Annotated in this window: 41 protein-coding genes and 1 tRNA gene; 10 read left to right on the top strand and 32 right to left on the bottom strand. The window is 61.3% G+C overall.

Annotated features, from left to right (window positions below; genetic code table 11):
* Positions 1 to 146: 146 nt before the first annotated feature.
* The 4 genes from DWV20_RS08515 to purH all read right to left on the bottom strand — a co-directional run bounded on the left by DWV20_RS08515 (position 147) and on the right by purH (position 4,474).
* Positions 147 to 1,190: a sensor histidine kinase gene (locus DWV20_RS08515; protein WP_117640390.1), complete on the bottom strand. Its 1,044-nt coding sequence runs from the start codon at positions 1,188 to 1,190 to the stop codon at positions 147 to 149.
* Between the two features lie 9 nt (positions 1,191 to 1,199).
* Positions 1,200 to 1,871 (bottom strand): response regulator transcription factor, encoded by a 672-nt coding sequence (locus DWV20_RS08510; protein ID WP_117640391.1) that lies wholly within the window; start codon positions 1,869 to 1,871, stop codon positions 1,200 to 1,202.
* Between the two features lie 182 nt (positions 1,872 to 2,053).
* Complete coding sequence (locus DWV20_RS08505; protein ID WP_117759752.1) at positions 2,054 to 2,785, bottom strand: hypothetical protein; 732 nt, start codon at positions 2,783 to 2,785, stop codon at positions 2,054 to 2,056.
* 81 nt (positions 2,786 to 2,866) lie between these two features.
* Positions 2,867 to 4,474 carry a bifunctional phosphoribosylaminoimidazolecarboxamide formyltransferase/IMP cyclohydrolase gene (gene purH / locus DWV20_RS08500; protein WP_118237180.1) on the bottom strand — a complete coding sequence of 536 codons (1,608 nt, stop codon included), beginning with the start codon at positions 4,472 to 4,474 and terminating at the stop codon, positions 2,867 to 2,869.
* Positions 4,475 to 4,751: 277 nt separating this feature from the next.
* On the opposite strand from purH, the gene DWV20_RS08495 reads away from it, so the two are divergent.
* The gene (locus tag DWV20_RS08495; RefSeq protein ID WP_117843648.1) at positions 4,752 to 5,393 is read left to right on the top strand and encodes an N-acetyltransferase; all 642 of its coding nucleotides are present in this window, start codon (positions 4,752 to 4,754) and stop codon (positions 5,391 to 5,393) included.
* A 189-nt stretch (positions 5,394 to 5,582) separates the two neighbouring features.
* Here the strand turns inward: DWV20_RS08495 and DWV20_RS09920 are convergent, their stop codons facing one another.
* Positions 5,583 to 7,529: a DUF2207 domain-containing protein gene (locus DWV20_RS09920; protein ID WP_158566360.1), complete on the bottom strand. Its 1,947-nt coding sequence runs from the start codon at positions 7,527 to 7,529 to the stop codon at positions 5,583 to 5,585.
* Between the two features lie 395 nt (positions 7,530 to 7,924).
* Here DWV20_RS09920 and gluQRS point away from each other — a divergent pair, with 395 nt between their 5' ends.
* On the top strand, positions 7,925 to 9,043 hold the full coding sequence (gluQRS, locus tag DWV20_RS08485; protein ID WP_255413322.1) for a tRNA glutamyl-Q(34) synthetase GluQRS: 1,119 nt from the start codon (positions 7,925 to 7,927) through the stop codon (positions 9,041 to 9,043).
* Positions 9,044 to 9,058: 15 nt separating this feature from the next.
* Here the strand turns inward: gluQRS and DWV20_RS08480 are convergent, their stop codons facing one another.
* The 7 genes from DWV20_RS08480 to DWV20_RS08455 all read right to left on the bottom strand — a co-directional run bounded on the left by DWV20_RS08480 (position 9,059) and on the right by DWV20_RS08455 (position 15,400).
* Complete coding sequence (locus DWV20_RS08480) at positions 9,059 to 9,565, bottom strand: hypothetical protein (RefSeq protein ID WP_233539808.1); 507 nt, start codon at positions 9,563 to 9,565, stop codon at positions 9,059 to 9,061.
* Positions 9,566 to 9,597: 32 nt separating this feature from the next.
* Positions 9,598 to 10,788 carry an IS256 family transposase gene (locus tag DWV20_RS08475; protein ID WP_117648577.1) on the bottom strand — a complete coding sequence of 397 codons (1,191 nt, stop codon included), beginning with the start codon at positions 10,786 to 10,788 and terminating at the stop codon, positions 9,598 to 9,600.
* A 103-nt stretch (positions 10,789 to 10,891) separates the two neighbouring features.
* Positions 10,892 to 11,044 (bottom strand): hypothetical protein, encoded by a 153-nt coding sequence (locus tag DWV20_RS09915; RefSeq protein WP_158566358.1) that lies wholly within the window; start codon positions 11,042 to 11,044, stop codon positions 10,892 to 10,894.
* A 304-nt stretch (positions 11,045 to 11,348) separates the two neighbouring features.
* Positions 11,349 to 12,176, bottom strand: a complete 828-nt coding sequence (locus DWV20_RS08470) for a hypothetical protein (protein ID WP_118256803.1) — start codon at positions 12,174 to 12,176, stop codon at positions 11,349 to 11,351.
* Positions 12,177 to 12,249: 73 nt separating this feature from the next.
* Entirely contained in the window at positions 12,250 to 12,852 is a 603-nt protein-coding gene (locus tag DWV20_RS08465) for a ClpP family protease (RefSeq protein WP_118256802.1), read from the bottom strand.
* 108 nt (positions 12,853 to 12,960) lie between these two features.
* Positions 12,961 to 14,445, bottom strand: coding sequence for a VirD4-like conjugal transfer protein, CD1115 family (locus tag DWV20_RS08460; protein ID WP_158566356.1), 1,485 nt, complete (start codon positions 14,443 to 14,445; stop codon positions 12,961 to 12,963).
* Positions 14,446 to 14,482: 37 nt separating this feature from the next.
* Positions 14,483 to 15,400 (bottom strand): hypothetical protein, encoded by a 918-nt coding sequence (locus tag DWV20_RS08455; protein ID WP_118256800.1) that lies wholly within the window; start codon positions 15,398 to 15,400, stop codon positions 14,483 to 14,485.
* Positions 15,401 to 15,688: 288 nt separating this feature from the next.
* On the opposite strand from DWV20_RS08455, the gene DWV20_RS08450 reads away from it, so the two are divergent.
* Positions 15,689 to 17,128: a hypothetical protein gene (locus tag DWV20_RS08450; protein ID WP_117767004.1), complete on the top strand. Its 1,440-nt coding sequence runs from the start codon at positions 15,689 to 15,691 to the stop codon at positions 17,126 to 17,128.
* 69 nt (positions 17,129 to 17,197) lie between these two features.
* Here DWV20_RS08450 and DWV20_RS08445 read toward each other — a convergent pair whose 3' ends face one another.
* Complete coding sequence (locus DWV20_RS08445) at positions 17,198 to 18,085, bottom strand: nucleotidyl transferase AbiEii/AbiGii toxin family protein (RefSeq protein WP_089573599.1); 888 nt, start codon at positions 18,083 to 18,085, stop codon at positions 17,198 to 17,200.
* Between the two features lie 18 nt (positions 18,086 to 18,103).
* Entirely contained in the window at positions 18,104 to 18,778 is a 675-nt protein-coding gene (locus DWV20_RS08440; protein ID WP_199408775.1) for a type IV toxin-antitoxin system AbiEi family antitoxin domain-containing protein, read from the bottom strand.
* A gap of 499 nt (positions 18,779 to 19,277) precedes the next feature.
* On the opposite strand from DWV20_RS08440, the gene DWV20_RS08435 reads away from it, so the two are divergent.
* From DWV20_RS08435 to DWV20_RS08425, 3 genes are read left to right on the top strand one after another with little or no spacing between them, the layout of a single operon-like run.
* Complete coding sequence (locus DWV20_RS08435; protein ID WP_089573575.1) at positions 19,278 to 19,820, top strand: DUF4342 domain-containing protein; 543 nt, start codon at positions 19,278 to 19,280, stop codon at positions 19,818 to 19,820.
* Between the two features lie 18 nt (positions 19,821 to 19,838).
* Positions 19,839 to 20,624 carry a response regulator transcription factor gene (locus tag DWV20_RS08430; protein WP_117629962.1) on the top strand — a complete coding sequence of 262 codons (786 nt, stop codon included), beginning with the start codon at positions 19,839 to 19,841 and terminating at the stop codon, positions 20,622 to 20,624.
* Positions 20,608 to 21,903, top strand: coding sequence for a cell wall metabolism sensor histidine kinase WalK (locus tag DWV20_RS08425; RefSeq protein ID WP_117769940.1), 1,296 nt, complete (start codon positions 20,608 to 20,610; stop codon positions 21,901 to 21,903). Before DWV20_RS08430 ends, DWV20_RS08425 begins: the two co-directional genes overlap by 17 nt.
* Positions 21,904 to 21,978: 75 nt before the next feature.
* Here the strand turns inward: DWV20_RS08425 and DWV20_RS08420 are convergent, their stop codons facing one another.
* Both DWV20_RS08420 and DWV20_RS08415 read right to left on the bottom strand, forming a co-directional pair.
* Positions 21,979 to 22,353, bottom strand: coding sequence for a VOC family protein (locus tag DWV20_RS08420; RefSeq protein ID WP_089573578.1), 375 nt, complete (start codon positions 22,351 to 22,353; stop codon positions 21,979 to 21,981).
* 11 nt (positions 22,354 to 22,364) lie between these two features.
* Positions 22,365 to 22,652, bottom strand: a complete 288-nt coding sequence (locus DWV20_RS08415) for a PTS sugar transporter subunit IIB (protein ID WP_055252380.1) — start codon at positions 22,650 to 22,652, stop codon at positions 22,365 to 22,367.
* A 163-nt stretch (positions 22,653 to 22,815) separates the two neighbouring features.
* On the opposite strand from DWV20_RS08415, the gene DWV20_RS08410 reads away from it, so the two are divergent.
* Complete coding sequence (locus DWV20_RS08410) at positions 22,816 to 23,439, top strand: hypothetical protein (protein ID WP_118256799.1); 624 nt, start codon at positions 22,816 to 22,818, stop codon at positions 23,437 to 23,439.
* Between the two features lie 31 nt (positions 23,440 to 23,470).
* A tRNA-Leu gene (locus tag DWV20_RS08405) sits at positions 23,471 to 23,555 on the top strand.
* Positions 23,556 to 23,898: 343 nt separating this feature from the next.
* Here DWV20_RS08405 and DWV20_RS08400 read toward each other — a convergent pair.
* The 3 genes from DWV20_RS08400 to eno form a co-directional block, all read right to left on the bottom strand.
* Complete coding sequence (locus tag DWV20_RS08400; RefSeq protein WP_118256798.1) at positions 23,899 to 24,900, bottom strand: hypothetical protein; 1,002 nt, start codon at positions 24,898 to 24,900, stop codon at positions 23,899 to 23,901.
* 20 nt (positions 24,901 to 24,920) lie between these two features.
* A complete protein-coding gene (locus DWV20_RS10085; RefSeq protein WP_233539807.1) occupies positions 24,921 to 25,682 on the bottom strand; it encodes a septum formation initiator family protein in 762 nt (253 codons plus the stop codon).
* 195 nt (positions 25,683 to 25,877) lie between these two features.
* Positions 25,878 to 27,167 carry a phosphopyruvate hydratase gene (eno, locus tag DWV20_RS08390; protein WP_099432260.1) on the bottom strand — a complete coding sequence of 430 codons (1,290 nt, stop codon included), beginning with the start codon at positions 27,165 to 27,167 and terminating at the stop codon, positions 25,878 to 25,880.
* Between the two features lie 325 nt (positions 27,168 to 27,492).
* Between eno and DWV20_RS08385 the strand changes: the two genes are divergently transcribed.
* Positions 27,493 to 28,908 (top strand): ATP-binding protein, encoded by a 1,416-nt coding sequence (locus tag DWV20_RS08385; RefSeq protein ID WP_233539806.1) that lies wholly within the window; start codon positions 27,493 to 27,495, stop codon positions 28,906 to 28,908.
* Positions 28,909 to 28,947: 39 nt separating this feature from the next.
* Here DWV20_RS08385 and mazG read toward each other — a convergent pair whose 3' ends face one another.
* From mazG to larC, 3 genes are read right to left on the bottom strand one after another with little or no spacing between them, the layout of a single operon-like run.
* Positions 28,948 to 29,808 carry a nucleoside triphosphate pyrophosphohydrolase gene (gene mazG, locus DWV20_RS08380; protein ID WP_118256796.1) on the bottom strand — a complete coding sequence of 287 codons (861 nt, stop codon included), beginning with the start codon at positions 29,806 to 29,808 and terminating at the stop codon, positions 28,948 to 28,950.
* A 2-nt stretch (positions 29,809 to 29,810) separates the two neighbouring features.
* The gene (yfcE, locus tag DWV20_RS08375) at positions 29,811 to 30,359 is read right to left on the bottom strand and encodes a phosphodiesterase (protein ID WP_118256795.1); all 549 of its coding nucleotides are present in this window, start codon (positions 30,357 to 30,359) and stop codon (positions 29,811 to 29,813) included.
* A 55-nt stretch (positions 30,360 to 30,414) separates the two neighbouring features.
* Positions 30,415 to 30,900, bottom strand: coding sequence for a nickel insertion protein (gene larC, locus DWV20_RS08370; RefSeq protein ID WP_118256794.1), 486 nt, complete (start codon positions 30,898 to 30,900; stop codon positions 30,415 to 30,417).
* A 294-nt stretch (positions 30,901 to 31,194) separates the two neighbouring features.
* On the opposite strand from larC, the gene DWV20_RS08365 reads away from it, so the two are divergent.
* Entirely contained in the window at positions 31,195 to 32,106 is a 912-nt protein-coding gene (locus tag DWV20_RS08365) for a PHP domain-containing protein (protein WP_118256793.1), read from the top strand.
* A gap of 27 nt (positions 32,107 to 32,133) precedes the next feature.
* Here DWV20_RS08365 and hisE read toward each other — a convergent pair whose 3' ends face one another.
* The 10 genes from hisE to hisG form a co-directional block, all read right to left on the bottom strand.
* Positions 32,134 to 32,451, bottom strand: coding sequence for a phosphoribosyl-ATP diphosphatase (gene hisE, locus DWV20_RS08360; protein WP_117629974.1), 318 nt, complete (start codon positions 32,449 to 32,451; stop codon positions 32,134 to 32,136).
* A 15-nt stretch (positions 32,452 to 32,466) separates the two neighbouring features.
* Positions 32,467 to 32,694 (bottom strand): hypothetical protein, encoded by a 228-nt coding sequence (locus DWV20_RS08355; protein ID WP_117799851.1) that lies wholly within the window; start codon positions 32,692 to 32,694, stop codon positions 32,467 to 32,469.
* Complete coding sequence (hisI, locus tag DWV20_RS08350; RefSeq protein ID WP_118256792.1) at positions 32,691 to 33,032, bottom strand: phosphoribosyl-AMP cyclohydrolase; 342 nt, start codon at positions 33,030 to 33,032, stop codon at positions 32,691 to 32,693. The genes DWV20_RS08355 and hisI overlap by 4 nt, the downstream gene beginning before the upstream one ends.
* Before the next feature lie 147 nt (positions 33,033 to 33,179).
* Entirely contained in the window at positions 33,180 to 33,962 is a 783-nt protein-coding gene (hisF, locus tag DWV20_RS08345; RefSeq protein ID WP_117716250.1) for an imidazole glycerol phosphate synthase subunit HisF, read from the bottom strand.
* A gap of 3 nt (positions 33,963 to 33,965) precedes the next feature.
* Positions 33,966 to 34,709, bottom strand: coding sequence for a HisA/HisF-related TIM barrel protein (locus DWV20_RS08340; RefSeq protein WP_117817579.1), 744 nt, complete (start codon positions 34,707 to 34,709; stop codon positions 33,966 to 33,968).
* Entirely contained in the window at positions 34,706 to 35,407 is a 702-nt protein-coding gene (gene hisH, locus DWV20_RS08335) for an imidazole glycerol phosphate synthase subunit HisH (protein WP_118256791.1), read from the bottom strand. Before hisH ends, DWV20_RS08340 begins: the two co-directional genes overlap by 4 nt.
* A 79-nt stretch (positions 35,408 to 35,486) precedes the next feature.
* Positions 35,487 to 36,074, bottom strand: coding sequence for an imidazoleglycerol-phosphate dehydratase HisB (hisB, locus tag DWV20_RS08330; protein ID WP_117779030.1), 588 nt, complete (start codon positions 36,072 to 36,074; stop codon positions 35,487 to 35,489).
* The gene (gene hisC, locus DWV20_RS08325; RefSeq protein ID WP_233539805.1) at positions 36,075 to 37,190 is read right to left on the bottom strand and encodes a histidinol-phosphate transaminase; all 1,116 of its coding nucleotides are present in this window, start codon (positions 37,188 to 37,190) and stop codon (positions 36,075 to 36,077) included.
* Position 37,191: 1 nt separating this feature from the next.
* Positions 37,192 to 38,628: a histidinol dehydrogenase gene (hisD, locus tag DWV20_RS08320; protein WP_118256789.1), complete on the bottom strand. Its 1,437-nt coding sequence runs from the start codon at positions 38,626 to 38,628 to the stop codon at positions 37,192 to 37,194.
* Between the two features lie 105 nt (positions 38,629 to 38,733).
* Entirely contained in the window at positions 38,734 to 40,449 is a 1,716-nt protein-coding gene (gene hisG, locus DWV20_RS08315) for an ATP phosphoribosyltransferase (protein WP_118256788.1), read from the bottom strand.
* Positions 40,450 to 40,836 lie beyond the last annotated feature (387 nt).

The raw sequence follows: 40,836 nt of genomic DNA, 5'->3' as shown, positions 1-40,836 counted from the left end.
CCGACGCCCCTAAAGTAGACACACATTTTGTCCTATAAGCCTACTTCAGCGAGTTGGCTGATAAAAGATAGCGTGCCGCCCCGTTTGGGGTGGCACGTTTTGTTTGGGCTGCACGTTTTTGTTTGGGTGGGCGTCTGCCGCGTGCGTTACTCGAAATATTGAAACTTATTCGTTGAAAACGCGAATGTTACGACGAAGCCTTCGCCGGGCTCGGATGCCGCGGTGACGTCGATGCCCATCTTGGAGCACAGGCGCGCCACCAGGTAGAGGCCGATGCCCGTTGCGCGCTTGGTGGTGCGGCCGTTGTCGCCGGTAAAACCCTTCTCGAACACGCGCGGCAGGTCGGCCGCGCTCACGCCGCAGCCGTTGTCCGCGACGGTAAGCTCGATGCGTTCGCTCGCCAGGCCCTCGTCCAGCAACGCGCCCGAAAACACGATCTTTGCGCCGTCCTCGCGCGCATATTTGATGCTGTTCTGAATAAGCTGGCCTAGAATAAACTCGAGCCATTTCTCGTCGGTAAAGACCTCAAAGTCGAGGTTCTCGCACACCGGAGCCACGTGCGCCGCGATAAGCTCGCGCGCGTTGGCTTTAATCGCGCCCGTCACCAAGGTCTTGAGATCCCAACGGCGAATCAGGTAGTCGCGCTCCACGACTTCCGAGCGCGCATAGTACAGCGCCTGGTCGATATAGCGCTCCACGCGAGCCAGCTCGCGACCCAGGTCATCCACACGCGACAGGTCGTCTTCGCTGCCGTCCAGGTTTTCCAAAATCAGGTGGGCCGCCGCCAGGGGCAGCTTGGCCTCGTGGACCCAGCTCTCGATATAGTCGCGATAGTCATCGGTCTGACGTCGGCCTTCGGCAACCTCGTCGCAGGCAGCTTTGCCCACCCGGCGCAAGACCTCGTATTCGAGCTCGCCCTCGGCATAGGTCGGGCATTGCACCATCTCCTGCACCCATGCGGGACTCTCGAGCTCCTCTGCCGCGCGCTCCAACTGACGCAGAAAACGGCGACGGCGAGCGTACTCGATCACGATGCCGAGCATACCGAAGATAAAGGACACGCCAACCGCCACGACCACGATAGAAACGGGTGCGCCGGCGACCGTCAGCACAAAGCAGCTCAGCAGCACGCCGCACGTCCACACGGCGACGGGAAGCAGTGCATCTTTAAAGAACTTGCCAAACGACATAGCCGGCCCCTAGACCGAATAGCCTTGGCCGCGATGCGTGGTCAAATACCCCTTGATGCCGATTTTTTCGAGCGTGGTGCGCAGGCGGTTGATGTTGACGGTGAGCGTGTTGTCGTCCACGAAGGCATCGGAGTCCCACAGGTCCTGCATGATGGCCGAGCGCGAGACGATCTTGCCCGCGCGGCTCAGGAGCAGAGAGAGGATGCGCAGCTCGTTTTTGGTGAGCTCGGTGCTGTCGCCGGTTGCCGTGTTGGTGACCGCGGAGCGGGCGAGGTCGAGTTCCAGCCCCTTGTGGACCATGGTGCTACGCTCGCCTGCCGCCGTGGTGCGGCGCATCAGCGCGTTGATGCGCGCCACGAGGACGCGGGCGCTATAGGGCTTGGAAACGAAGTCGTCCGCGCCGAGCGTCATGGCCATGACCTCGTCGATCTCGGTCGTGCGCGACGTGAGGACGATGATGGGAACCTCGGATTCGCGGCGGACTTCGTGGCAGATATGCTGGCCGTCTTTGACGGGAAGCGTCAGGTCGAGCAGTACCAAGTCGGGTGCAGCGGCCAGGATGTCACGCGAGACATGCTCGAACGACTCGCAGGCCTCGACCTCAAAACCGGCACGGGCAAGGATATCGGCAAGCTCACGACGAATGGGCTCGTCGTCCTCAACGATATAGATCAGCGCCATGGATTCCGTTCCCCCCCCTCTTGGTTGTCTTACTGCCATTATTGCCGCGAAGTCGCCGGTGCGCGCCTCGCGCGGCATTAAGATGACAGAACTGTTCGCGAACGAAAGCGTTCGAATCGCCCCTCGCTCGCAGCGGGCGCGGGGATCAAATGATTAAATAATCCCCGTCCCAGAATAATCATTTAGCGGCGGGCGCGAAGCTTTTCGTAGCCGTCGGCAAAGAAGGCGACCGTCGCGGCATCAGACTCGGCGGCGTCGGCGTCGGTGGCAGGCACCACGCCGTGCTCGTCGCTTACCAGGAACAAGGCGCCCTTGAGCTGTGCGGGAATGTCTACGCGCGTGACCGGGATGCCCTTGGTCTGGGCCAGCTGCTCTATGAGCGTCGCCGTGCCACACAGGCACTCGTCCGCCGGCGCCACAAAGGCCAGCTCGCCGTTGTTGACGGCAGCGAGCAGCTCGGGCGCCACGCCGGTTTCGTCGGCCTCGGAGCGGGCCTCGGCGGAGCGGGCACGCAGCGCCTTGGCCGAAGTATCGGCCAGCGGCTCGTACTCACCCACCGTCATGGCGGCATTGCCGTTAACGTCGATCACCAGCATGAGCACGCCGTCGTGCGCGGTGTAATCGCCCTCGGCAAGCGACCACTCAACGTGCTGCTTGGCCCAGCTGAGCATGTTATGGGTAAGCGGCTCGCCCTGCACCAAGCGCTCGGACAGCGCGCGAATGTGACGGTTGAGCATGGGCACCTTTTTGTTGGACATGCGCCAACGGCAGATAAGCGCGGGCTTGTCGAGCGTAAACTTCTCGACCGCCTCCTGATTGGCGCAAAAGTCCTCGTACGCACGCTGATCCTCGGCATTGCCAAACAGCTCGGCATCATCAATCTGGGGCATGGTCATACCTTTCGTGTTAGTCATTCCGTCCTCTTATACCAAAAAGACGGCCCTCCAAACGGAGCGACCGTCTTTTGCAGAGATTATTTTGTCCCGAGGCGAAACTTAGTGCCTAAAGTGGCGGGCGCCCGTGAAGACCATCGCAATACCATGCTCGTTGCACGCCTCGATGCTCTCGTCGTCGCGCTTAGAGCCGCCGGGCTGGATGATGCAGGTCACGCCATGCGCGGCAAGCACGTCGACGTTGTCGCGGAACGGGAAGAATGCGTCGCTTGCGCAGGCAAAGCCGCCCTTCTCCACGCCCTCGCGCTCGCAGAAGTCCTCGGCACGCTCGCAGGCAAGTAGCGCAGAGTCGACGCGGTTGGGCTGACCCGGGCCCATGCCAATGCCGGCCTTACCCTTGGAGACCAGGATGGCGTTGGACTTAACGCCCTTGCAGACCTTCCAGGCAAACTCGAGCTCGGCCATCTCGGCGTCGGTGGGCTTGCGGTCGGTGGGGAACGTAAAGGTCGCGGGGTCCTCGGTCACGTGGTCGACCTCCTGCACCAGCATGCCGCCGTCGATGGAGCGCAGCTCCACCTGGGCGCCGTGGTCCACGCCGCCGGTAGCCAGCACGCGCAGGTTGGGGCGCTTGGCCATGCGCTCGAGCGCCTCGGCAGTGTAGCTCGGGGCGATGATGACCTCGACGAACTGCTTGTTCTGATCGGCAAAGTGCTCGACCAGCTCATAGGGAACCTCGCGGTTGCAGGCGATGATGCCGCCGAAGGCGCTCTTGGGATCGCAGGCGAAGGCGCGGTCGTAGGCAGCCGTGATGTCCTCGGCAACGGCAGAACCGCAGGGGTTCTGGTGCTTGAGGATCACGCAGGCCGGCTCGTCGAACTCGCGGACCAGGTTCCAAGCGGCATCGGCATCCAGATAGTTGTTGTAGCTGAGCGGCTTGCCCTGGATCTGCTCGGAGCCAACGAGCGGGAACTGCGAGCTCGCGGTGTTCTCGCAGCCCTCGGCAAAGCGGTAGACCGTAGCCTTCTGCTGAGGATTCTCGCCATAGCGCAGGTCGTCGACCTTCTCCAGCGAAATCTCGAGCTTGGCAGAGGTATCCGCCACGTCACTTGCCTGGGCGGCAAGCCAACGGGAGATAGCCGTGTCGTAGGCGGCGGTGGTCTGGTAGACCTTCACCTGCAGGCGACGACGGGTGGAAAGCGTGGTGCAACCGCCGGTCTCGTGCATCTCGGCCAGGACGGCATCATAGTCGGCCGGATCGGAGATGACGGTAACGCTCGTGGCGTTCTTGGCAGCAGAGCGCAGCATGGAGGGACCGCCGATGTCGATGTGCTCGATGGCATCCGCGAAGGTGACCTCGGGGTTGGCAACGGTCTTCTCGAACTCGTACAGGTTGACGACGACCAAGTCGATCAGCTTAATGCCGTGCTGAGCGGCCTCCTGCATGTGCTGCTCGGAATCGCGGCGGGCCAGCAGCGCGCCGTGAACCTTGGGGTGCAGGGTCTTAACGCGGCCGTCCATCATCTCGGGATAGCCCGTGAACTCCTCGATGGGGGTTACGGGAACGCCCGCGTCCTCGATGGCACGAGCCGTGCCGCCCGTAGAGATGATCTCGACGCCAAAGTCATCGACCAGCGTCCGTGCGAAATCGACGACACCCGTTTTATCGGTAACCGAGATCAACGCGCGTGCGATCTTCACATCAGATCCCATGCAGTCCTCCTGTCTGGTACGCCGCCGTGCTCTGTGAGTCGGTGATACGTCGATCTGCAGCGCTCGCGCAGCGGCATTGAAAATACTGATTCAATGTAGCGCATCGAGCGCGTCGATGCACCCCGCAACGGTCGCATGTGCAGAAAAAGCTTGCGAGCGGAGGGCATGGGCGCGGCACCGGGCGCGGTGAGTTCATGGAACACAGGGGCACCATAATTCGATGCCAATGGCGTGGTAGAACTGTGCTCGATATGCATCCGCAAAAGAAAGAGGCACCATGGTCTCGCGGGTTCTCTACCGACCGTTTGATACCGAAGACTTCGACACCATCGCGCTGATTCTGCAGCAGCTTTGGCATAACAATTCGGATAACGATGAGTACAACCGCCTTGAGGCCGCGTGCGACCTTGCCTACTGCCTTTCGTCGTCGACGTTTTCGCAGGTTGCCGTCATCGACGGCCAGGCGCGCGGCATTGCGCTCGCGCGTGCGGGGCAAAGCTCCGGCGCCACCGTCAATGAACATTGGATGGATACCGAGCGCGCGCTGCTATCGCAGATGCGTGAGCTGGAGCCCGATGCCTGCGCCGAGTATCTCTCGTTTGTGCGCGCAACCATCCGCACCAACAACCGTCTGCTCGAAAGCAGCCCCCTGCCACACGACAACGAGGTCACGCTGCTTGCCGTGGATCGCGATGTCCATGGCCTGGGCGTTGGCTCGGTCTTGCTCGACGCCGCGGTCTCGCACCTGTCCTCGCGCGGGGCGACAAGAGCGCACCTGTACACCGACTCCAACTGCTCATGGAAGTTCTACGAGCTGCACGGCTTTAAGCGCACGGCCACGCACCGCGCCAACCGCGAAGAGCGCCGCCACGACATGCCGCGCGAAAGCTTCCTCTACGAACTCGATCTAACAGCCTAAACCTGGCAGCTAGGGACGTTCCTTTTGTGCCGGCACCCCGGGACACTCCTTGGCAGCAACCGCACCTAGTCGTTAGGAACGTTCTTAAATGACTAGTTGCTGGGGACAGTCTTCGTAGGTAGCGCGTAAAAAGGGGATGGGCTTTCCCCGACGGCTGTCGAGAAAAGCCCATCCCATAATTTACGACCGTTAGAACGTTCCGCCGCCGCCTCCGCCGACGCCGCCACCGCCGCCACCGGAAAAGCCGCCGCCGCTGCCGCCGCTCGAACTATCGGAACTCGAAGCCAGCTCGCGGATGGTCTCGTGGTACACATCGTTGAACGAATCGAGCGGGGACTCGTTGCCGTAGTGATGGTAATACCACCAGTAGCAGGGGTAGTTGTCGTAGAAATCGTCGCTGTTGCGCAGGTCCGCAGGCACGGCCTCGGCCAGCTGTCGCAGCACTTCTTTCGAAACGCCCAGGGCAACGCCCATCACCAGCAGTTTGTTCCACAAGATCAGGTCGCTGGGAATGGCCTCCTTCAGGCGCGTAAAGTCCTCAAGCCAATGCTTGAGCGCTTTACAGCGAGCCGCCACCTCGGCGCCCTCCGGCGTGTAGCGACGGAAGGTGCAGCTCAGGACAAAGCCCACGATCGTGACGGGGATCGAGATCATAGCGGCACCGACATTGGCATCCGCAAAGTCGGCATAGAACAGAGAGCCCAAAATGCCACAGACAATAATGATGCCGAGAACCAAGCCGGCAACCAGGGCGATGGTGCCGTCCGAGGCGATAAGCTCGCGCGCCTCCAGCTTGCCCTTAACCGTGCTCTGATAGTCCTCGAGCTTGTCGCCAACAGATGTGGTGCGCTCGCTAGCGTACTCCTCCAGCTCGCTAAACGTGCGCGAACGGACTCCGTCCTTATCGGGCTTAACGCCGGCGAAGAAGACCTTGAGCACATCGCGATCGATGCCGTCCTTCTTGGCAGCCTTCCAGGCCTCGTCGGTCACTGTGATGCGATACGTCTGCTCCTCTTTTTCGCGACGGAGCAGACCCTTCTTCTTGGTCTCGGTCGCTTCTTCCAGCTTGATCACGCGGTCGTCGGTAAGCTTCATAAGCGTGGCGATATATGCCTGATCGGGCACCTCGTTCCAGCTCATGAGGGCCGAAAGCACGGCGGGATGGTCGGCCGAAGGCACATCGCGGAAATATTCGTCCTGGAAAAGCGGCTTGGGCTTGCGGCGGCGCAGCTTGAGCACAACGATTGTGCCGGTAAAGGCCACCGCCGCGACAACACTTAGCACGGCAAGCGCATTGGCAATCATGCGAGCGTGAGCGCGGCGAGCGTTGGCCTCGTCGGCCCATTCCTTCTCTTCGCTCAGAATCGTCGACATGCGCTTTTCGCCCGAGACGGCAAGCTGCGGCACCCAGTCGCTGGGGAAGGCGATGCGTGCCTCGGCGAATTCGCCCTCATGCACGCAGGGAATGGTATAGGTGACCATGGGCTCGTCCGCATCGAGCGACACGTCGCCCGTCAGCGGGCCGTGGCCCCATGCGCGGAAGTTATCGCCCTTGACGGCAGCCGTCCCGGCAGCGGCATTTGCAAAGTAGACTTCCATCTCGACGTCATCGGAGTCCGCAGACCAGCCGTCACCCACAAATTTCCAGTAGAGCTCGGCGGTATCGGCCCAGTTCATAACCGCACCGGTCATGGAATAACTCACGTAGTAGATTGCGCTGTCGCCGCTCTCGTGAGGGCTGAACACCTTAATCTTTACGCCGTCGTCGGACTGCTCCACCGTGTAAACGCCGTCGTCGCCTTTATTTGCGCTGTCGACCTTGTTAAACGCAGTGTCGTCTTCCTCGACGCTCAGCACATTGACGACCACCGAGCCGCCTTGCTGGTTAGAGCCTGTATTGATATCCCAATACACGCCGTTAATGTCATCGTCGAAATCGAACTGGCGTCCCTCGACAACGGTCAGCGAGCCATCGGCCTCAACCGTGGCACCGATATAGGTTTGGCTCATGGAGTAGCCGTCGGCGTGCGCGACGGCAGGCAGCAGCAACAACGCAAGCGCGACGAGTGCGCAGACGGAAGCGAACCGCGCAAACAGGCGGCGCTGCCGACAGGGCTGGGCAACGGGGGCGTTCATAGGCACATCCTTTGTCTGTGGTACCAGTAGCGTCATTGTCCCACGTTTGCGAGTTCATGTGACGAACATCTAGGTCAGCGGAGCGTCAAAACGGGACAAAAGTCACGCCCGCCGCCGGCACCTGGGGACGTTCCTTATCTGCCGGCAATCTGGGACACTCCTTGGCATAGCCCGCTCCGGCAATAGATACCACTTCATAGCTCCATCACAGGTGTAGCGGCTTTGTGTGGGCGCGGCATGCGCTGATTGAGCCGCCAGTTGAGGGGCATAAAGCAGTTGAGCGAAAACGGTTTGCCCCTTTGCCGTCCGCTTGAGGATCATGTCCCCCTTTTCCGCGGAAACCCCGGCAGTTGCGAAGAGCTGCCGGGGTTTCTGTCGTTTGAGGGCTAGATTGATTGACGACGATTAAGGCGCCGAGCCGGTGGTCCGGCACGCGCAACGTGTGGCCTCAGCAACTTGCAGGCCACGGCAGCGTCTCCCCCACCACGCCCCGCGCTATACTCGTCCGCATGGACATCAACGCACGCAACATAGCAACAACCGCCGCCGACGCGCCAACGACGCCGGCCGCTCCCGCGCCCGTCGTGGGGCGCTTCGCCCCGTCGCCCTCGGGCCGCATGCACCTGGGCAACGTGTTCAGCTGCCTGTGCGCGTGGCTTTCGGCCCGCAGCCAGGGCGGCAGCATCGTGTTGCGCATCGAGGACCTGGACGATCGCTGCAAGCGCCCGGAACTTGCCGCCCAATTGATTGACGACCTAGCCTGGCTGGGGCTTGAGTGGGACGAAGGCCCCTACTACCAGCACGATCGCCTGGACTTGTACGAGGACGCCCTGCACCAGCTGCAAGACGCCGGCCTCACCTATCCCTGCTTTTGCACGCGCGCCGAGCTCCACACCGCAAGCGCGCCGCACGCGAGCGACGGCACGCCCATCTACCGCGGCGCCTGCCGAGGCCTTTCTGCCGAGGAGGTTGCCCGCCGCAGCATCCTGCGCGCTCCGGCCACGCGTCTGCGTGTGCCCGACGTCGACGACCTCGCAGACGACGTGATCGAATTTGTGGATCGCACGTACGGCGCCCAATGCGAAGCACTCGCCACCGAGTGCGGCGACTTTTTGGTGCGCCGCAGCGACGGCGTGTTTGCCTATCAGCTAGCCGTGGTGGTCGACGACGCTGCCATGGGCGTCACCGAGGTCGTGCGCGGATGCGACCTGCTGGGGTCCACGCCGCGCCAGATCTATCTGCAGCACCTGTTGGGACTGCCCACGCCGCACTACGCACATATTCCGCTGCTCATGGCACCGGACGGCCGCCGCCTTTCCAAACGAGACCGCGATCTGGACCTGGGCGAACTCCGCGCCCGCTTTGGCACGCCCGAAGCGCTGCTGGGTTGGCTCGCCGGACAAACAGGCATCGCGCCGGGCACCACGCCGCGCTCTGCCGAGCAGCTGGTCGAGCATTTTAGCTGGGATGTTATCCGCAAGCACAGGGAGAACATTACCGTAACGGCTGAGTAATCAGGCACCCCACCCCTACGCAACATCCCAGGGCTGGAGTTCGTCGCCCAGGCGAACGATGCAGTCGTAGAGCACGGTGTGGCGCTCGGCCGGGTTGGCATCCCGATGAAAATGCCCGTAGTACCAGCGCTTGTAGTCCAAGCGATCTTCCAGCTCGTCGAAAAATGCCGTAAGCCGATCGACAGCTGGATAATTCCAGCCAGGTGCCGGATAGAGCGTGGGCGAGAGCATGCGCGTGGAGCAGGTGTGGGTGATCACGTAGTCGACCTTCCAGCCCACGCTATCGAGCTTTGCCCGCGCCTCCTCAAAGTTGCGCTCGCCCGGCAGCTCCTGCGGCCACCAGCTGGAATACGGGATGCGGTATTCCTTGTCCACACTCGTGGCGCCGCCCATGGTAAAGATCGTCGACCCACCGAGCTCAAAAACCTCGCCGCGCGTCAGGCGCCGTATAGGCGAGGTGTCCGACAGGCGTTGCGTCAGTCCACCGTGCCACAACTCGGTACCGTCAAGATTCTTTCGCAAATTGATCGAGGCGGCCTCGGCCCCGCCTTGCTCTAGCCCTCCGCCTTCTTGCTCAGCTCGTCCATCTCCTCCAGCTTCGACATGTCCAGGTACCTCCTCTTGCCCCATTCGTGCTCCACGATGTACTTCAGCCTCGCCGTCACCAGCATCAGGGCCGAGTTGCCGTCCGGGAAGGTCCCTACGACTCTCGTCCTCCGCCTGATCTCGCGGTTGATGCGCTCGATACCGTTATTGGTCCGGATTCTGCGCCAGTGCTCCGGCGGGAAGTCCGTGTAGGCGAGAGTCTCGGAGAAGCCGTCGCGCACCGTCCTCGCGGCCGCGCCGAGCCTCATCCCGTCCAGCTCGTCCGCCACCTCCGCCGCCTTCCTCGAGCACGCCTCGCGCGATTCCTGCGCGTGAATCGCCTTCAGCATGCGCGCCACGGCCTTCCTCCTGGTCACGGGCACCCTTCCCAACACGTTTCGGTAGAAGTGGACCGTGCAGCGCTGGTAGCGTGCCCCGGGGAACACCTCCTCGAGCGCACCGAGCATCCCCGCGCACTTGTCGCCGGTGACGAGCCGCACGCCGGAGAGCCCGCGCCCCCTGAGCCACGAGAAGAACTCGCGCCACGAGTCCGCCGACTCGGTGTAGCCCTCCGCGCAGCCGATGACCTCCCGGTCGCCGGTGGAGTTGACGCCGATGGCCACCAGAACGGCCACGTTCTCGTAGGACCCTCCCCAGCTGCGCTTGAGGTAGATGCCGTCGACGAAAACGTAAGGGTAATCGCCCTCGAGCGGCCTCTGGCGCCAGGCCTCGATGGACGCGAACGCCTTCTCGTTGAGGTTGGAGACGGTGCCGGAGGACACGGGCGCTCCCCAGAGGAGTTCGGAGACGTCCTCGATTCTCCTGGTCGAGACGCCCGCGAGGTACATCTCGACGATGGCCTCCTCGACCGAAGTCTCGCGCCTGCGGTAGCGCTCGATAACGGCCGTCTGGAAGGTCGCGCCGCGCAGCTTCGGCACGTTGAGCTCGACCTCTCCTGCCCCGGTGACGAGCTTTCTCGCGTAGTGGCCGCTGCGGTATGCCTCCCGGCCTGCCGTCCTCTCGTAGCGCCCGGCCCCTACGAGCTCGGACGCCTCCTCGTCGAGCAGCGCGTTGAGCGTCTCCTCGACGGTCTTCCTCACCAGATTCTTTATGTCCTTGCGCAGCGACTCCTCGTCGACTGTTACGATGTTCGCAGACACGGCCCGTGCCCCTTTCGTCGTTGATTTGTTGTTTAGCCGCTAGAAATCATATGACGGGGCGCGGGCCGTGTTCCGCTATGCGGTTGTCAATTTGCGAAAGAAATTATGCGTCACCTGGCAAATCAATGCCGATCGTCTCTTTCAACTCATCGCTTAGCGGTTCTTCAAAATCGAAACAGTTGAGGAAAACGTCGGTCGCCTCCTCAACAAGCTCATCACCAGCAGAGGAATACTCAGCCCAAACCATCTTGTCCATTTTGCTCGCCTGGGTCATTCCAACCTTGCCGCGAGCACGTCGACGCTCATCGGATGATGCAAGGTTCCAGATTATTAGAGCAACCGCGCCCGGCGTTCCGCCAATGGCCTTGGCTAACGCCTGGACATCCTCGCTTGTATCATCGACCTTTTTTAATGGTAGGGCGAGGTATAAGAACAGAGCCGCAAGGGTTTCTTCCCTCGACTATTTATCTCCACGACTAGCCATGATTGCTCCTCGCCCGCGCACCGCTCACTTAGCTGCTCCAAGATAATCCCGCGGGGACCGCACTTGCCGCCTTTTCTCATTCGTCGGTGAACGGTTGAAACAACGGCGCTTCCACGCGCTTCTCATACCCGCGCTCAAGCTTCTTCCCAAGCTCCGCGGCACAGCGCTTCGTCTCCTCGGCAAACAGGTCATCGATAGCTCTATCAATCCGAACGCAGGTCTCGAAATGTTCGTCCTTCCAGGGCAGATCAAGGCCCAGGCTCGTATCCCAATAGCCGCCGAGCCTTGCGTTGATTACTTCCTCGGGATACAGCACGTCTTGGCGAACACCTTCGATCACCTCATCCTCGTCCATGTCACAGGCTGCATCGTCCTTCTTGAGACACTTGCGCAGCTCCTTTTGCTCGCGGATGCGATGCAGCGCGCTGGCGCACACCACAGCCAAAAAGCGGTAACGTTCGCATAGGTCCCATTCGCCGCCGAGCCATACTCGATAGCCCAGAACGACGCTTGCAGGCTCCTCGTTCAGTAGGAACAGGTCCCACGGGTACACCTCAGCACACGCGTCCTCCCCTGACTTTTGCGCGCCACTGCGCGTAAAGGCGCACGGTTCTACGTCGTAATAGTCAAAACCGTGGCCCGCATCGCGACGATTGATGACGTGCTTGGGCAACAGGACAATCTTGTCGCTGGGCTCGGGGTCGATCTTGCGCAGCTTTTTGAGCTTGCGGCGGACGCGTTTTAGGCCGCGGTCGCTATCGCCACAGCCGCAACCGCCTGCCTTGTCGTCGTATCGCAGGGCGACCTCGCGCGCCAGGATCTTTTTGTCTGCCGCGCACAGCAGGTCGCTCACGGTAGGCAGGTCTTCCCACTCAATGCCATCGACATCCCAAATACTGCTCATATTCAACCTCTTTCTGGCTGTGAATTTACGCGCTCGATCGTCCTGCCCTACATGCCAAAAGGCATGCGCCCTGCTAGAGCGCCTTCTTGCTGGGCGCAACCACCTCGTCCACCAGGCCCAGCTCTAGGGCGCGCTTGGCGTTACACCAGCAGTCGCGCTCGGTGAGCTCGTGGAACTCCTGGGCACTCAGGTTGCCATGCTCGGCCAGCAGCTCGTCCAGCTCGGCGCGCATGGCCGCCGTGTGCTGGGCCACGATCTCGATATCGGTCTGCTGCGCCATGCCCGTGCCGCCCATCAGCTGGTGGATGAGCACCTGCGTGTGGCGGTACACCTGGCGGTGGTCGCCGCAGGCCAAGATCACCGCGGCCATCGAGGCCACGACGCCCTCGCCCACCGTGATCACGGGGCAGTCGAGCGACTGCATGGTGTCGATGAGCGCCAACCCCGCTGTAACGCTGCCGCCCGGGCTGTTGATGATGAGGGTGATGGGCTCGGTCGCGCTTTGATGTTCCAGCACCAGCATGGACTTAATGAGGCCGTTACAGGTCACATCGTTGACCTCGCCCTCCAGCAGCAGCACGCGGCTGTTGAGCAGCTCGCTTGCCATATCGACGGCGGCAACGCGGCCGTCCTTGGACTTCTTAATGATGCTGGGCTCACGATACATAACGGACATGGCAATTCCTCTCTAGATGGAATCGATAAGGGAAACTGGCCGCACGGCACATGGCAAACAGAGGCCGTGCAGCCAAAATGCAGGTCAAAATGCGCGAGGCTGCAAGGGTTAATCCCTTAGCCACTTGGCTGCATTGGGATGGTCGTCGCAAAAGTACTTCTTGGCGCGGAAGGGACGCATGCCGGTCACCTTGACCAGGCAATCGGTGCGAGGCATAAGCCCAACCTCGCCTGGGGTCATCACGCAGCCGCGCACATCTACGGCAGTGCGCTCGGCGCCCACGTACTTGGTGCCCAAAACCGACTCGCCACACAGTTCGCTTATGTAGTTCTGCGTCGCGATGTTGCTGCCGCCACCCATATAGACCAAACTATCGCAGTTATCGAGAATGGTAAGCGCCGTGGATTTGCCGTACACGGCATCGAGCTGGCTCAGCGATTGCGCACACATCAAAAAGCTAATGCCGCGGCTGCGCACGGTCGCAATGCTGCGCTCAAAATCGGGGATGCGTCCCACATTGGGAAACTCATCGAGCACAAACTGCACGCGACGCTGCAAATGGCCGCTGGGGCTGGCATCGGCACGGCGCTGGGCAAGGTTAAACAGCTGCTTAAGGGCAACGTTCGCAAGCCATGCATTAGCCGAATCGTTGTCGCTCACCTTAAGATCGATCACGCGCTTGCCCTCGTCAATACGATCAAGACGCATCTCGTCATTCTCAAAAACGCGCATGAGCTGAGGCGTCTTAAGCCGCGAGATAGTTGCATTGAGCGTGATCAGAATACTCTTAAGCGTCCTATCTGCCGCACCTCGAAAATCGCGATACTGCTCAACGCCGTACAGGTCTGCGTTCACAGCCCCATACTTATCGAGGAACTCCTTGGACTCCACCTCTTCTACAAGGTAGTCCAACGGGAATCGGCCCTCGCCATCCCCCGTGACCTTGATGAGCGCAGCCAGTTTAAAGACGTTGTTCATCTTAAGGTAGCGGCGCGGAGCATTGGGGTCCTCGCCCGGCGCAAGGGTGCCGGCAAGACACTCCAGGAGATACAGGATTCCAACAATTGCTCGAAGCAGCAGATCGTTTGCGTTATCCCAGAACGGATCATACCTACGGCTACGACCGTCAGGATCGACCCCCTCCATGATTGCCGCCACCGTAGTGGGGATATCCTCGACATCCATCACGTAGCGCAGAGGGTCGTATCCGGCCGACTGCTCGGGATTAACAGTATCGAGAACCGTTACCTCGTAGCCGTCCTCTTCAAAGCCTTTCCCCGTACGGCGCAGCAGCTCACCCTTGGTGTCTGTGACCACATAACAGCATTCGTGGTGATTGAGCAGGTTGGGCAAAATGAAACTCGCCGTTTTGCCGCTGCCGGTACCTCCAAAGGCAAAGACATTGTTGGACACACTCGTCTCCCAATGCTTGTCGTCCTCGTAGAACGCCACCGTGGCACCCTTAGCCAGGATCACATCGCGCTGCTCATCGCCAGACGACAGCGCCTGCATCTCCTCCTTAGTCGCCCACTTCTTGGTCTGATACTCCGTTTGCTGCGCGGCCTCGTAGCCGTACATCTTGATGACTGACATGGCGTGGCTCCTTTCTTGTCCGTGACGTTGGTGGTTGTTAAGCAATGCGATCGACACCGTCGTCCTCATTGAGCTGTGCCGAGCGCGACGACTTGGTCGCGTGGCCGATCAGGCGCTCGGCCTGCGCCAGATAACTCTCGCGAGCAGCAGTTGAAACCGTCCCGTCGCGCAGATACGCAAGCAATGCATTAATCATCAGCTTGTCGAGCAGGTCGTATCCCTTGGCCCGAGCGCAGTTGAGGAGGTAGCGGTCCTGAAGCCCCCGTACCTTAGTTGCCAAATCGATTTCCATCTTTTCCTCCATGTAATAAAAAGTGTGTCGTTCGTCCAAAAGTGCCTCAAACGGGCGTTTGACGCATAACTCAAAGTTGAAACGCGGACTCGTATCGAACACGCGTCGTTGCACCTTGAGGTAGCGCTTATAAAACATGACGGCATCATCTTCATCCGCCGTAAAGCCACGCGATCCATCGCGGTGCAGCCGGTCGTAAGGCTTTTTGCTATCGATATGGCGCACGAATGGGGACGGAATATAGACATCCTTCTTGACGTTGTACTTCATCCCTGTCGTAACCTGCTCAAACAAGAGAACGCCAGCTGACTTAAAAGCCGCATTACATCCATGCCTAAACATGCTCACCACGGCTGCCACGCTGCCCATGCAGCTATCGCGCGGGGAAAAATACAGCGAAAGCAAAGCGAGCGTCGCAGCAGTCAAAAGCTCGCGGGCCTCGTGTACATCGGCTCGATACTGCTCGGGCACCAGCCCGGGAATATCGGGCGAGCGCTCTTCCAGCACGCCAACGAGCGATTTAGCCAGGCGCTCGACGTTCTTCTCGCCGCAGTACGGACACGGAAGTGGCAGCTCTGCCTTCCTGTTCACTTCGCACATACCGCGGAGATCCTCGTCGATCGCACTGAGGAATGCCTCGTAAATACTGTCCCGTTTCTTCATGAATGCTTCTTTCTATCCGGTTTCAGGTGGTTGATGTAAGTCTGTTCTAAGTTCTAGAATATTCTGACGCTAGAACGATGATTATTGATCTAACCTGTAGTTTCATAAGTGAAATCATCCTGCTCGATTGCTTAGTTTGCCTAAAGGCTACAAAGCGAATGTATCAAGCAATTGCTATTGAGTTGGCTTTGGATTGCTTCGAGGATAGCACAGCGTGCTGTTCTCGTCATTAGAAATTTTAATATTTTTCTGCTAATATAAACCCACTGAGAAGAAAGGGCTCTATACATGCGTGAAACTACATCATCATTGCCACGCCTCACCGCCGCCGCCCTCTCGCGCGCGCTTAACCTGGAACAAGGCAGTCGCCTGCTCACTGTCCGTCTGCCTGGCGCTGTGGATGCCGAAGATCTCGCTAAGTGCTTTACCCTAAACGGTAACGGCGTGCCCGATATTAGTGAGCTTGAACCTGGAAAGCAGAATGCAAGCGATGATGATGCAGCGCCGGTGTTTGTCGATGCATCAAACTACTACCGCGCAAATAAGCACGATATCGAAAAAGACAGTGCCGCGCTCATCGATTATTTGGAGCCTGGCTACCTTGATTTTTGCGACTGGGGTCCTTTTATTTGGTGCCTGTATGCTCTCGCCCTTTCGGGCCGCACTCGAGCAGCCGTGGTACTTCCCGCCGATTTACTTGATAAAGCTGAACAAGCACGCACGATTTTGATACGCGAAGGGCTCATCGAGAGCGTCGTTTATTTGCCACTTTCCGAGCCCAGGCCCTACATGACAAGCGCGCTCCTCATACTGTCTTCAGGAAATCGCAGCGTTGCATTTCGCAGCGCAATTGAGCCCGGACCGCGTTTTCAATATGTGACTAAAACATCGTATTACTCTGATATCACCTTTTCTATCTCTCCTGACTGGGCCCGCATTGATACCAATACGCCAAGATCGACGCCAATCGAAACGTCCACTTTTGCCACGCGCGAGCTGCTCCAACACCACGCCGCTCTCTCAAAAGGCAAAATCAGCCTCATCGCCATCACCCGAAACTACAGCGCCACACTCGGTGACTCTTTTACGCGAGTCGCGCCATTCATGCCCCGCGAGAGCACGACATCGAACGACATTGACGCAGTCGAGGTGCGCCGAATCTCATCTCAAGATTTTCAGGACGGCAATCTTCTGCCCGTAGATGCTTCAGATAATCAAAATAGCTCGGATTCTAAATTCGTAAAGGTGGACCCCAGCGTTCTCGATCGTTATGAGCTCCGCGCTGGAGATATCGTCATGCCGCGCATGCTGGGTCGCTACGGCGCGTCCAACCTGCTCGTCGTCAGCTCCGATGACGCTAAGCAGCATCTGGTTGCTTCGCATAACACCACCGTCATTCGCCCGTCATTCCAAACGATGACCGAAGATGAGCGCGTAGTGTTTTCGGAGATAATTGTTGGATACCTTACCGAAGGCCACGGGGCGCAGCTGATTCAAGCATTAACTGAAGCAGCCAGCATCCGCGCCATCCGTCCTAGCGACCTGTTTGAGATCGAAGTCCCGCCGGCGCTCGACCCGCGCACACGCGAGTATAGCGAATCCATCAACCGCTTTGCCGAGGTCGTAAGGACAAAGAAACAAGCCGAGGCCACTGTCGCCCAAGCCCAGCGCGACCTCGAAGGCGCAAAAAAGGCCGTCACCCAGGTGGTCGACCAGACCTGCGAATAGCGCATAGGCAGTAGAAACGTCTTAAGCCGGCGACAGGAACTAATTCTGCCGCCGGCTTAACTATCTAGCCTATTCCCATCCCGTGGTCTGAGGATTCCATTTGCACACATTCGCCGAATGATTAAAGCACGGTGTATACAACCGATTGACGACCTCTTCTGCCCCAGCAATGTTCCCCGCGAGATCAAGTACCCCCGCCTGCCTCGCCATCTTTACGTACTGTGCAGAACCATTTTGTTTCCACCAGAGAGGCGCCACGAACTCTTCCGGCATTGCCACTTTGCGGGCAGACGCTTCTTTCTCGACCCTCTCGACAAGCGTAGCCCCATCGACGAAGCAAGTTTTCGCGTACACCAAGATGTCGACTATATCCTTGATTCGCGATGAAGCACGGCCCTCATGCATCTCTATCATTGCGAGCAATTTATCTGCAAGGGCACTCTCCACTCGGCATACTCGATAGTCGCAGACTGGGAGCCCCTCGATATTCAGACGATCGATCGGCGCAAGAACCTCAGGCTCAAGTCCCCGCACTTCATCAATTACCAAGTCAATTGAAATTGGCTGTAGCTTCTTGGTTCCCATAAAGGGGGTGAACCACACCTTCGCACCGCACCGATACTCATCTTCTTCTTTGATTTGCTCTGCACGATCAAAGACGAACGAAACGAAATCCTCCAGATCAATCGAAGCAGCCTGCACCAGATCGACAATAGCCTCTTCGAGACTCTCCTCTTGAGCAACCAAGTCAATATCTCTTGTGACACGTGCATCGAGTGTTCGCGCCAGGACGCTTTGACCGCCCTTGAGCACAAAGCTGCCGTCATCTTCTGAAAAAACGCGACATAGGAAGCGATGAAAGTAGAAACCGACGATTGCCCGATTAGTATCCATTGGTGATTCTCTTGCGGCATTCCTAACAGCCATCTCCAATGCGGCAGGCGTTTTGTACTTCACCATGTCCTCCGTTTCGCATTACCCGTTCAGTACCATCAGCAAAGGCGCCATCAGCTCGCGTCGTTTGGCGGTTTTAGAGTTCTCCTCTACAAGATCCTTCAGCCGTTGTATATCGAGTCCACGTCCAAGCGCGTCGTGATAGGCATCGATAATTAATGAGGGATCCTCGCAATCGAGGCAAAGATCGACAAGCGTGCGCTCGGGTTTAGTTACCGGCAGGCCGTCGAGCCAAACGATGTCCCGCTCAGCAATCTCGCGCTTTACAAAAGAAAGGGATTCGTTTCTTGTATTGATACGCATGGGCGCGGTCATCCTGTAGGGGGACAGATAGAAATCGCCCATTTGCTGCAGGTTCGCCGCTGTCGTACCGCTCACGGCGATGCCATCCCACTGACGTTTTCTCTCCCACGCGCAAAGGGAGGGATTGGTGAGCTTCCAAAAGGCGTTGAGTTCGTCGGTGTCTCGGCGCTGCGTTCCAGACATCCGGTAGGCGCCGTGGCATATCCGTTCAAGACGCCCTGCGCGGCATGAGTGCGCCAGCGCATCTCGAGAGATGTCCATGCGAGCCGCCTGGGCTGTGGTGAACACGCCCTCGCTCTCGGAAAGCTCGCTTATCGCCGCTATGTTGCTAAAGTACTTCATGCTGCAATTGTAGGATATTTTCATACTTTTGCAACGTGATTTTTGATCCATTAGATCCGTTTGCCTTGTTTACCCCATTTCTGACGCCGTTTTGCACCGGCACCCCATCCCCCGCTATTGAGGTCTAATACTTTTCCGCGAAGTGAACGGCTGTTTTTGGACCCCTGAAACATCCGCATTTTTCGGCGGCAAAATCGTGGGATTTCAGCATTGAAACCGCAGGAAGCGGCACCTCTAAAGTGTCGATGCTTCGGGGGTCCGTTTTCACTCATTCACTTCTCGGAAAAGTATTAGACCTCGCTATCAGCTATCCCAAAGATCAGACCGCCCCTCCTTCACGCCACGCAAAACCTGCCTTTTCTGCCCCTGCCCGCCTCCGCACCACCCAAAAACTCATCCAACATTAATCTTGGCTCAAGAATCGCTTAATCTATAACCTGCACTATAGAGTTCGACCAAGGGCGGGGCGGCGCAACGCAAACCGCCGAACGCAACGCTCGCGCCCGAGCAAATTGCCCGGCGTCGCGCCCATCGAACGAAAGGACAGGTCATGGACGACCTCGAAAAAGTTGAAACCATCCGCACCAAGTGCAACGTGAGCTACACCGATGCCAAGGCCGCGCTCGACGCTGCCGACGGCAACGTTTTGGATGCCATCATTTGGCTCGAGTCGCAGGGCAAGACCCAGACCACGTCGGCGCATGCCGCCACCGAGTCCGCGCCAGTCGATGAGCCCTCTGCCGAGATGGTCGCCGCGCAGGCAGCCTACGAAAAGTCGAGCGAAAAGACCGACTTCTCCAAGAAGATGGACAGCGTGTGGGAGTACCTCAAAAAGCTCTTCCGCCTGAGTCTGGACACCAAGTTTATCGCCACGCGCCGCGATGCGATCATCCTCAACATCCCCATCCTGATCCCCATCGTCGCGCTGTTTGCCTGGGGCGCCACGATATGGCTGATGCTGATTGGCCTGTTCTTTGGCATGCGCTACCGCATCGACAGCGACGGCGACGTGCCCGGCAGCATCAACAACCTTATGGATAGCGCTGCTAACGCCGCGGACGACATCAAGCAAAATCTCAACGACGACAAGTAATCGCAGACGGGGGCACGCATGGCACGGATCCTGATCGTAGAGGACGAGGAGAAAATCGCCCGCTTTGTGACGCTCGAGCTGGAGCACGAGGGCTACCAGGTGGAACACGCCGCCGATGGCCGCACTGCCGTGGACCTGGCGCTGGAGCGCGACTACGATCTGATTCTGCTCGACGTGCTGTTGCCGCAGCTCAACGGCATGGAGGTCTTGCGGCGTGTCCGCAAGCACAAGGATGTGCCGGTGATTATGGTCACCGCGCGCGATGCCGTGATGGACAAAGTGGCCGGGCTCGATGCCGGCGCCGACGATTACCTGACCAAGCCATTTGCGATTGAGGAGCTGTTCGCACGGATCCGCGTGGCACTGAAGCGCTCGGAAGCCGTGCGAGCGGCTTCGGGCGTTGGCGGCGCCAGCGCCGGGGCTGGCGTAGCGAGCGGCACGGCCGCCGGTATCGCCACAATGTCCCCGGCAACCGACACGGCCCAGACCGCTGCCGCGCCCTCCCCCGCCGCGCTCACCGTGGGTTCGGTCGCGCTCGATCCCGACCGCCGCGAAGTCACGGTCGGCGGCTCGCCCATCGCGCTCACGGCCCGCGAGTTCGACGTCCTCGCCCTGCTTATGACGCATGCCGAAACCGTACTCACGCGCGAGCGCATCGCGCACGAGGCGCTGGGCTACGAATACGTGGGCGACACCAACAACGTCGACGTGCACATCGCGCACCTGCGCGCCAAGATCGAAGACGCCGGCGGTGCCCGCATCATCCAAACCGTGCGCGGGGTGGGCTATGTCTGCCGCGCGTAACGCCGAGACCAAGCGCGTCACCTCCATCGCCCGTGCCATCAACTGGAGCTACATGTGGCGCCGCCTGGCGAGCTACATCTGGCTCGACCTGTGGCTGCTGGTTGCTGCGGCGGCGATCCTCATCTATGGCTATAACCAAACGCTGCCCGACGGCGCGTTTACCGCGGGATGGATCCCCGGTGCCGCCGTCCACGGCATGTCGCTGACGCCCGCGCACGGCTGGGACCCCGCCACGCTCACCTATACCGTCGAGCTTGCGCGCACCACCAAGACCTTCCCCCTCGCGCAGGACCTCATCGCGCTGTGGCCCCTCTATCTTGTCGTTGCAGGTGGGCAGGTCATCAGCGTGCTCAACATGCTCGGCGGCGCCCGCCGCGTGCGCCGCACCATGGCACCGCTCAACGACCTGGCCCTGCGCGTAGACGAGCTCAGCCGTATGCAGCTCTCCGGCGGCAAGATGGAAACGCTGGAGCAGGCCATCGAGCGCGCAAGCGTCGACTCGCCGAGCGTCACCACCGGCGACGCCGACCTGGCGAGCATCGAGGTCGCGCTCAACCGCCTGCTGCGCCAGATGCAAGAGGCAAAGCTGCAGCAGATGCGCTTTGTCAACGATGCAAGCCACGAGCTACGAACGCCCATCGCGGTGATTCAGGGTTACGTAAACATGCTCGACCGCTGGGGCAAAGATGACCCGGACGTGCTGGCGGAATCCATCGCGTCCCTCAAGGCCGAAAGCGAGCATATGCAGGAGCTCGTGGAGCAGCTGCTGTTTTTGGCGCGCGGCGATGCCGGGCGCACGGTCCTGCGGCGTGCGCATACCAACCTGGCCGCACTGGTCGGCGAGGTATGCGAGGAATCGCAGATGATCGATACCGAGCACACGTATCGGCTGGCGTACGACACCACGCTTGCCAACGACCCGCGCTGCGACGCATCTGTCGACGTGGCGCTCGTGAAGCAGGCTCTGCGCGTGATCGTGCAGAACGCCGCCAAGTATTCGAACGCGGGAACGACCGTCACATTTGGCATAACGACCGATGCGGGCATGGGCACGATCGACATAGCCGTTGAGGACGAGGGTATCGGCATGAACCAGGAATCCGCAGCTCACGCGTTTGAACGGTTCTACCGCGCCGACAACGCACGCGATGCCGGCGCGCAGGGCTCGGGTCTGGGGCTTGCCATTGCCAAGTGGATCGTCGATAGCCATGGTGGTGTCATTGGCGTGACCTCAGTCGAGGGCGTCGGCAGCCGCTTTACGATTCGCCTGCCACGATAGAAAGCCCCTCGGCATAAATAAAGGGATAAGGCCATGCGGCCCTATCCCTTTTTGCTAGCTATAGCAGCCTGTGCGCTACTCGCGGCACAGGTGCACGGCGAAGCCGGCGAACTCGCGCTTAAAGTACACGAGCTTGGTGCCGCCGTCGGGCAGCAGCACGCGCGACTCCTCGTTGACCTCGAGCCCGCGCTCGGCAAACCACTTCTCGGCCGCATCGATGTCGTTGACGGCAAAGCCGATGTGGCCCTTGGTGCCACGACCGTTCTGCTTCATGACCTCGATCAGCGAATCGTTAAAGTACGAAACCGGGGTCTCGATAACGGGCAGGCCCATCATCGTCGAGAACAGCTCCGCAATCTCCAGGGCATCTGCCGGGTCGGTGGCGTTAATGCCCACATGGGCAACGCGCATGCCAAAGAGCTCGACCGGATTGGCGTTCTGCTCACTCATACAGTCAGCGCCTACTGAGCCATGACGTCGAGGACGGCCTTCTCGGCAGCGACGCGGTTCATGCCGGTCATGAAGGGCACGCCGCTCACGTACGGGCAGGTGAGGCCCTCGGGAGCAACGGTGGTGGCGATCAGCAGGTCGGCGCCCTCGTCGCAAGCGTCCTTGGCCTCGGAGATGGCGCACTGCACGATCTCATACTTGCCGGCATAACCGTTGGCGTCGAGCATGGTGGCGACCTTCTGGGCAACGAGCGTGGAAGTAGCAGCGCCAGCACCGCAAGCCAAAACGATCTTCTTCATAGGTAATGTCTCCCTTCATGGTTTACTTTAGGTAAGTGTACCGCAGCGAGCGATGGCACTCAGCCTCGATGAGCTTTTATGCCAGTTTGCTTGTGCGCTGCGTATAATACATCTAGTACGTGTTGTCATACCGCTCGCTTTATGAGCGACTAAGGATCCTAACATGCCCGATTCCCGCACACTCTGGACCGCCGTCGTTATCATCTGTATCGCCGTGTCGGTGTTCTTTAGCGTCAAAAAACGCACTACGTTTAAACGCCTGCAACAGTTGATGGCCGCCAAACAGTGGGCCGAGTTCGATCGTTTGCTCGACGGCAAACTCACCAGCATGCTGTACCCGCGCTACAACCGCGACTACCTGCGTCTGAACTCCTATCTGCTGCGCGAGGACCACGAGCGCGCCGGCGAGATGTTCGACCTGCTGCTGGGACTCAACCTGCCCAAGATGCAGCGCGTCGACCTGGTGATCAAGGCCTTTAACTACTACGTTGGCCAGGAGGACCGCAAAAAGTCCAAGGAGCTGCTGCATGAAATCAAGGGCTTTGAGGGCGGTCAGGCCGAGGCGGTCGCGCACGAGTGCCAGCTGATGTACGACACGATGATCCTCAAGCGTCACAACGACATTCCCGAGCTGGAGCGCATGCTCGAGGATGTCGGCGACGACCCGGTCAAGCGCTGCCGCTTGGAGTACCTGCTGGCCCTGCAGTACCAAAACAAGGGCGACGAGGCCAAGTTCCAAGAGTTCCTCGAGAAGTCGGGCCAACACTCGATGGCCGTCAACGCGTAACGGACGGCTTGTGCTAGACTTCTAGTCTCACGGGGGCGTGGCGGAATTGGCATACGCAGGAGACTTAAAATCTCTCGCCGCAAGGATTGTGGGTTCGAGTCCCACCGCCCCTACCATGTATTGTTTACGAGCCCGTGTCCCCCAGGGATGCGGGCTTGTTTCTTTTGGATGCCGGTGGGGCTCGAACCCGCGAGGGGGCGAGCGTCAAGCGGACGCGCAGCGTCCGTAGCGAGCCGGCGAGGGCGCCGACAGGCGGCCGAAGCCGGTGCGCATTTGCGCAGCAAATGCGCAGACGTCCCACCGCCCCTACCACGTATTGTCTACGAGCCCGTGTCCCCAAGGGATGCGGGCCCGTTTTTTGGGCGCCGGTGGGGCTCTAAGCTGCGGTGGAATAGATCCTGTTTATACCGTTTACCAGCTTATTTAGGAACTATTTCACCGCAACTCAGAGAAGGATGGTTAAAGGGTGCTCAGGCTCGGGGTCCAGGCGATGGTGGGGGTCGCGCCGTCGAGAACCTCATTGATGGTGGCGGCCATGCCAGCGAGCAGGCTGTTCTCGCTTACGGTGAGTGTCTCGTAGCCGCCGGCGCGCATGAGTTCGCGAATCACCACGGCGCCGGCCAAGATCACGCCCGCGCGCTTGGGTTGCACGCCCGGCAGAGCGGCGATGCCCTCCATGTCCAGCGTGGACATGCGCTCGATAGCGGCCGAAACCTGATCCATCGAAAGCTCGCGCAGGTGCACAAAGCTCGAATCATACGGCTCCAGCTCGTGAACGAGTGCCACGAGCGTGGTGACGGTGCCGCCCACCGCAACGAGGCGTTCGGCGCGCTCAAAGTCGCTGGGCAGGCCTTCAAAATAGGCGGCAAACTGCTCGCCTGCCCACGCGGCAGCGGCAGCAAGCTCGCCATCCGCGGGCGGCAACGCGGAGAAAAAGCGCTCCGTCACGCGGCGACAACCGATGTCCAGCGAGCGCGTTCCCTCCAGCGCAAAGACCCCGCGCTCAGGCGCATAGACGCCCGTCGCGAGCTCCGTGGAGCCGCCGCCCGAATCGGCGACGATAATGCGTTCACCGGCAAAGTCGTGCGCCACGCCAAAAAACGTCAGGCGCGCCTCGACCTCGCCCGGAATCACCTGCGGCTCGAGCCCCAGCTCGCGCAGGCCGTCCAGCAGCAGCGCGGCATTGGACGCATCGCGCGCGGCGCTCGTGCACGTGGTGCAGACGCACGCGGCCCCAAAGGCACGGGCCTCATCCACAAACATGCGGCACGCAGCGAGCACGCGCTCAACGGCCGCCTCGCAAAAGCGGCCCGTCGCGTCCACGCCCTCGCCCAGGTCGGTAATCTCGGTATGCTTGGACGATTCCACAATCGCTCCGCCCTCGACCTGGGCCAACACCACTCGCGACGACACCGTTCCCAGGTCGATCGCGGCCACCTTATAGCGTTTGCAATTTGTCATTGCGGGCTCCCCTCCGGGCGCTATTTGCCGTTGGACACGACCGTCTGACCCTCGACGCCGTTAAACCCAAACAGCATGTCGAGCGCCTGGATGTACCACGGCGCGTCCTTGCCGACTTCTTCGATTTCCTTGGCCACTTCGCTGGCCTTCTTGGCGTTTGAGGACTTTTTGCTCGACGACGAGTCCGAATCGTCGTCCAAGCCTAGCACGTCAATCTTCTTCTCGCCGGGCATCACCAGGCCCAGGTCCTCGGACGCCGCGTCCTTGATACCCTCCTCCGAGAGCAGCTTGTCGACGCTTTTTTGCAGCTCATCATTGTATTGCTGGCGAATCTCGACCTGCTTGGCCAAGATATCGCTCGAACGCTTTGCCACGTACAGGTCGCGCACGGGGAAATACAGGCTCACGAGCGCCAGAGCCACCACGATACCGATAAACAGCGGACGCAGAGAGCCATGCGTAAAGTCATAGATTGCCTTGACCACCGCATTGTCGTTGGCGTAGCGCATAAAGTCCGAGCCCGAAAGACGGCTCGAAGGCCTGCTCGATTTGTCGTGTGCCTGAGTCGAGGGACGCGATGCATGCGACGAACGTGGCGGGCGCACCGGTCCATCTGCCAAGGTATTTGATTGAGCATTGGGGCGCGAGGTACTTGCCGGGCGCTGCGTGGAGCGGTCGGCGCCGGCATAAGCAGACCCACCGAGCTGCACCGTGCGCGCACGGCGAGGCGACGGCTCGCGCGAACCGGCGGAATAGTACCTGTTGTCGTAAATCTGATCCATGTGCGCCTTGTGCGGTTGAGGTTTGTTTGCGCTAAGTCCTTTAGTTATAGCACGAGCGCCTGCACCGCCTTCGCCAGCCTTTGCTCGACATAAAAAAGGCGCTGAGCCGTATGGCCCAGCGCCCATGGCGCTTTGCAGCATCCAGTCAAGGCGGGACGGAACCGAGTCAGCCTCCCCCTCGCCAAATTCGTCCGTTTAGCGAATGTTGTAGAACGCAGACTTGCCGGCGTAGCGCGCGCTACCCTCGAGCTCGTCCTCGATACGGATGAGTTGGTTGTACTTGGCGATGCGGTCGCTACGGCACGGGGCGCCCGACTTGATCTGGCCGGCATTGACGCCCACGACCAGGTCGGCGATCGTGGAGTCCTCGGTCTCGCCGGAACGGTGGCTCACGATGCAGGCGTAGCCGGCCTCCTTGGCGGTCTCGATGGCCTCGAGCGACTCGGTGAGCGTGCCGATCTGGTTGACCTTGACCAGGATCGCGTTGGCGGCGCCCAGCTCGATGCCCTTCTTGAGGCGCTCGGTGTTGGTGACGAACAGGTCGTCGCCCACCAGCTGCACCTTGTTGCCAATGCGACGGGTGAGCTCAACCCAGCCGTCCCAGTCCTCCTCGGCCATGCCGTCCTCGATGGAGATGATGGGATAGGTGTCGACGAGCTTCTCCCAGTAATCGACCATCTGGGCGCTCGTGTACTCAACACCCTCGCCCTTGAGTTCGTACATGCCGGTCTCGGCGTTGTAGAACTCGGTCGAGGCCGGATCCATGGCGTACATGAAGTCGACGCCGGGCTTAAAGCCGGCCTTCTCCACGGCCTTGGTGATGTACTCGAACGGCTCGGCGTTGGTCTTGAGGTTGGGCGCAAAGCCGCCCTCGTCGCCCACGCCGCCGCCCAAGCCGGCCTCGTGCAGCACGCCCTTGAGGGTGTGGTAGACCTCGGCGCACCAGCGCAGACCCTCGGCAAAGCTCGGGGCGCCCACCGGCATGATCATGAACTCCTGGAAGTCGACGTTGTTGTCGGCGTGCACGCCGCCGTTGAGGATGTTCATCATGGGTGTGGGCAGCAGATGGGCGTTGACACCGCCCAGGTACTGGTACAGCGACAGGCCCGCCGACTCGGCTGCGGCGCGGGCAACGGCCAGCGACACGCCCAGAATGGCGTTGGCACCGAGCTTGGTCTTGTTGGGGGTACCGTCCGCGGCGATCAGCGCGGCATCGACGGCGCGCTGATCGAAGGCATCGAGGCCCACGACGGCATCGGCGCACTCGTTGTTGACGTGCTCGACGGCCTGCGAGACGCCCTTGCCCAGGTAGCGGCCCTTGTCGCCGTCGCGCAGCTCGCATGCCTCAAAGGCGCCGGTCGAAGCGCCCGAAGGCACCATCGCGCGGCCGAAGCTGCCGTCCTCGAGCACGACCTCGACCTCGACGGTGGGGTTGCCGCGGCTGTCGAGCACCTCGCGACCGTAGACGTCCAAAATGTCACTCATGTTGTCTCCCTCTCACTTGGAAACGGGTTGAATGCTTGGCGACACGGCATTGCGCCAATGTGGCGCTTTGGTTTGCAAGTTAGCCTTGTCGCACTTTTTGCATTATGCCCTAAGTTAGCCAATGGATACATATGAATTGGAGAAATCATTCTTTAGGGCCCTTGTTTTTACACCAGGCATTCATCTCTAGAGGTCCTCTCCATTAAAATCTCCAATCCGCATTCCGTTTTAACCCGACTTGCGAATGTAAGAGCCAATAATGTGCTTCGCATCGTGCAAAGTTCTGGATATCGTGCAAATCTAAGGGTCTGAAGTTCTGGATATCGTGCATAATCAGGTTATAAAAGTTCTGGATATCGTGCACGAGGTAGCCATGCTTAAACGAAAAGCCTATGACACACTACTAAAATGGAAGCATGAAAGCACTGGTAAAACAGCACTTCTTATTGAAGGAGCCCGCCGCGTCGGCAAGAGCACGCTTGCCCGCACGTTTGGAGAAACCGAATACAAGTCCTGCCTTGTCATTGATTTCTTTCAAGCACCTGCCGAAGTTAAGCAATATTTTGAGGACTATCGCACTGACTTCGACTCGCTCTTCCTCTATCTCTCGGTTTTCTATAACGTCAAACTCTATGAACACGAGACGCTTATCGTCTTTGACGAGGTCCAGATGTACCCACAAGCACGCGGACTCATCAAGTATCTCGTTGCAGACGGACGTTACGACTACATCGAAACTGGATCCCTGCTCAGCATCAAGCAAAACATTAAAGATATCGTCATCCCGTCCGAGGAAGAGTCTTTGGAACTTGAGCCCCTCGACTTTGAGGAGTTCCTCTGGGGCATGGACGAAAGGGGGCTGGCCGATCTCATTCGCATGAGCTTTAGCAAAATGAAGCCGCTCCCCGATGCCCCACATCGCAGAGCGCTCTCCCTTATGCGCGAATACATGCTCGTAGGCGGCATGCCTGAGCCGGTATCCATCTATGTTGAACAGCGCGCTTTTGCGCCCGTCGACGCATCGAAACGCCGAATCGTCCAGCTCTATCGCAACGATATCTCTCGTTTTGCAACCGGTTACGAATTCAAAGTCGTCTCCGTACTCGATGGCATCCCGGGTCAACTCTCTAGGCACGAAAAGCGATTCAAGCTTTCCTCACTTGATAAAAACGCGCGCATGCGCACCTACGAAGCAGCCTTCTTTTGGCTGGCAGACGCGCGAATTGCCAATATCTGCTATGCCGCAAGCGAGCCGAGCGTGGGCCTTTCACTCAGCATGGAGCAAACAGCACTCAAGTGCTACATGGCAGACACCGGCCTGCTTGTGACGCTTGCCTTCTCTGACAACAACGATACCGATGAAGACGTTTACAGGGCCGTGCTTCGCGGCGACATCGGATTGAACGAAGGAATGCTTAGCGAAAACTACGTTGCCCAATCTCTAAAGGCCAATGGACACAGGCTCTTCTTTTATTCCCAAAGCGGAAAGAAGGAGGGGGAGGAGCGCATGGAAATCGACTTCCTCGTTACCCGACCCTATGTCAATGCCGCCGGAAAGCCGCGCATCAGCCCCATCGAAGTTAAGTTGCCACGCAGATACGGAACCATCTCTCTCGACCGATTCCGCGCGCGCTTTAACAAGAAAATTGGGACGGCTTACGTGTTGCACCCTAAACAACTCGAGTGGGATGCCGAAGCGCAGCTGGCACATCTTCCGTTGTATATGGCTTTTTGCTTGTAGAGACCTCTCTGCGAATGGATGCCGCGAGAGACGCAGGTCTCACTCGCTTGCTTTTGCTTGGTCCCACAGGTCGTTGAGTTGAGCGGTTGAGCGGGCGGCGAGGTCATCGCCCGCCCCGCGCGCAGCAGCCTCCATCGCGGCCCAGCGGCGACGGAACTTGGCCGTGCTCGCGCGCAGGGCGCTCTCGGCATCGATGCCCTCCTTGCGCGCAACGTTGACCAGGGCAAAGAGCAGGTCGCCAAACTCCATCTCGCGCTCGGGCGAGCCGGGAGCCTCGGCCTCAAACTCGGCACGCTCCTCGGCAACCTCGTCCCATACGTCCTGGACCGTCTCCCACTCAAAGCCCACGGCAGCCGCCTTGCGCGACACCTTCTGGGCCTGCATCAGCGCCGGCAGATGCGTGGGCACGCCGTCGAGCAGGCTCTCGGGCGCAGCCTCACCCGCTGCCACGGCCTTGTCCTTGGCAGCCTTCTCGGCAAGCTTGACCTCGTCCCAGATCTTGAGCACCTCGTCGGGGCTGTCGGCATTCGCATCGCCAAACACGTGCGGGTGGCGGCGGATGAGTTTGGCGTCGATATCGCGTGCCACATCGGCCAGCGTAAACTCACCGGCGTCTGCCGCAATCTGCGCATGCAGCACGACCTGCATGAGCACGTCGCCGAGCTCCTCGCGCAGATGCGCCACGTCGTCCGCCTCAATGCAATCGAGCGCCTCGTAGGCTTCCTCGATCATGTTCTTGCCGATGCTCTGATGCGTCTGTTCGCGGTCCCACGGGCAGCCATCGGGCTGACGCAGGCGCCAGATGGTCTGCACCAGATGCTGCAGCTCGGCCGACGCATCTACCAGCGTCGACAGGTCGCGCGAACCCTCGGCATTTTGCTGAGCCATATGCTGCGCCATGGTTATTCCTCCTCCAGGATCACGTGGCGGAACGCACCGCCCTCATAGATACCGTAGCTGTGCGTACCGTCCTTGGGAATGCTCACGCTGCCGGGATTGAACAGCCACAGGCCCGGGTGCGCCTCGCTTGCCTCGTTAACCTTGATATGCGTGTGACCGTAGACGAGCGCGGAGCCCTCGGGCAGCGCAGGCGCGTGGTCGACGCTGTTGTGCATGCCGGCACCAAAGACATGGCCATGCGTCAGGAACAGCTCGCGGCCGGCCTCGTCGAACAGCATGGCGTAGTCTGCCATGACGGGAAAGTCGAGCACCATCTGGTCGACCTCGGCGTCACAGTTGCCGCGCACCGCGATGATGCGGTCGGCCAGGGCGTTGAGCAGCGGAATCACGCGCTTGGGGGCGTAATCGCGCGGCAGGTCGTTACGCGGGCCGTGGTAGAGCAGGTCGCCCAGCAGCACGATGCGGTCGGGCTGCTCGGACTCGATGGCAGTGCACAGGCGCTCGGCCCAATATGCCGAGCCGTGGATGTCGGAGGCGATGAGGCATTTCATGGAGGTCCTTTCGGGTGGGGTTGATGGGGCCGGGCGTGGCGTGCCACCGGCCGCGTTACTCAAATCGCAGTGCCGCGGCTTGGGCCGTCTGCATCACGCGTTGGAGCGGCACGTTGTGCTCACGGGCAAGGCGGGCGCAGTCCTCGTACTCGGGCGCCGCGCGCTCGCTGCCATCGGGCAGGGTGGCTACCTTAACGGACACCTCGCCCCAAGGCGTTGCGACCTGCTCAAAGCGGCGCGGCAGGCAAACGCGCTCCATGACCTGGCGCCGGATGCCGTTGGTCGTGGTTTCCAAAAAGATAATCGTCTGCAGGCGCTCGATATCCTCGTGCGAGCAGATCACCTGCAGCTGCCAGCCGGGACGGCCTTTCTTGCAGTAGAGGGGCAGCCAGTGTACCTCGCGCGCACCCGCCTCGCGCAGGCGATCGGCGGCGTAGGCGAGCACCTCGGGCGACGCATCGTCGATGTCGCATTCCAGCTTGACGATGGTCTCGGGCGCATCGATCTCGCGGGACAGCGAAGATGTACTTCCACGTTGCATACGGTCCGGATCCTTTCCGCACGGGCTCGTTTTATTCACCCAAACGCTAGCACATCGGACGTGGCACAGGCGTGACTTTCGCCCGTCGCCGCCCTCGCCCCTATCCAAACATGTACGTCAGCCTCCAAACAGGTCATTTTTTGTCGGTTTTGGAGGCTGACGTACACGTTTTGAAGCGAGGCCGCACCACGCGCCGCGCAGCCTTTCCGATCGATTTCGACCCCCGGCGTGCCCGGCGTGTTGAGGGCTGCGCCATTACAATGGAGCGGATTCACCAAATGCAAAGGAGTCGCCATGCCCGCCTGCCCGCTGGTCGATTGCCACACCCATACTTCGTTTTCGGACGGCCATGCCTCGTTTGAGGACAACGTCCGCGCTGCTGCCGCCGCCGGCTGCCGTGTCATGGTCTCGACCGACCACCTCACCCTGCCTGCCAGCATGGACGCCAACTGCGAAGTGCAGGTTGTCGAGGGCGACTTGCCGGCACATCGCCTGGCCTTTGAGGACGCCCGCAAACTCGCCGCGCAGATTGCGCCGGAGCTCACCTTTATCTACGGTTTTGAATGCGATTGGTACGAGGGCTGCGAGCCCTTGGTAGAGCGCTGGTCCCGGGGCGCAGTCGTACGCCTGGGCAGCGTGCATTGGATTGGCAACCCAGGCGATATTGCGGCAGGCGCTGCGGGCACGGCGGGGACGGAGGACGTCGCTCGTCCCGATACGCCCGATTCGAGCTGCGGCTGGATCGACGACGATACCAACCTGCATGTTTGGGAAAACTTAGGCGTGCGCGGCGTGTGGGAGTGCTACGTCGACGACTGGTGCCGTGCTTGCGAAAGCTCACTCAACTTTGACGCGATGGCCCATCCCGACCTGGTCATGCGCTTTTCGAAGGACGGCTTTGCACCCGACTTTGACCCCGCGCCGTTTTGGGAGCAGATGGCCGAATGCGCCCACGATACGGGTCGGCGGGTTGAGGTCTCGACCGCCGCACCGCGCAAGGGGCTCGACGATTACTACCCCGCGACCGGGCTGTTGCGCCGCTTCGCCCATGCCGAGGTGCCCATCACCTTTGGCTCGGACGCGCACCGCGCCTGCGACATCTGCTGGAACATCCGCGAGGCCCAGGCCCACGCCTACGACTGCGGCTACCGGGCCTTCGATATCCCCCACCCCACCGGCGAATGGGAATCCACGCCCCTCGCCTAACTAGTCGTTTAAGAACGTCCCCAATGACTAGTGGCGGCGGGCGTTGAGTTCGCCGGCCAGTTCGTCGAGGGTGATGCCGTAGCGCTCGAGCGTCACGAGCAGGTGGTAGATCAGGTCGCCGGCCTCGTAGCGGATGTGATCGTGGTCGTTGTCCTTGCAGGCCATGATCACCTCGCTCGCCTCCTCGGCAAGCTTCTTGAGAAGCTCGTCCTCGACGTCGGTCAGCAGACGCGCGGTATAGCTCTCCTGCGGCGGCGCATCGCGACGGCCGTGAATCACCTCGGCCAGTCCCGTCAGCGTCTCACCGATGTTTCCCGGCTGCACGTTAGCTGTTCTGACTCCCATGGTTATTTCCTCTCGTTACTGCAGCGTAAAGTAGGTACCGGTCTCATCGAACCGAGGCTTTGCGCCCTTTTTCTCAAAGAACTCGACGATGACGGCATGGGCCTCATCGAGCCTTTCCTTCTCGGCCTCGAGCCAAAGCGACTGCGCCCCGCAGGCATCAGTCAGGTGCACGCGGCATGGCACGCCCGCGCGGAGGAGCTCGGTGTTGCATTCGGCGACCTCGAACGGCGTCACGACTTTCATCGCACTCCCCCTTCCACGCGCTTAAAGAAGCAGGTACGGTTGCCGGTATGGCAGGCCGGGCCCGGCGAGTCCACCTTGACCAGCAGCGTATCGCTATCGCAGTCGGCCCAGAGCTCCTTGACCTCTTGCATGTTGCCACTCGTCGCGCCCTTGTTCCAGAGCTCCTGACGGCTGCGACTCCAAAACCACGTGGTCCCGGTCTTGAGCGTCAGCCCCACCGATTCCTCGTTCATCCAAGCAACCATAAGCACCTCGCCGGTGTCATATTGCTGAACCACACAAGGAATCAGCCCGTGGGCGTCGTATTTAAGCTCGGTAGCATTTATTACCTCAGTCATCATTTCTCCCAAGTAACAAACGAAATCCCACAGGTCGGCGAGGGTTGTCCAGGTGCCGCAGGTTGCCGCGAAAGAGGAGCGACGCGTACTTTGGTACGCGAGCGACGGTTTGAGCGGCAAGATGCGGTGCCTGGGCAAGCCGCAGCACTAGAAGTCCAGCCTCACAGGGATGCCTTGGCTGGCCATATACTCCTTCACCTGGCGAATGCTGAAGGTTCCAAAGTGAAAGACGCTGGCCGCCAGTACGGCGTCGGCTTCGCCCTCGATCACGCCCTCGGCAAAATGCTCGAGCGTGCCCACGCCGCCGCTCGCGATGACGGGAATCGACACCGCGCGCGCCACGGCGCGGGTGAGCGCCAGGTCAAAACCAGCCTTGGTGCCGTCGCGGTCCATGCTGGTGAGCAAGATCTCGCCGGCGCCGCGACGGGCCGCCTCCTCGGCCCACGCCACCGCGTCGATACCCGTGGCATTGCGGCCTCCCGCGGTAAAGACCTCCCACTTGTCGGCATCCGGCTGCCCAGGCAGGCCGACGCGCTTGGCATCGATCGCCACGACCACGGCCTGGCTGCCAAACGCCGCGGCAGCTTGGCTGATCAGCGATGGGTCGCGCACAGCGGCAGAGTTGAGCGATACCTTGTCGGCACCGGCCGCCACCATCGTTCGCATGCCCGCAAGGTCGCGAAAGCCACCGCCCACGGCGTAGGGAATGGCGAGCTCCTCGGCCGCATGCGCCGCCATCTCGATGGTCGTCGCACGGTTGTCGCTCGTGGCAGTGATGTCCAGGAACACGACCTCGTCCGCACCTTCGCGATCGTAGGCACGGGCAAGCTCCACCGGATCGCCCGCATCGCGCAGGCTCACAAAGTTGACGCCCTTGACCACGCGGCCGTCCTTAACGTCCAGGCAGGGAATGACGCGTTTGGTAAGCATGGGCTACTCCTCCCCTCGCGCGGCGGCCAACGCCTGTACCAGCGTAAAGTTGCCCTCGTAGAGCGCGCGACCGGTGATGGCGCCCTCAATAGCGCCCTCGCCCACTGCGGCGAGCGCACGGATATCGTCGAGCGTCGAGATGCCGCCCGACGCCACAACGGGAAAGCCCGCGACCTCGGCCACGTGGCGATATGCTGCCACGTCGATGCCCGTCTGCATACCGTCGCGCGCGATATCGGTATACACCAGATGTTTAAAGCCCAGCTCCGTGAGCTGCGCCACGGCATCGTCGAGCGCCACACCCGCACCGTCGCGCCAACCGTTCACCTTGACCTGGCCGTCACGGGCGGCAATATCTGCCACCAGCAGCTCGCCAAAGCCTTGGGCCGCCACCTCGGCAAAACCCGGCTCAGTCACCAGCACGGTGCCCAGTGCGATGCGACGCGCGCCGTAGCCGGCCAGCTCGTCGATGCGCGCGAGCGAGCGAACGCCGCCGCCCACGTCCACCGACAGACCGTCGACGCCGCAGATGGCCTCGATCGCCGCCGAGTTGGCAGCGCACGCGTCCTCGTCCTCGCCAAAGGCAGCGGACAGGTCGACGACGTGCACCCAGCTCGCACCCTGCTCGGCAAAGGAGCGAGCAACGGCCACGGGGTCGTCGGAATATACCTTGCAGCGGCTCCGGTCGCCGCGCTCCAGGCGCACGACCTTGCCGCCGATCAAATCGATTGCAGGAAACAGGATCATCGGCCGGCCTCCTCGACGATGTTGACGAAGTTCTTAAGGATGCGCTGACCAAGCGCGGAGGATTTCTCGGGATGGAACTGGCAGCCCCACACGTTGCCGCGACGCACGATGCACGGGAAACTCCGCGTGTAGTGTGTGCGCGCCAAAACATCAGCGGCATCGGCGTCGTCGGTCACCGCGTAGCTGTGAGTGAAGTACATGTTGGCGCCCTCGGCAAAACCGGTGAGCAGCGGGTCGGCAGCACCGGCGGGCGTCATGTGCACCTGGTCCCAGCCCACGTGCGGCACCTTCAGACGACTCGATTCCAAGCGCGTACACGAACCGCGCATGATACCCAGGCCATCGACCCAGGGGCCGCCAGCCTGCTCGGGGGTGCCGCCATCCGCGGCCACGCCCTCGTCCGCAGGCACGCCCTCGTTGCCGCGCTCAAAAAAGAGCTGAAGACCCAGGCAGATGCCGAGCAGCGGAGTTCCGGCGACAACGGCACCGAGCACCGCGTCCGCCTCGCCGCTCTGGCGCATAAAGGCGATCGCGTCATAGAACGCGCCCACACCCGGGATGACCAGGCCGTCGGCGTCGCGGATCTGCTCCGGATCATCCGACGTACAGGCGGCGGCACCGGCGCGCGCAAGTCCGCGCACGACGCTCGACAAGTTGCCCTTGTGGTAGTCGACCACCACGATCTTCGGTTCGCCCACGCGACCCCTCCTCCTCGTCTTGTCCAAAACCACCACAAAGGGGACAGGCACCTTCGTAGTGGTTTTACCTTTGTAGCGGTTACAGCGAGCCCTTGGTGCTGGGGATGCCCTGCACGCGGGGATCGAGCTCGCAGGCGTGGCGCATCGTGCGGCCCACGGCCTTAAAGGCGGCCTCGATAATGTGATGCGAGTTACCACCCGCCAGTTCGCGAACGTGCAGCGTGAGCTTGGCATCGCGCGCGAAGGCGTAGAAGAACTCGACGGCCAGCTCGGTATCAAAGCTGCCCACGCGCTCGGTGGGCACGGGCAGCTCGCAGTAGGCCTGCCCGCGGCCCGAAATATCAACAGCAGCCATCACAAGCGTCTCGTCCATGGCGATCGCCGCGTCGGCAAAGCGCGTAATGCCCGCCTTGTCGCCCAGCGCCTGACAAAACGCCTCGCCCAGCACAATACCCGTGTCCTCGACGGTGTGGTGCGCATCGACCTCCACGTCGCCCACCGCATGCACCGTCAGATCGAACAGACCATGGCGGCCAAAGGCGTTGAGCATGTGGTCGAAAAACGGCACGCCGGTCGAGATATCGCACACGCCGGATCCATCCAGGTCGAGTTTGACGACAATGTCGGTCTCGCCCGTCTTGCGGGTTACCTCGGCATAGCGGTCCATCTACATCTCCTCCTTCACCAGCGCGGCAAACGCGACCAGCACCTCGTCGTTTTCCTGCGGGGTGCCCACGGTAATGCGCAGGCAGTCCGCGAGCCCCGGCGCGTAGCTAAAGTCGCGCACCAGAATCGAATACTCGTCGCGCAGACGCTCGCGCACGCGCGTGGCATGCGGCGTGCGCACGAACACAAAATTCGCCGCGCTCGGCCATGCCTCCACGGGCATGCCCTCGGCAGCCATTGCGCGCAGGGCGCACAACTCGCGCTCGCGCTCGGATGCGACCTGCGCCACCACGGGTGCATACGCATCACGGGCACGCACGCAGGCAAGCGCTGCGGCCTGGCTCAGCACATTGACCGAATAGATCTGGCGAATCGCCGCGAACACATCGATGACCTCGGGCGCCGCGATCACATAGCCCAGACGCGTGCCGGCGGCGCCGAACGCCTTGGACAGCGTGTGCAGAATCACCAGGTTGGGATGCTCGGCGATAAGGCCTTGCGCCGTGGTTGCCGCGCCAAACGAATCGTCGGCAAACTCAACATAGGCCTCGTCGACCATCACCATGCCGGGGCATGCATCGCACAGGGCCGCGACAAAGTCGAGCGGCACCACATCGCCCGTGGGATTATTGGGCGAGGTCACGATTGCCAGGTTGCACTCGGGCGCCGCTGCGAGCACAGCCGCTTGGTCGAGCTCAAAGGTCGCCGGGTCGCGCCACACATCGCGCACTTCAGTCTGGCACAGAGACGCAAAGAACGCATACTCACTAAAGCACGGCGGGCAGTTGAGCAGGGTCCTCCCCGCGCCGCCAAACGCCAGCAGGCAGTTATAGAGCAGCTCGTCACCGCCGTTGCCCACGCAGATATTCTCGCGCGTCACGCCATGCCAGGCAGCAAGCTCGTCGCGCAGGTCGTTGGACATGGGATCGGGATAGCGGTTGAGCGGTGTGGCGGCAAGCGCCGCATCAACCGCCTCGCGCACGCCGACCGGCACGGGATAGGTGTTCTCGTTTGCCGAAAGGTTGATGCGCGTGGGTGTAAAGTTGGGATCGTAGGGCTCAATGCCGGCCAGATAGGGCTGGACGAGCTCCTTCATGCGGGGCGTCAGCTCGGCCATATTAGGCCTCCTTGCCGGTCGGGGCGCCATCCTCGCCCGCAGCCGCCGCCAGGTCCACGCCCTCGGCGACCGTCGCGGTCGCATCGCCCGGCCAGGCGACCTTGGTCAGGTCGGCCGCGGCCAGCGACTCGGCACTCACGGCATCCTCGCCCTGCTCCAACACGCGGCGGCGCAGTGCGGCCGAAAGAGCGTGTGCCCACAGGCCCTCGGCCTCGGCCAGGCGCTGCGTAGCGGGAGCGTCAGAGAGCAGGCCCTCGGGCGTATAGCAAATGACGCTCGAGCGCTTAACGAACTCTTCGACCGAAAGCGGGTTGGAGAACATGGCCGTGCCGCCGGTCGGCAGCGTGTGATTGGGGCCAGCAACATAATCGCCGAGCGGCTCGGAGCTCCAAGCGCCCACAAAGATGGCGCCGGCGTTGCGAATGCCGCCGAGCAGGCCCATCGCGTCCTTGCAGTGCAGCTCAAGGTGTTCGGGTGCCACGGTGTTCACGGCCTCGACGGCGGCAGCCATGTCGGCGGCAACCACGATGGTGCCCTCGTTATCGAGCGAGGCGCGCGTGATCTCGGCGCGCGGGGACTGCGCCACCAGAATGTCGATACCCGCCTCGACCTCGCGCGCAAACTGCTCGTCGCAGGTCACGAGATAGCAGGCCGCCAGCGGATCGTGCTCAGCCTGGGCCATCAGGTCGGCCGCGACCACCATGGGCTTGGCCGTGGCGTCGGCCAGCACGCAGACCTCGGAGGGGCCGGCGACCATGTCGATGCCCACATCGCCCGAAACAATCTGCTTGGCCGCAGCGACAAAGGCGTTGCCCGGGCCGGTAATCTTGTCGACACGCGGAATGGTCTCGGTACCGTACGCCAGCGCGGCCACGGCCTGGGCGCCGCCCACCATATAGATCTCGTCCACGCCGCCGAGCTTGGCCGCGGCGAGCGTGTAGGGGCTGATAAGGCCGTCCTTTTGCGGCGGGGTCACCATGACCACGCGCTTGACGCCGGCGACCTTGGCGGGAATGGCATTCATGAGCACGGTGGAGGGATACTGCGCGCGACCGCCCGGCACGTAGATGCCAGCCGCCGCGAGCGGGGTCACCTTAACGCCGAGCATCGTGCCGTCCGGGCGCGTGGTAAACCAGCTCTGCTCGACCTCGCGCTGGTGGAACTCGCGAATCTGACGCGCGGCTTTCTCGAGCGCGGCGACAAAAGCCGGGTCGAGGCCTTCGAGCGCGGCATCGATCTGCTCCTGCGGCAGACGGAAGCTCTGCAGCTCGACACCGTCAAAACGCTGGCAGTAATCGCGCACCGCGGCATCGCCGTTGGCGCGCACGTTGGCCACGATATCGCGGGCGGCGTCGACGATGTTTTGCGGCAGCACACCCTTGCGGTTGAGCTGGTTGGTGACGAGGCGCTCACCGGGAGCAAGCTTGATGGTCTTCATATCGGTATCCCCTATCGGTCGAGGTTGTGTTCGAAAAACGAGAGACCGGGCGGCGGCGCCAATCGGCCCGCAGCCCGGACGTTGGGGCGTCCGTGCGCGCTCGCGCTATTGTGCCGAGCCCGCGACGGGCTCAAAATGCTTGTCCTTCACGGCAGCCGCCAGGCGATCGGCTAGGTTGCGCACGCGCGGGTCCAGGCGCGCGGCACCCGGATTGACAAAGAAGCGGGCCGTGCAGTCCATAATGCGGCCGGTGATGACCAAGTCGTTGTCGCGCAGGGTGGCACCAGTGGCGGTAATGTCCACGATGCGATCGGTCATGCCGACGATGGGGCCCAGCTCGATGTTACCGTGCAGCGAAACGATGTCGGCGTTCACGCCGCGCTCGGCATACCAGGCACTCGCGATGCGCGGGTACTTGGTTGCCACGCGAAGCGAACCGCGGCGGGCATAGTTGCGCTCGGCCTGACCGGCGCGCCACGCGGGCTCCGCCTCGATAAAGGTGCACAGGCCATAGCCCAGGTCGACCAGCTGCAGCAGGTTGAGGTCCGCCTCGATGAGCGAGTCCCAACCGCAGATGCCGCAATCGGCACCACCGCAGCCCACAAAGGCAGGCGCATCGCTGGAACGCACGATGACAAACTCGATATCGACGACCGCGCCCTTGCCGGCACGCGTGTCGCGGCCGCGCACGATCAGGTGACGGCCGGGGTCACGCAGCTCAGAGACGTCCAAGCCCGCGGTCTCGAGCACGTCGAGCGTGTCGGCCTTAAGCGAGCCCTTGGGCACAGCGATGCGCAGCGGGCCCTCGGCGCCACGGCCCGCGGCGTGGTCGCCATTGGAAGCGGCATCCTCGGCCGAGGTGCGCGCGGCCTCCAGGCGCTCGAGCGAAAAGGCGAAGCCCGCCGCCGGCACCTCGATACCGTCGCCAAATGCGCCGGTAAAGATGGAGTCGTAGCGACCGCCCGAGCCCACCGGATCGGGCAGGCCGCCGGCATAGGCCTTAAAGACCAGGCCCGTGTAGTAATCGAAAGAGTTCATGATGGAGAAGTCGAATGACAGCACCTGGGCGTCCTCGGGTGCCAGGCCCTCGACCAGGGCACGCAGCTCGCGCGTCAGCGGCGCGACGATACCGGCGGTCTCCAGCAGCGCGTCCACGCGGTCAAGCACCTCGGCTCCGCCGTGTAGGCGCGGCAGCTCGCTAATGGCGGCCTTGACGGCCTCGGACTCGGCGCTTGCCGCCACGCGGGCATCGAGGCCCACAAAGTCATTGGCGTGCACGCAGCGCAGGGCCTCGGCAGCCAGCTCGCGATCCTCGCACGCCGCGAGCAGCTCCTTAAAAGGACGCACGCTACCTGCGATAATGCGCGCATCGGGCAACGCCAGCTTGCGCACGGCCTCGGCTACCAGCGAGACAATCTCGACATCGCCCGCGGCGTCGCCCGCACCGATGAGCTCAAAGCCCAGCTGCGTAAACTGACGCGAGCCGCCGGCATTGCGCTGGCACTCGCGAACCACCGGCGCCTCGTAGCGCAGGCGCAGGGGCAGGTCGGCCGCGCGCATGCGGGTCGAAACCAAGCGCACGATCGGCAACGTGTTGTCGGGACGGACCACCAGCAAACGCCCATCATCGTCAAAGAGCTTAAACGGCGTGTCCGCAATGCGGCCACCTTCCTCGAGCGAACCCTTGTCCTCGAGCAGCGGCGTCTCAACCGGCAGGTAATGATGCTCCCTAAAGCAGCCCTTCACCGTACATGCGATCTCCTCGCGTGCCTGAGCCTCCTCGGGCAATATGTCCCGGAATCCCCACGGTGTGGCCGTCATCTGGTGAGCCTCCTCATGCTGTGCTTCGCATAGAACAGAAGACCGGCATAGCTCCGCCGGTCTTCTGGGTACTTTAGCATACTAGAGTGCTTGCGGGGAAAATCGTCTCCCTCGGCTCACAGCGTATTCATTTAGAAACATAGGGGCGGGCCCTCAGCTCAATCTGGCGATTCCCCCAGCCCAGCAGGAAAGCGCGTCCCACTCCGAGCCGCAAGCCCGGGATGAACTTTCCGCCGAAGACACCCTGCGCCGACAGCAACGCAAAAAGGGCGCCCGCGCAAATGCGGACGCCCTTGTGTAGGGTCGAGATATCAACCAGCCAAGATATCGGACCTGCGACCAGCTCTTAGTAGTCGAACTGGTGGTAGTAGCGGCGGTACTTGAGGT

The sequence above is a fragment of the Collinsella sp. AF02-46-1 genome, from assembly GCF_003465825.1.
In the GTDB taxonomy this organism is placed as follows: domain Bacteria; phylum Actinomycetota; class Coriobacteriia; order Coriobacteriales; family Coriobacteriaceae; genus Collinsella.
This window is presented reverse-complemented; position numbering and strand designations above follow the sequence as displayed.

Coding starts and splice junctions, on each gene's coding strand:
- DWV20_RS08515 (WP_117640390.1), bottom strand. CDS start 1,190: ATGTCGTTTGGCAAGTTCTTTAAAGATGCACTGCTTCCCGTCGCCGTG.
- DWV20_RS08510 (WP_117640391.1), bottom strand. CDS start 1,871: ATGGCGCTGATCTATATCGTTGAGGACGACGAGCCCATTCGTCGTGAG.
- DWV20_RS08505 (WP_117759752.1), bottom strand. CDS start 2,785: ATGACTAACACGAAAGGTATGACCATGCCCCAGATTGATGATGCCGAG.
- purH (WP_118237180.1), bottom strand. CDS start 4,474: ATGGGATCTGATGTGAAGATCGCACGCGCGTTGATCTCGGTTACCGAT.
- DWV20_RS08495 (WP_117843648.1), top strand. CDS start 4,752: ATGGTCTCGCGGGTTCTCTACCGACCGTTTGATACCGAAGACTTCGAC.
- DWV20_RS09920 (WP_158566360.1), bottom strand. CDS start 7,529: ATGAACGCCCCCGTTGCCCAGCCCTGTCGGCAGCGCCGCCTGTTTGCG.
- DWV20_RS09915 (WP_158566358.1), bottom strand. CDS start 11,044: ATGGACAAGATGGTTTGGGCTGAGTATTCCTCTGCTGGTGATGAGCTT.
- DWV20_RS08470 (WP_118256803.1), bottom strand. CDS start 12,176: ATGAGCAGTATTTGGGATGTCGATGGCATTGAGTGGGAAGACCTGCCT.
- DWV20_RS08465 (WP_118256802.1), bottom strand. CDS start 12,852: ATGTCCGTTATGTATCGTGAGCCCAGCATCATTAAGAAGTCCAAGGAC.
- DWV20_RS08460 (WP_158566356.1), bottom strand. CDS start 14,445: ATGTCAGTCATCAAGATGTACGGCTACGAGGCCGCGCAGCAAACGGAG.
- DWV20_RS08455 (WP_118256800.1), bottom strand. CDS start 15,400: ATGAAGAAACGGGACAGTATTTACGAGGCATTCCTCAGTGCGATCGAC.
- DWV20_RS08450 (WP_117767004.1), top strand. CDS start 15,689: ATGCGTGAAACTACATCATCATTGCCACGCCTCACCGCCGCCGCCCTC.
- DWV20_RS08440 (WP_199408775.1), bottom strand. CDS start 18,778: ATGGATCAAAAATCACGTTGCAAAAGTATGAAAATATCCTACAATTGC.
- DWV20_RS08435 (WP_089573575.1), top strand. CDS start 19,278: ATGGACGACCTCGAAAAAGTTGAAACCATCCGCACCAAGTGCAACGTG.
- DWV20_RS08430 (WP_117629962.1), top strand. CDS start 19,839: ATGGCACGGATCCTGATCGTAGAGGACGAGGAGAAAATCGCCCGCTTT.
- DWV20_RS08425 (WP_117769940.1), top strand. CDS start 20,608: ATGTCTGCCGCGCGTAACGCCGAGACCAAGCGCGTCACCTCCATCGCC.
- DWV20_RS08420 (WP_089573578.1), bottom strand. CDS start 22,353: ATGAGTGAGCAGAACGCCAATCCGGTCGAGCTCTTTGGCATGCGCGTT.
- DWV20_RS08415 (WP_055252380.1), bottom strand. CDS start 22,652: ATGAAGAAGATCGTTTTGGCTTGCGGTGCTGGCGCTGCTACTTCCACG.
- DWV20_RS08410 (WP_118256799.1), top strand. CDS start 22,816: ATGCCCGATTCCCGCACACTCTGGACCGCCGTCGTTATCATCTGTATC.
- DWV20_RS08400 (WP_118256798.1), bottom strand. CDS start 24,900: ATGACAAATTGCAAACGCTATAAGGTGGCCGCGATCGACCTGGGAACG.
- DWV20_RS10085 (WP_233539807.1), bottom strand. CDS start 25,682: ATGGATCAGATTTACGACAACAGGTACTATTCCGCCGGTTCGCGCGAG.
- eno (WP_099432260.1), bottom strand. CDS start 27,167: ATGAGTGACATTTTGGACGTCTACGGTCGCGAGGTGCTCGACAGCCGC.
- mazG (WP_118256796.1), bottom strand. CDS start 29,808: ATGGCGCAGCATATGGCTCAGCAAAATGCCGAGGGTTCGCGCGACCTG.
- yfcE (WP_118256795.1), bottom strand. CDS start 30,359: ATGAAATGCCTCATCGCCTCCGACATCCACGGCTCGGCATATTGGGCC.
- larC (WP_118256794.1), bottom strand. CDS start 30,900: ATGCAACGTGGAAGTACATCTTCGCTGTCCCGCGAGATCGATGCGCCC.
- DWV20_RS08365 (WP_118256793.1), top strand. CDS start 31,195: ATGCCCGCCTGCCCGCTGGTCGATTGCCACACCCATACTTCGTTTTCG.
- hisE (WP_117629974.1), bottom strand. CDS start 32,451: ATGGGAGTCAGAACAGCTAACGTGCAGCCGGGAAACATCGGTGAGACG.
- DWV20_RS08355 (WP_117799851.1), bottom strand. CDS start 32,694: ATGAAAGTCGTGACGCCGTTCGAGGTCGCCGAATGCAACACCGAGCTC.
- hisI (WP_118256792.1), bottom strand. CDS start 33,032: ATGACTGAGGTAATAAATGCTACCGAGCTTAAATACGACGCCCACGGG.
- hisF (WP_117716250.1), bottom strand. CDS start 33,962: ATGCTTACCAAACGCGTCATTCCCTGCCTGGACGTTAAGGACGGCCGC.
- DWV20_RS08340 (WP_117817579.1), bottom strand. CDS start 34,709: ATGATCCTGTTTCCTGCAATCGATTTGATCGGCGGCAAGGTCGTGCGC.
- hisB (WP_117779030.1), bottom strand. CDS start 36,074: ATGGACCGCTATGCCGAGGTAACCCGCAAGACGGGCGAGACCGACATT.
- hisC (WP_233539805.1), bottom strand. CDS start 37,190: ATGGCCGAGCTGACGCCCCGCATGAAGGAGCTCGTCCAGCCCTATCTG.
- hisD (WP_118256789.1), bottom strand. CDS start 38,628: ATGAAGACCATCAAGCTTGCTCCCGGTGAGCGCCTCGTCACCAACCAG.
- hisG (WP_118256788.1), bottom strand. CDS start 40,449: ATGACGGCCACACCGTGGGGATTCCGGGACATATTGCCCGAGGAGGCT.